The 56,395-nt window shown below is 61.1% G+C and carries 52 protein-coding genes (1 of these 52 cut by a window edge); 19 read left to right on the forward strand and 33 right to left on the reverse strand.

Annotated elements, in window-relative coordinates; all coding sequences use genetic code 11:
- Positions 1-239: 239 nt before the first annotated feature.
- Entirely contained in the window at positions 240-1,277 is a 1,038-nt protein-coding gene (locus Q8M42_RS17345; RefSeq protein ID WP_370692758.1) for a GGDEF domain-containing protein, read from the reverse strand.
- A gap of 130 nt (positions 1,278-1,407) precedes the next feature.
- Positions 1,408-1,842 (reverse strand): GNAT family N-acetyltransferase, encoded by a 435-nt coding sequence (locus Q8M42_RS17350; protein WP_304870590.1) that lies wholly within the window; start codon positions 1,840-1,842, stop codon positions 1,408-1,410.
- Between the two features lie 478 nt (positions 1,843-2,320).
- Between Q8M42_RS17350 and Q8M42_RS17355 the strand changes: the two genes are divergently transcribed.
- From Q8M42_RS17355 to Q8M42_RS17370, 4 genes are all read left to right on the forward strand, one after another.
- Positions 2,321-3,094 (forward strand): PP2C family serine/threonine-protein phosphatase, encoded by a 774-nt coding sequence (locus tag Q8M42_RS17355; protein WP_304870588.1) that lies wholly within the window; start codon positions 2,321-2,323, stop codon positions 3,092-3,094.
- Between the two features lie 23 nt (positions 3,095-3,117).
- A complete protein-coding gene (locus Q8M42_RS17360) occupies positions 3,118-4,617 on the forward strand; it encodes a serine/threonine-protein kinase (protein ID WP_304870587.1) in 1,500 nt (499 codons plus the stop codon).
- A gap of 133 nt (positions 4,618-4,750) precedes the next feature.
- A complete protein-coding gene (locus Q8M42_RS17365; RefSeq protein WP_304870585.1) occupies positions 4,751-5,611 on the forward strand; it encodes an FHA domain-containing protein in 861 nt (286 codons plus the stop codon).
- Positions 5,612-5,739: 128 nt separating this feature from the next.
- Positions 5,740-7,062, forward strand: coding sequence for a phospholipase (locus tag Q8M42_RS17370; protein ID WP_370692757.1), 1,323 nt, complete (start codon positions 5,740-5,742; stop codon positions 7,060-7,062).
- Here Q8M42_RS17370 and Q8M42_RS17375 read toward each other — a convergent pair.
- The 7 genes from Q8M42_RS17375 to Q8M42_RS17405 all read right to left on the reverse strand — a co-directional run bounded on the left by Q8M42_RS17375 (position 7,040) and on the right by Q8M42_RS17405 (position 13,205).
- Positions 7,040-7,927 carry a hypothetical protein gene (locus Q8M42_RS17375; RefSeq protein ID WP_304870583.1) on the reverse strand — a complete coding sequence of 296 codons (888 nt, stop codon included), beginning with the start codon at positions 7,925-7,927 and terminating at the stop codon, positions 7,040-7,042. The two genes, Q8M42_RS17370 and Q8M42_RS17375, sit on opposite strands and share 23 nt — an antisense overlap.
- A gap of 116 nt (positions 7,928-8,043) precedes the next feature.
- Positions 8,044-9,786 (reverse strand): amidohydrolase family protein, encoded by a 1,743-nt coding sequence (locus Q8M42_RS17380; protein ID WP_304870581.1) that lies wholly within the window; start codon positions 9,784-9,786, stop codon positions 8,044-8,046.
- 124 nt (positions 9,787-9,910) lie between these two features.
- Complete coding sequence (locus Q8M42_RS17385) at positions 9,911-10,237, reverse strand: DUF2025 family protein (RefSeq protein WP_304870579.1); 327 nt, start codon at positions 10,235-10,237, stop codon at positions 9,911-9,913.
- A gap of 141 nt (positions 10,238-10,378) precedes the next feature.
- Positions 10,379-10,957: a hypothetical protein gene (locus Q8M42_RS17390; protein ID WP_304870577.1), complete on the reverse strand. Its 579-nt coding sequence runs from the start codon at positions 10,955-10,957 to the stop codon at positions 10,379-10,381.
- A 14-nt stretch (positions 10,958-10,971) separates the two neighbouring features.
- Positions 10,972-11,580, reverse strand: coding sequence for a hypothetical protein (locus Q8M42_RS17395; RefSeq protein ID WP_304870575.1), 609 nt, complete (start codon positions 11,578-11,580; stop codon positions 10,972-10,974).
- Positions 11,581-11,693: 113 nt separating this feature from the next.
- Positions 11,694-12,314 (reverse strand): hypothetical protein, encoded by a 621-nt coding sequence (locus Q8M42_RS17400; RefSeq protein WP_304870573.1) that lies wholly within the window; start codon positions 12,312-12,314, stop codon positions 11,694-11,696.
- A 189-nt stretch (positions 12,315-12,503) separates the two neighbouring features.
- Entirely contained in the window at positions 12,504-13,205 is a 702-nt protein-coding gene (locus Q8M42_RS17405; RefSeq protein ID WP_304870571.1) for a YebC/PmpR family DNA-binding transcriptional regulator, read from the reverse strand.
- A gap of 272 nt (positions 13,206-13,477) precedes the next feature.
- Here Q8M42_RS17405 and Q8M42_RS17410 point away from each other — a divergent pair, with 272 nt between their 5' ends.
- Positions 13,478-14,362 carry an EamA family transporter gene (locus Q8M42_RS17410; protein WP_304870570.1) on the forward strand — a complete coding sequence of 295 codons (885 nt, stop codon included), beginning with the start codon at positions 13,478-13,480 and terminating at the stop codon, positions 14,360-14,362.
- Between the two features lie 147 nt (positions 14,363-14,509).
- On the opposite strand, the gene Q8M42_RS17415 is transcribed toward Q8M42_RS17410, so the two are convergent.
- The 3 genes from Q8M42_RS17415 to sstT all read right to left on the reverse strand — a co-directional run bounded on the left by Q8M42_RS17415 (position 14,510) and on the right by sstT (position 16,604).
- Positions 14,510-14,761 (reverse strand): hypothetical protein, encoded by a 252-nt coding sequence (locus Q8M42_RS17415; RefSeq protein WP_304870568.1) that lies wholly within the window; start codon positions 14,759-14,761, stop codon positions 14,510-14,512.
- Between the two features lie 151 nt (positions 14,762-14,912).
- Positions 14,913-15,194 (reverse strand): peptidylprolyl isomerase, encoded by a 282-nt coding sequence (locus Q8M42_RS17420; protein WP_090248458.1) that lies wholly within the window; start codon positions 15,192-15,194, stop codon positions 14,913-14,915.
- Positions 15,195-15,386: 192 nt separating this feature from the next.
- Entirely contained in the window at positions 15,387-16,604 is a 1,218-nt protein-coding gene (gene sstT, locus Q8M42_RS17425) for a serine/threonine transporter SstT (protein WP_304870566.1), read from the reverse strand.
- Positions 16,605-16,877: 273 nt separating this feature from the next.
- On the opposite strand from sstT, the gene Q8M42_RS17430 reads away from it, so the two are divergent.
- Positions 16,878-17,537, forward strand: a complete 660-nt coding sequence (locus tag Q8M42_RS17430; RefSeq protein ID WP_304870564.1) for a YceH family protein — start codon at positions 16,878-16,880, stop codon at positions 17,535-17,537.
- A 51-nt stretch (positions 17,538-17,588) separates the two neighbouring features.
- On the opposite strand, the gene Q8M42_RS17435 is transcribed toward Q8M42_RS17430, so the two are convergent.
- Positions 17,589-17,861, reverse strand: coding sequence for a hypothetical protein (locus Q8M42_RS17435; RefSeq protein WP_304870563.1), 273 nt, complete (start codon positions 17,859-17,861; stop codon positions 17,589-17,591).
- 447 nt (positions 17,862-18,308) lie between these two features.
- Here Q8M42_RS17435 and Q8M42_RS17440 point away from each other — a divergent pair, with 447 nt between their 5' ends.
- From Q8M42_RS17440 to Q8M42_RS17455, 4 genes are all read left to right on the forward strand, one after another.
- Complete coding sequence (locus Q8M42_RS17440) at positions 18,309-19,550, forward strand: glutamine synthetase family protein (RefSeq protein ID WP_304870611.1); 1,242 nt, start codon at positions 18,309-18,311, stop codon at positions 19,548-19,550.
- 197 nt (positions 19,551-19,747) lie between these two features.
- The gene (locus tag Q8M42_RS17445) at positions 19,748-21,076 is read left to right on the forward strand and encodes an MFS transporter (RefSeq protein ID WP_304870562.1); all 1,329 of its coding nucleotides are present in this window, start codon (positions 19,748-19,750) and stop codon (positions 21,074-21,076) included.
- Positions 21,073-21,765 carry a TIGR04283 family arsenosugar biosynthesis glycosyltransferase gene (locus tag Q8M42_RS17450; RefSeq protein ID WP_304870561.1) on the forward strand — a complete coding sequence of 231 codons (693 nt, stop codon included), beginning with the start codon at positions 21,073-21,075 and terminating at the stop codon, positions 21,763-21,765. Before Q8M42_RS17445 ends, Q8M42_RS17450 begins: the two co-directional genes overlap by 4 nt.
- Entirely contained in the window at positions 21,762-22,373 is a 612-nt protein-coding gene (locus Q8M42_RS17455) for a TIGR04282 family arsenosugar biosynthesis glycosyltransferase (protein WP_304870559.1), read from the forward strand. The genes Q8M42_RS17450 and Q8M42_RS17455 overlap by 4 nt, the downstream gene beginning before the upstream one ends.
- On the opposite strand, the gene Q8M42_RS17460 is transcribed toward Q8M42_RS17455, so the two are convergent.
- The 4 genes from Q8M42_RS17460 to flgA form a co-directional block, all read right to left on the reverse strand.
- Positions 22,370-23,119, reverse strand: coding sequence for a flagellar brake protein (locus Q8M42_RS17460; protein WP_304870557.1), 750 nt, complete (start codon positions 23,117-23,119; stop codon positions 22,370-22,372). The genes Q8M42_RS17455 and Q8M42_RS17460 overlap by 4 nt on opposite strands.
- 81 nt (positions 23,120-23,200) lie before the next feature.
- Positions 23,201-23,668 carry a flagella synthesis protein FlgN gene (locus tag Q8M42_RS17465; RefSeq protein WP_304870555.1) on the reverse strand — a complete coding sequence of 156 codons (468 nt, stop codon included), beginning with the start codon at positions 23,666-23,668 and terminating at the stop codon, positions 23,201-23,203.
- 85 nt (positions 23,669-23,753) lie between these two features.
- Positions 23,754-24,098 carry a flagellar biosynthesis anti-sigma factor FlgM gene (flgM, locus tag Q8M42_RS17470; RefSeq protein ID WP_275961153.1) on the reverse strand — a complete coding sequence of 115 codons (345 nt, stop codon included), beginning with the start codon at positions 24,096-24,098 and terminating at the stop codon, positions 23,754-23,756.
- A 157-nt stretch (positions 24,099-24,255) separates the two neighbouring features.
- Positions 24,256-25,014 carry a flagellar basal body P-ring formation chaperone FlgA gene (flgA, locus tag Q8M42_RS17475; RefSeq protein ID WP_304870552.1) on the reverse strand — a complete coding sequence of 253 codons (759 nt, stop codon included), beginning with the start codon at positions 25,012-25,014 and terminating at the stop codon, positions 24,256-24,258.
- Between the two features lie 73 nt (positions 25,015-25,087).
- Here flgA and Q8M42_RS17480 point away from each other — a divergent pair, with 73 nt between their 5' ends.
- Positions 25,088-26,020, forward strand: a complete 933-nt coding sequence (locus Q8M42_RS17480; RefSeq protein WP_269380457.1) for a chemotaxis protein CheV — start codon at positions 25,088-25,090, stop codon at positions 26,018-26,020.
- A 44-nt stretch (positions 26,021-26,064) separates the two neighbouring features.
- The gene (gene cheR / locus Q8M42_RS17485) at positions 26,065-26,892 is read left to right on the forward strand and encodes a protein-glutamate O-methyltransferase CheR (protein WP_160015726.1); all 828 of its coding nucleotides are present in this window, start codon (positions 26,065-26,067) and stop codon (positions 26,890-26,892) included.
- 72 nt (positions 26,893-26,964) lie between these two features.
- On the opposite strand, the gene Q8M42_RS17490 is transcribed toward cheR, so the two are convergent.
- Complete coding sequence (locus tag Q8M42_RS17490; protein WP_304870609.1) at positions 26,965-30,048, reverse strand: transglycosylase domain-containing protein; 3,084 nt, start codon at positions 30,046-30,048, stop codon at positions 26,965-26,967.
- 301 nt (positions 30,049-30,349) lie between these two features.
- On the opposite strand from Q8M42_RS17490, the gene Q8M42_RS17495 reads away from it, so the two are divergent.
- Positions 30,350-31,036, forward strand: coding sequence for a bifunctional 2-polyprenyl-6-hydroxyphenol methylase/3-demethylubiquinol 3-O-methyltransferase UbiG (locus tag Q8M42_RS17495; RefSeq protein WP_304870547.1), 687 nt, complete (start codon positions 30,350-30,352; stop codon positions 31,034-31,036).
- Between the two features lie 18 nt (positions 31,037-31,054).
- Here Q8M42_RS17495 and Q8M42_RS17500 read toward each other — a convergent pair whose 3' ends face one another.
- From Q8M42_RS17500 to metR, 7 genes are all read right to left on the reverse strand, one after another.
- Positions 31,055-31,384, reverse strand: a complete 330-nt coding sequence (locus tag Q8M42_RS17500) for a DHCW motif cupin fold protein (protein WP_304870545.1) — start codon at positions 31,382-31,384, stop codon at positions 31,055-31,057.
- A gap of 24 nt (positions 31,385-31,408) precedes the next feature.
- A complete protein-coding gene (locus tag Q8M42_RS17505; protein ID WP_304870544.1) occupies positions 31,409-32,149 on the reverse strand; it encodes a glutathione S-transferase family protein in 741 nt (246 codons plus the stop codon).
- Between the two features lie 130 nt (positions 32,150-32,279).
- Positions 32,280-35,426 carry an efflux RND transporter permease subunit gene (locus Q8M42_RS17510; RefSeq protein WP_304870542.1) on the reverse strand — a complete coding sequence of 1,049 codons (3,147 nt, stop codon included), beginning with the start codon at positions 35,424-35,426 and terminating at the stop codon, positions 32,280-32,282.
- Between the two features lies 1 nt (position 35,427).
- Positions 35,428-36,510: an efflux RND transporter periplasmic adaptor subunit gene (locus Q8M42_RS17515; RefSeq protein ID WP_304870540.1), complete on the reverse strand. Its 1,083-nt coding sequence runs from the start codon at positions 36,508-36,510 to the stop codon at positions 35,428-35,430.
- A gap of 6 nt (positions 36,511-36,516) precedes the next feature.
- Positions 36,517-37,185, reverse strand: coding sequence for a TetR/AcrR family transcriptional regulator (locus Q8M42_RS17520; protein ID WP_304870538.1), 669 nt, complete (start codon positions 37,183-37,185; stop codon positions 36,517-36,519).
- Positions 37,186-37,290: 105 nt separating this feature from the next.
- Positions 37,291-38,058, reverse strand: coding sequence for an ABC transporter substrate-binding protein (locus Q8M42_RS17525; protein ID WP_304870536.1), 768 nt, complete (start codon positions 38,056-38,058; stop codon positions 37,291-37,293).
- A 36-nt stretch (positions 38,059-38,094) separates the two neighbouring features.
- The gene (metR, locus tag Q8M42_RS17530) at positions 38,095-39,015 is read right to left on the reverse strand and encodes a transcriptional regulator MetR (RefSeq protein WP_305285036.1); all 921 of its coding nucleotides are present in this window, start codon (positions 39,013-39,015) and stop codon (positions 38,095-38,097) included.
- 200 nt (positions 39,016-39,215) lie between these two features.
- Between metR and metE the strand changes: the two genes are divergently transcribed.
- Together metE and Q8M42_RS17540 are read left to right on the forward strand one after the other, a co-directional pair.
- Positions 39,216-41,519, forward strand: coding sequence for a 5-methyltetrahydropteroyltriglutamate--homocysteine S-methyltransferase (metE, locus tag Q8M42_RS17535; RefSeq protein ID WP_304870531.1), 2,304 nt, complete (start codon positions 39,216-39,218; stop codon positions 41,517-41,519).
- Positions 41,520-41,726: 207 nt separating this feature from the next.
- On the forward strand, positions 41,727-42,716 hold the full coding sequence (locus Q8M42_RS17540) for an alpha/beta fold hydrolase (protein WP_304870529.1): 990 nt from the start codon (positions 41,727-41,729) through the stop codon (positions 42,714-42,716).
- Positions 42,717-42,784: 68 nt separating this feature from the next.
- Here Q8M42_RS17540 and Q8M42_RS17545 read toward each other — a convergent pair whose 3' ends face one another.
- From Q8M42_RS17545 to Q8M42_RS17560, 4 genes are all read right to left on the reverse strand, one after another.
- On the reverse strand, positions 42,785-43,291 hold the full coding sequence (locus tag Q8M42_RS17545; RefSeq protein WP_304870527.1) for a DUF1993 family protein: 507 nt from the start codon (positions 43,289-43,291) through the stop codon (positions 42,785-42,787).
- A 234-nt stretch (positions 43,292-43,525) separates the two neighbouring features.
- On the reverse strand, positions 43,526-43,996 hold the full coding sequence (locus Q8M42_RS17550; RefSeq protein WP_304870526.1) for a MaoC family dehydratase: 471 nt from the start codon (positions 43,994-43,996) through the stop codon (positions 43,526-43,528).
- Positions 43,993-44,955 (reverse strand): alpha/beta hydrolase, encoded by a 963-nt coding sequence (locus Q8M42_RS17555; RefSeq protein ID WP_304870524.1) that lies wholly within the window; start codon positions 44,953-44,955, stop codon positions 43,993-43,995. Before Q8M42_RS17555 ends, Q8M42_RS17550 begins: the two co-directional genes overlap by 4 nt.
- 72 nt (positions 44,956-45,027) lie before the next feature.
- Positions 45,028-45,756 (reverse strand): ABC transporter substrate-binding protein, encoded by a 729-nt coding sequence (locus Q8M42_RS17560; RefSeq protein WP_304870522.1) that lies wholly within the window; start codon positions 45,754-45,756, stop codon positions 45,028-45,030.
- A 186-nt stretch (positions 45,757-45,942) separates the two neighbouring features.
- Between Q8M42_RS17560 and fadD2 the strand changes: the two genes are divergently transcribed.
- Both fadD2 and fadD1 read left to right on the forward strand, forming a co-directional pair.
- Entirely contained in the window at positions 45,943-47,631 is a 1,689-nt protein-coding gene (gene fadD2, locus Q8M42_RS17565) for a long-chain-fatty-acid--CoA ligase FadD2 (RefSeq protein ID WP_304870520.1), read from the forward strand.
- A 383-nt stretch (positions 47,632-48,014) separates the two neighbouring features.
- Positions 48,015-49,703 (forward strand): long-chain-fatty-acid--CoA ligase FadD1, encoded by a 1,689-nt coding sequence (fadD1, locus tag Q8M42_RS17570; RefSeq protein WP_304870518.1) that lies wholly within the window; start codon positions 48,015-48,017, stop codon positions 49,701-49,703.
- Between the two features lie 63 nt (positions 49,704-49,766).
- Here fadD1 and Q8M42_RS17575 read toward each other — a convergent pair whose 3' ends face one another.
- The 4 genes from Q8M42_RS17575 to Q8M42_RS17590 form a co-directional block, all read right to left on the reverse strand.
- Positions 49,767-50,138 carry a hypothetical protein gene (locus tag Q8M42_RS17575; RefSeq protein ID WP_304870607.1) on the reverse strand — a complete coding sequence of 124 codons (372 nt, stop codon included), beginning with the start codon at positions 50,136-50,138 and terminating at the stop codon, positions 49,767-49,769.
- Between the two features lie 2 nt (positions 50,139-50,140).
- Positions 50,141-50,944 (reverse strand): putative RNA methyltransferase, encoded by an 804-nt coding sequence (locus Q8M42_RS17580; protein ID WP_304870516.1) that lies wholly within the window; start codon positions 50,942-50,944, stop codon positions 50,141-50,143.
- Positions 50,938-52,095, reverse strand: coding sequence for a succinyl-diaminopimelate desuccinylase (gene dapE, locus Q8M42_RS17585; RefSeq protein WP_304870514.1), 1,158 nt, complete (start codon positions 52,093-52,095; stop codon positions 50,938-50,940). The genes Q8M42_RS17580 and dapE overlap by 7 nt, the downstream gene beginning before the upstream one ends.
- Before the next feature lie 93 nt (positions 52,096-52,188).
- Entirely contained in the window at positions 52,189-54,783 is a 2,595-nt protein-coding gene (locus tag Q8M42_RS17590) for a glycosyltransferase (RefSeq protein WP_304870512.1), read from the reverse strand.
- A 251-nt stretch (positions 54,784-55,034) separates the two neighbouring features.
- Here Q8M42_RS17590 and tcdA point away from each other — a divergent pair, with 251 nt between their 5' ends.
- Together tcdA and Q8M42_RS17600 are read left to right on the forward strand one after the other, a co-directional pair.
- The gene (tcdA, locus tag Q8M42_RS17595) at positions 55,035-55,850 is read left to right on the forward strand and encodes a tRNA cyclic N6-threonylcarbamoyladenosine(37) synthase TcdA (RefSeq protein WP_304870510.1); all 816 of its coding nucleotides are present in this window, start codon (positions 55,035-55,037) and stop codon (positions 55,848-55,850) included.
- Positions 55,851-55,941: 91 nt separating this feature from the next.
- Positions 55,942-56,395: the 5' portion of a substrate-binding periplasmic protein gene (locus Q8M42_RS17600; RefSeq protein ID WP_370692756.1), read on the forward strand. The gene runs 350 nt beyond the window's last position; 454 of the gene's 804 nt are visible here — the first part of the coding sequence; its start codon is at positions 55,942-55,944; its stop codon lies beyond the right edge, outside the window.

Raw genomic sequence — 56,395 nt, forward strand, 5'->3', positions numbered from 1 at the left:
CGGAGCCTGTGTTAGCGCGAGGCAAGGCACGAGACACGAAGTTTGGTTGTTCCAAATGAGTGTCGAGAAACGCAGTATCGCGCTAAAACAGGCCCGGCCCTTCGGGTTGCGCGCAAAATCTCGCCATGCGGTGTTGGAGGACTTGGCAAGGGAACAACCATTACCTGCGTCCTCCGCCTAGCCTGGCGAGATTTTTCGCAGCAACGCGGTTCGCGACGAAACGGCAACAGACCCTAGGCTCAGGCGATAGGCAGGCTGCTGGTTTTATCGACGCCGTCATCAATAACGATACAGTCACGCCCGGCATTCTTGGCGCGATACAGGCGTTCGTCGGCGCGCTGCAGCATGCTTTCCCAATGTTCGTCGCGGCGCAGGATGGCCCCGCCGACCGACATGGTCACCGCCCCGCCAGGCCCACGCAGGTGCTGCGCCACTTGCTGCTGCAGGTGTTGCGCGGCCGCCAGCAGACCAGCGCGCTCAGTGTTGGGTAGCAGGAGGAGGAACTCTTCGCCACCGAAGCGGAACAGCCGGTCTTCCTTGCGCGAGGAACTTTTGATCAGTTCAACAAAGTCCACCAGCACCTGGTCGCCGGCCTGGTGGCCATGGTTGTCGTTGATCCGTTTGAAATGATCGAGGTCCATCACCAGCACGCCGTAGCTGTTGCCATGGCGGCGGTAGATGGAGGCGGCGATCTTCAGCTCTTCATTCATTGCCCGGCGGTTGCGGGCACCGGTCAGCGGGTCATGGATGGCCAGTTGTTGCAGCTGGTCGCGCTGGCTGCTGGTGCGGTAGGCAAAGACGAAACTGAGGATGCTGGCCATCATGCTGGTGACCAGAAATGAAACCATCTGGTAGTCGCTTTCAAACACCGCCCCCGGGTTCAGCTGGCCGTAACCGACCAGGGTGGTGAGCACCAGAGTGGTGGCAATCAAGGCCTTGGTGGGCGACACCATATAGAAGTTGAAGAGGATCAGCGGGTAGATCCAGAACAGGCCGTTGACGCCCAGGTTGATGGCGATCAGCGTTGCGCCGGCAGAGAAGATGCTGGCCAGGTAAATACCAGGTTTGATGGTGTCACCGGTGCGCCAGGCGTAAAGCACCGCGAGCACGGTGGAAACCACAATTACGGTGTCGGCGGAGCCTACCAGGTAGTTACCGGTGGCTAGCCGGTAGACGGCATAAGGGGTAATGCCAATCACGCCAAACAGGCCCATCAAGGTAATGATGGACAACTGGAAGTCGTTACGCAGGCGCCTGAGCAACCGCGATATGCGCATAGGTAAAGGCCATTGTTGTCGTTGTTATGAGCTAAGCATGCAGAGCTTGCCCTGGCGATGGCAATAGTAAAATTGAGCAAAGTGCCAGTATGAGGTGCTATCTGCCGAATGGTGTTCGTTTGACCTGGTACTAAGGTTCCAGCCCTTGTGCCGTAAGGCCTGCGCAAGATGTGCGGGAACATGCCAGCAGACTTTTGTTGCGCTGATAGCGGCTCAGGCGTTCAGCCAACGGCTGAGGCAGGTCGGTGCAGGGGGCAAAGCCCAGGCGCAGGTAGAAATCGCTTAGCTGTGGATGGCAGAACAGCCAGACCGGTGTAGGGCAATCGGCCAGCGCGGTTTCGATCAACTGGCGCGCGATGCCTTGCTCACGCCGCGTGTTATCGACCAGCAGGCTGGTTAGCCAATGGCCGTGTGCGATTTTGTGCAGGCAAAGTGCGGCGACGATTTCTCGGTCTTCTGCCACCCATAGCTCTGCACCCGCCGCAGCGCGCATGGCTGAGCGTTGGCTGCGGTAGAACTTGTCGGCACGTGGTTTGAGCGGGGCGGGGAGTAGGCGGTAGTGCATTGCAGGTACTGTTGCGACGGTGAGTGGATGCCTGAGCGCAAGCGCGATGCATGCCTCAGGCGGTGCCTCAGACGTTGGCGGCGTGGCTGCCAAGCAGGGTTTTCGCACCTTGCTTGTCTTTCTTGTCCAGGCGCTTTTCGCTGGCGGTTTTCAGCGGCTTTTTCTTCACTTGTTTCTTTGAATCCATACCTTTGCTCATGATCTTCACCTCTGACAATGTCGTGGTTGAATGTTCTGGAGCGGGCCACCCTCTCGCGGTGAGGCGAGGCTGGTATTTCGAGTCTACGCCCATGCTGGGCGAATAGCTGAGGCGTTATCCGGGTGTTTGGATGCAAGCCTGGGTTCGACTGGTTAACAGTTCACCGGCAAAATCGGCGGCTGGCGGTGACAGCCTGAGTTTGCCGCCGCATCATGGGTTTATTACGCCGCGCGCAGCCGGGCTGCTGTGTGACTGTTGAACCCCTAGGTTGAGACGTTGATGGAACAAGCGCTGATTTATGCCGGCCAGAGCGTGCCTGGGCGGGTGCGTGGGCATAATGAAGATGCCCTGTTGTGCTGCCCGCAGCTGAATCTGTGGGCGATTGCCGACGGCATGGGCGGCCATCAATGCGGCGAAGTGGCCAGTGCCCTGGCGCTGCAGACCTTGCAGGCGGCTTGCGCCGACGGTCATGAATTGCTCGAGGCGGTGCATGCGGCCAATCGGGAGATTCTCAGCGTGGCGTGTGCCGATGAGCAGCGCGGCATGGGCACGACCCTGGTGGCGGTGCGCTTTGCTGGCGCTGCGTTCAGCATTGCCTGGGTCGGCGACAGCCGCGCTTACCGGGTCAGCGCCGGGCATATCGAGCGCCTGACTCATGACCACAGCTGGGTGCAGACGATGATCGATGCCGGGCAGATGAGCGCCGAGGTGGCGCGTAGCCATCCGCAGCGCAATGTCATTCTGCAGTGCCTGGGCCGCGATGATCAGCCGTTGCAGGTGGGTTTGCAGCACGGCTCGCTAGGTGAGCATGAGTTGCTGCTGCTGTGCAGCGACGGCCTGACTGGCGAGCTTGAAGACGCGCAGATCCAGCAGCTGTGTAGCAGCGCCCAGACCCTCGATGAACTGGTGGACCAGCTGCTGGCGCAGGCCAACGAAATGGGTGGCAAGGATAATATCTCCTGTATCGTGCTCGGCCGTGATGCGGCTGTGCCCAGCGCCCCGGCCAAACCGCGCGGTTTGCTCAGTCGTCTGTTTACCTCTCGCAAGCCCTAACCTGCCGGTGTGCACTGACTCCCATGACTGAACAATTGCTCGAGATCCCCGGTTATCAGGTGCATGGCCGCCTGGGTAAAGGCGGCATGGCCGAGGTGTACCTGGCCACCCAGGCGTCGCTGCAGCGCAAGGTGGCGATCAAGGTACTGCTGAGCGCGGATGATCAGGCGTTCAGCCAGCGCTTTCTCAAGGAAGGCCACATCGTGGCGTCCCTGCACCACCCCTCGATCATCACCATCTATGACATTGACCAGCTCGCCGATGGGCGCCACTACCTGACCATGGAATTCGTCCCCGGCGGTGATCTGGCGCAGCACAAAGGCGAGGTGTTCGACCTGCCGCGTGCGCTGCGGATCGTTCAGCAGGTGGCCAGCGGTCTGGCCGTGGTGCATGACAAAGGCCTGGTACACCGCGATATCAAACCAGCCAACATCCTCTTTCGCAGCGACGGCACAGCGGTAATCACCGATTTCGGTGTGGCCAAGGAAGTCGAGTTGGACCATGACCTGACCCAGTTCGGCATCGCCGTCGGCAGCCCGTCCTACAGCAGCCCTGAGCAGGCGCAGTGCCAGGCGCTGGATGCGCGCAGTGATATCTACAGCCTGGGGGTGATCCTGCTGGAGATGCTCACTGGCAGTAATCCCTACCGCGCCGCCAACTACACCCAGACCGTGATGAACCACCTGCAGATGGACGTGCCGCAGCTGCCGGCGCATGTGCAGAACTACCAGTGGTTGCTCGAGCGCATGCTGGCGAAAGACCCGGATGAGCGTTTTGCCGACTGCAAGGTACTGCTAGCCAGCCTCGATGAACTGACCCGCGATGACCCGGACAGCACGCGCATCGCCCCGGCGCTGAGCCTGAGCAAACCGGCCAGAGGCAAAACTGCGCGCAGTGCGTTGTGGGTCTGGCTGCTCGCCGGCATCGTGTTGCTGGCCGGCGCCGGCGGCGGTTATTACCTGTATCAGCAAAAACAGATCAGCGACTACCTGGCGCGGGCCGAACTGCGCCTGCAAAACGGTAGCCTGTTGGAGCCCGCGCAGGACAACGCCGACTACCTGTTCCGCCAGGTACTGGCGCTGGATGCGGACAACCCCCAGGCTCTGGATGGCCTGGCGCGTGTGCTGCAGGCGCGGATCAATCAGTACCTGCAACTGGCCGAGCAGCGCCTGGCCGATCAGCAGTTACTGTTGCCTGAAGATGACAGCGCCACTCACTACTTTCGCCAGGTACTGGCCTGGGAGCCGGACAACCTGCTGGCGCTGGCCGGGATCAACCGGGTGGCGCAGCGCTATATCGAGCAAAGCGAAGCCGCCTACAAGCGCCGCGAGTTTGCTCTGGCCTTGGCGCTGGTGCAGCAGGGCCTGGAAGTGGAACCGGCCAACGAGCAATTGCTGCAGTTGCTCGATGGCCACGAGCAGCGTGTGCGCCTGGCCCAAACGCCTCGGCGCCGGCCGGCAGCTGCTGAGCAGCCAGCACCGGTTAACCCGGTCAAGCGGCTGTGGAACAACCTATTTGATTAAGTCGAGGTGCTGGCGTATTGCTACTGGCCTGATTGGCAGGCAGCATGCGCGCCTTGCCCATGGTGCCGGCTGTTGATGGCAAGGTGCGGCGAGTTACTGGTGGCTGTTTAACGGATGTTGGCGGAGTGCGCAGATGCTCAAAATTCACTTCAGTGATAATCGTCAGGCGCCGATCTGGCTGGTCGACGAGCGTTTCACCATCGGCCAGGACAGCCGCAATAGCCTGGTGCTGGTAGACCCGAGCATCGGCCCGTTTCATGCGGAAATCCGCCAGGACCATGGCTTCTACTACCTGACCGATGTCGGCAGCCCAGGCGGCTCGTTCGTCAATGACGAGCGGATCAATACGCGCTTCCAGCTGCGCGCCGACGACCGTGTGCGCCTGGGTTCGGTGGAGCTGCTGCTGGTCGATCCGGCGCGCAGCAAGACCAAGGCCGAGCACGCCGCACGCTGGTATCTGCAGGTGATTCAGGGCGAGCACGAAGGCAAGAAATTTCATATCAACGGCTCCATGACCTTTGGTCGCTCGGTGAAGTGCGAGCTGTGCTTCAGCGATCAGGAGTTGTCGCGTCGGCACTGCGAGTTCTACCTCAAGGATGACGTGCTGGAGGTCAAGGACCTGGCCTCGGCCAATGGCCTGCTGATCAACCAGCAGAAGGTCAGCACTGCAGTGCTGCAGCCGGGCGACCAGCTGAAGATGGGCTCGGTCAGCTTGCTGGTGATCGGTCCGAAAAGCACCGTGGCGCCGACTGAGGATGAAGATGCCACGCTGTTTATGCGCGCCGTGGACCTGCCCAAGCCGCTCAAGCCAGCGGCGCTGTCCAGCTCGCCGAGCAGCCAGGCCAACCCGCTGCGCACGACTGCGCAAGCCAATCCGATGCGCGCTGCGGCGGCGCCCGCCAGTGTGCCAGGCAGCCTGAACAAAGCTTTGCTGGCATTGGGGTTGCTGCTGGTGACGGGGCTATTGGTGGCCGCTGCAGTTTTTGTCTTTTAACCCAGCCTGGTTGGGTGTGCGGCGCGCTGCTCGATTGGTGAATACGCTGACTTGTTACGACAGTGCCAGATGGCGGCTTTGGCGTTAGGCTACGCCTCTTTGCACTGCCATCTGTTGTCGGAGTCTCCGTGAAACCATTGCTCCTGTTGCTATCTGCCTGTTGCCTGGCGTGCCAGCCGTTAAGCGCGCTGGCCTGGTCCAATCACTCGCTGGGTAGCCAGCTGGCGTTGCAGGCCGTGCCCGAGCTGCAGCGCACCTTGACCTATGAGCCGCTGGAGGCTTTTCTCGAGGCTCAGGCTCCGGCCATCGAGCAGCTGCTGGATCAGCAGGAAACCTTTGCCCGCGCGCATTTTGCGGATTACCCAGTGCGTCCGGATGCCTTGCGTTTCAGCGCTGCGACCACAACTGCGGCTGACAGACGCGGTGCGTTTCTGCAGGCGCTGCGGGTCAATCCGCAGATTCGCCTGGCCGGTTTCGTGCAGCAACTGCCGGGGCAGGCCGATGAAGGTCGGGCGCGTCTGGATGCCGAGCAGGTGTTGGTGTTTCGCAAGATCGGCCCCTGGAGCCACTGGCGTTATCTGGCCCTGCAGCCGGGTGAGGCGGTGAGTGCGGTGCAGGTGCTCAGCAGTGCCGCCGATGAGCCGGATTATGGCCACGACATCAACCTGTTCAGCGACAACCCAGGCGAAGTCGGCGGGCAGTACAACTTTGGCGTGCAACCCTTTGGCGATGCACGCTTCGAGTATTCCTCCCAAGCGCCATTCCATATCGGCTATTACCACGAGCCGGCGCTGGTGTTGCAGGCCGCGCCCTATCTGCGCCGCACCCTGCCGCATTGGCGCATCTACCAGTACACCGGCTTGGCCCGGCTGGCTCTGGAAAGCGGGCATGACTACTGGGGCTATCGTTTTCTCGGCTGGGCGCTGCACTACATGCAGGACCTGACCCAGCCCTACCACGCCAAGACTGTGCCGGGCTTTGCCACGGCCGAACTGATGCTTATCGCGCTCAAAGGCGCCGCTGGTTATCCCGACGATCGTCTGGCAGCGATTGCCCGCGTGGCGGATCGGCACACGGCCATCGAGGAATATCAGCTGGAGCGTATGCAGCAGCTGATGGACGAACAGGCGGCCTCGCCCCTGTTGCAGGCCTATACCCAGAACCCGCAGGACAGTTACCCGGCCTATTCGGTGGATTACGCGCAGCAGGTGGTGGCGGCCGAGTCCTATGCCAGTGCCGATGCCTTTGATGAGTTGATTGGCCAGTGGCTGGCGCGCAAGCCTTCAGCGGCTCCAGGTTTTAGCGGTGGTAATCAGCTGGCCCAGGCGCAAGCCGATCCGCTGCTGGAGCAGATGCTGGTGGAGCTGTTCAAGCGCTTCGGCGCACACAGCCGCCAGCTTGTGCAAACTACTCTGGCGCAGCCTGCGCCTAGCGTACCGATGGCGCCGTGAACCACAGCTCGCGCCGCTGCAAGGGCGTGGCGCTGGGCAGCAGCGGGTTATGCAGCTCAATCAGCTGACGCTGGTCGAGTTGCGCACGTTGCAGGCTGGCGGCGAAGTGCTGCTGGAACAGCCGCTCGAAGGAGCCATCGGCAATCGCCTTCTCCATGCCTATGCGCACGGTTTCTGCTAATTCCGGGCGTTTGCGCGAGAAGAAGAAATACAGCGCCGTGGGGTAGTGCAGCAGTACATGCGGATCAACGATCAGTTGTCTTGCACGCGGGTGTTCCAGTTCGTCCCAGATTTCGATCACCGAACGCGGAAAGTAGTCGAAGCGCTGCGCCTGCAGCATGCGAAACAGACTGCCGTAATTGGATGAAACCTTGACCGGCAAACCATGGCTGCGAAGGATTGCGCTGTCAGGCCAGTCGTGGCCCTGGCCTGCGGAAAACTGGCGCAGGTCATCAAGGGTGCGCACATTCTTGAGTAGCTGCGCGCGGCTTTTGGGCAGCAGAGCAATGCGCCAGCCGAACAGGCCCTTGTCCAGTGGAATACGCACCGGCAGCAGGCGCTGTTCGCGCTCGATGCTGGTCATGCTCCAGGCCACGTCGAGGCGATCGTTGTGCTCCAGGTTAACCAGGGCGCGTTCCTGCTCCATGCTGTAGTGCGAAGGCTCCAGGCGCAGCGGGCTGCCGGCTTTATCCAGTGCCAGTTGCAGCTGCGCCAGGGCATAGAGGGAGCGAAATTCATCGCCATCGGCCCTGCGTGGGTAGCGCAGGGTGCCGCTGTCATCGGCCTGCAGTGGTGGGGTTAGCAGGCTCACTAGCAGCAGGCCGCAAAGCCAGCGCCAGGCCGCCTGCCAAAGTGTGCGGGGCATTTCGGTTAGAGTCCTTTCAATACCGGCCCGGCGTTACGTTGCCGGGCTGTGCGGCGCGCATTATGCCAGCCTGGCGCGCCGCCGTTATGCCGTAGGTCGCATGCCCTGCAACTGAGCTAGGCGTTGCTGCGGAGAAACTGCCCGTAGCCGCGCGCATGCCCCAGGTCGCTGGCAAACTCGCCGTGCTGAAAGGCGATGCGCCCGTTGATCAGCACGGCATCCACCGCCGCGCCACGGTTGACCATGCGCTGCAGGCCGCCGAAGGCCTCCATCGCTGCCTCCTGGTAACTGGCCAGGGATTCATCCAGTGCGCTGGGGTCGATGACCACCAGATCGGCGCGCGCGCCCTCATACAGCCTGCCAGCGTCAATATCAAACCACTCGCCCAGCTCGCCAGTCAGGCGCCAGATCGCGGTTTCCATCGGCATTACCGGTTGGCCGCGTAACTCGGCGTCGCGCACCAGTTTGAGCAGGCGCACGCCGAAGTTGTAGAAGGCCATATTGCGGATATGTGCGCCGGAGTCGGCAAAGCCGATCAGGGTGCTCGGTTCGCACACCAGCTTTTCCACCACCTCGGGGCGATGGTTGGCAATCAGGGTGCGCCAGCGCAGGCGTGGGCCGTGGGCCACCAGCAGGTCGAGGAATAGATCGGCGGGGTGTTCGTCGCGCGCTTTGGCCAGTTCGCCGACGCTTTTGCCGACCACGCTGGCGTCCGGGCAATCAACAATCCAGGCGTCGTCGAAGTCGCGGTGCCATACCCGTGGACCGAATTTCTTCTCGACGTCCTGGCGAAAGCGCAGGCGGTAGGCCGGGTCCTGAAACAGCTGGCTGCGCATGTCGTGGTTGGCCAGGTGCAGGGCGGCCTGGCCGGCGGGAAATTCCTCGAAGACCACGAACTCCATGCCGTCGGCATAGGTTTCAAACGGCACCGGCAGAGTTTGCCAACGGAAGTCGGCATGGGTCAGGCGATTGATCCAGCGCGTCAGCGGGCCGAGTACCGGCGCCAGCCAAGGGTCGGCTTTGACATCCATCAGGGTGATCAGGGTGGTCTTCAGCGGTTTGCGCCACCCGCCGCCGATGCTGTCCCAGAGAAAGGCCAGCACATTGAGCTTGGTCACCAGGTTCGGCGCGCCCTGATGAATACGCCCGCGCCGGCGCAGAATCTTGTTCAGTCGCGCGTACTCGGCCCAGGGCGCATACACCGAGGGCAGGGATTTCGAGCGCTGGCGGTCGCCATCGAGCTTGTCCCATGGGTTGGTCATGCTCGACAGGCCGAGCAGGCCAGCGTCCAACGCATCTTCCAGCAGGCGCTCCATCTGTTGCAGCTCGCTTTCGCTGGGGCGCACCTGGGCGTCCACCGCGCGCGCAAGGCCGAGCACGGCGACGCGCAAATCGGAGTGGCCGAGGAACGAGCAAATATTCGGCCCCAGCGGATGCTGATCGAGAAAGGCGGCAAATTCGCTGGCGCTGTTCCAGGTCTTGCGTGCCTGCAGCAGCGGCAGCACATGTTCACGCGGCACCGATTCGACGCGGGTGAACAGATCAGAGCAATCCTCGGGGCTGGACAGCACCATGCTGATCGAGCAGCTGCCGATCATTACCGTGGTCACGCCATGGCGTACCGACTCCTTGAGCGCAGGGGCGGCCACCAGTTCGGCGTCGTAGTGGGTGTGCATGTCGATAAAACCGGGCGTCACCCAGCGATTTTGCGCATCGATCACCTGGCCACAGGCGTTTTCATCCAGGGCGCTGGCACTGATGCAGGCGAGCTTGCCGTCGCGGATGCCGAGGTGGCGCAACACCCCAGGCGCGCCGCTGCCATCGAAAAACAGCGCGTTCTTGATCAGCACATCGAACATCGGCAGGCTCCTGGGCGAATGAATTCGGCCAATCGAGCTTAGTCTGCTGCGGGCGGCGGCTGTGAGGGCGTAAGTGAACAAGCCGGGGCCTATTCGGCCACGGGCGTGTAAACCCGTTAATCACTCAGGCGTTAAGGCGTCGGCGCTCGGCGCTGATTTCCGGCATATCACTGCGGCGCACATAGACCCGCAGCGGTTCGCTGATGGCCAGGCGGTCATCGATGTTCTGTTCCAGCAGCAGTTGCAGGCGTGCGCGGTCGAGGTTCATCAGCTCGCCGTCAAAGGCGCGCCAGACAAATTCGCACGTAGGCGTGATGCTTTTTTCCAGCACGTCGAGGCCGAAGGAGTCTTCGGAGAAACGCACGATATAGCGCCCGGTTTTGGCATTGAAGCCGACAAAACCCTGCAGCTGGTCGGCCGCCGCGCAGATGCTGGCAGAGGTGATGCTCATGGAAACCTCGTCGATGGCAGTGGAAGTCATCGATATAGGCTAAGGCGCTGGGCGTAGAGCGTCTTGCGGTGGATCAATAAGTGGGTGGGTGAGCTGTTTAGAGCCACGACCATTGCGGTCGTGGTTCCCGGTGTTGTGTGACTAGATCAACTTCTGTCGTGCGGCTTCTTCCAGGCTGCTCTGGGTCAGCTGGTCGAGGATTGGGTCGACCGACTCGTTGAAAGGTAGAGCGAATATCAGCAGCAGCTGCATCCAGGTGGTGATGGTTTCGCTCTTCGCTATACGTCCCAACACCTTGCCGGAAGCGTCCTTGAAGGTGGTTTCCATACTCAGCTCATTGCTGAACTTGCCGGGTATGACAAACAGTGTGGCGCCCGTGATGACTGCGCTGGCAATACTGCCGCGCTCATGATTGCTGACGCGCACACTTACATACAGGTCGGAGTTCTGCTTGGCCGTGGTGACGTTGCTGAAACGCTTGCTGTCCTGATACTGCTTGACGATCAGTTTCTCCAGGTTTGCCTGGTTGAAACCGCCGGCGCGGGTTTGGTCATTGAACAGGTATTGGCTATCAACCTTGAGGTAGGCCGATTGCGTAGGTTGCTCGGTCGCTGTCAGTGGCCACTGCTCAACTTGGGCCAGATCCTTGTGCGAGTAGGACAGGCAGCCCGTTAGTGAGAGGAGGGCAGTGGCGAGTAGAGCTGCAAACAATGCTTTCATGTGTAACGTCCTTGTTAGGGGCGAGCGAGTTGACGGGTGCTGTCTTGCAGCAGTTGTTCTACCAGTTGGTTGAGCTGGTCTGAGCCGAGCGACATGTTGAAGTAGTCGTTGTCCCAGAGGCCGGTGTTCTGGTTGAGCTTGACCTGCTGGCGACTGCTGGCGAGAAGTTTGCCCTGGGCATCGGTAATCGACAGCTCACCGGCCAGGTCATATTTGTCGACATAGATGGGGCCATTGACCCAGATCCACATGGTCAGTGTCAGCAGGGCGCCGGGGAAATAAGCCGGATGAGGTGTGCGCTTACCTTTGAGCGAATTGAGGTTGAGCTTGAGCGTTACATCCTGCTCGCCGAGGGTAGCCGGGAAGCTGATGACTTTCGCGAAGTACTCCCCGCGTTCGATACGGTTACTCAGCTGTTCGGTGAACTGGCTGCTCAAGGTCTTGCGCAGGTTTTCGTTGACCTTGCTGTCGGAGATCTGCACGTCATCGACCATGACTGCGCGGGGCTGGGTGTAACTGGCGCGCTGTTTAGGGTCGCCAATCGGGCCGGCCGGGGTGAAAGATACACAGCCGGTCAGGCTCAGGCTGAACAGTGCGGCTACAAGGTAATGCAGAGTTTTCATGGCTCATCCTTGATCAGGTGTTGCACGGAGATACGACACCCCCGGCACCTTGATATAGGGTGCCGGGGGTGTCGAGGGAAGCGGGTTGTTGAGTTATCGAGGGTGTTGAGCAATCACTTGGTGCGGGTGCTGGAGAATGCGCTGATCTTGCCGAACGGCGAGCTTTGCATGTCAACCTTGACCGCCATCAGCGGCGAGTTATTGACCCAGACATCGTCGATCACGATGGTCTGGCCGATGTCGTCGTTGTCGGCGGCCACCAACAGGTAATAGGTGCCATCTTCTGCGGCTTCACCATCCCAGCTCAGGCTGATCTGGCCGACCACGGCTTCGGCGTGCGAAGGCTTGTCGGCAATCACTGCGCCGTAAGCATCCAGCAGCATGGCGCGCGGCTTCAGGGCGTATTTGCTGACACCCATGCACGGTTCGTTGCACAGCGAGTGCACGTTTAGGGTGTAGCGCTCGCCTTTTTTCAGCTGCAGGGAAAAGATCCGGTAGTTGGAGATCGAACTGCCGAAATCCAGGCGCGGCTCATCGGCGCTGATCGGCCATTGCGGCGCCAGCAGGCCAGGATTGAGCGGCAGCGGGATGGCCTGGGTGTTGTGGATGGCTTCCAGGGCGCTCTTGGCCATTGGCGTTTTGCCCGCCTTGACCTCTTGCTGGTAGGTCGTTTGCGGGTTGCTGGCGCAGGCGCCGAGCAGCAGGCAGGCGGCCAGAATCAGAAACTTGTGCACGGTAAAACTCCTGTGTGACAACGTCCTTGTGTACACGCCGGGCGCTGGTGGCGCGGCGGGCGGCGATTCTACTCGCTTTGCGCGATGCGTGGAGTGGTCAATCTGCCAGTACGACGAACTGCGCACATTAATCTGTGCCGCTCGTGGGCCCGCGGCGCATCCTGCGCGGCGGGCCTGGTCAGCCTCTGTTTAGCCGGAAAGCCCGACATAGACGTTCTGCACGTCATCGTGAGCGTCGAGCGCCTCGAGGAAGGCTTCGACTTCTTCGAGTTGTTCTGCTGTCAGGCTGCTCACTGGGTTTTTCGGGATATAGCCGATCTTCGCCGAGTTGACGTTGAAACCCTGCTCCGGCAGCGCGCGGCACACGGCATCCAGGTCAGTTGGTTCGGTGATAAACAGGGTGTTGCCGTCTTCGGCGGGCTCGAAATCCTGAGCGCCGGCTTCGATGGCGGCCATTTCCGGGTCAGCGCCGTTCTCAGTGCTGGCCTCGATCATGCCCACATGGTCGAAATCCCAGGTTACCGAGCCGGAGGCGCCCATCTGGCCCTTGCGGAACAGCACGCGGACTTCGGCTACGGTGCGGTTGATGTTGTCGGTCAGGCACTCGATGATCACCGGCACCTGATGCGGGGCGAAACCCTCATAGGTGGCGGAGTGGAAGGTCACGGTGTCACCCAAAAGGCCGGCACCTTTCTTGATCGCCCTGTCGAGGGTTTCCTTGGGCATCGAGGCTTTTTTCGCCTGATGGATCGCCAGGCGCAGCTTGGGGTTCAGGTCCGGATCGGCGCCGTTGCGGGCGGAGATCATGATTTCCTTGACCAGCCGGCCGAAGATCTTGCCTCTGGCGTTGGCGGCGGCTTCTTTAGGTTTGGCTTTCCACTGGGCGCCCATGGGGTATCTCGTCGTTGCGGGTTAATGGGTGTATCTCGGATCTGCTGCGTGTCGGCGCTACCGCGATAAAAATGGCCTCGCTCGCGCGGCGCGAGATCCGAAACAAATTCTAAGGGCTGCGATTCTAGCCCTTCGAGACGTTTGCGGCACCTGTGGCACTGCAATCTGCCGATCAGTGATGCGCTGTACGGCTTATTTGCCGGGTTTCTGTATGGGCGTTATGGCGCGGCTGGCCGCTTTAATAGGCGTTGATTGATTAATCTGGAGCGCCCATGCAACCCAAGGATTTACTGCTGGCCCTGGTGGTAATCATCGTCTGGGGCATGAACTTTGTGGTGATCAAGATCGGCCTGCACGAGATGCCGCCGATGCTTTTGGGGGCGTTGCGTTTTCTGCTGGCAGCTTTTCCTGCGGTGCTGTTTATCAAGCGTCCGCAGATTCCGCTGCGCTGGCTGCTGGCCTATGGCTTGACCATTTCGCTGGGGCAGTTCGCCTTTCTCTTCTCCGCCATGTCCGTCGGCATGCCGGCCGGTCTGGCGTCGCTGGTGCTGCAATCGCAGGCGATGTTTACCCTGCTGTTTGCCGTGCTGTTGCTGGGTGAGCGTTTTCGCTTGGCCAACCTGTTCGGGCTGCTGGTGGCGGCCGGTGGTTTGCTGCTGATTGGCGCGCAGGGTAATGGCCTGATGACCCTGGCCGGTTTTCTGCTGACCTTGTGCGCTGCCGCCATGTGGGCGCTGGGCAATATCGTCACGCGCAAGCTGGGTAAGGTGAATCTGGTGGGCTTGGTGGTGTGGGGCAGCCTGGTGCCGCCGCTGCCGTTTTTTGCGCTGTCCTGGCTGCTGGAAGGCCCCGAGGTGATCGAGTCGGCGCTACGCGGTTTCAGCCTGGATACGCTGCTGGTGCTGGTCTACCTAGCATTCGGCGCGACCATCCTCGGCTATGGCCTGTGGAGTCGCTTGCTGTCGCGTTACCCGGCCAGCCAGGTAGCGCCGTTCTCGCTGCTGGTGCCAGTAGTCGGTTTGACCTCATCGGCATTGCTGCTCGATGAGCGCCTGAGCAGCCTGCAGTTAGTCGGTGCGCTGCTGGTGATGCTCGGCTTGCTGCTGAATTTTTGCGGCGGCTGGTTGCAGGAGCGTTTGCGGGCGCGCTGGGCCTAGACCGTATAAAACCTGTTTACGAGCTTGCGAGCTAGAGTCCTGCAAGGCAAAAACAGGCGAGGAAGCGGAGTGTACTTTTGTACATGAGCATTCTGAGTCTGTTTTTAACGCTGCAGGGCCGACGCGCAGCAGATCGTAAGCAGGTTTTTAGCGTTTGCCCATGGCGCGGCGGGTACCGCTTGGCGCTGGGCCAATCTTCTTTTCGTGGCTCGACTTGTTGCCTTTCTGGTGCCAGGGCTGGTCGTCCTGTTTGCCTGAAGCAGCCTTGGCTGCACCGAACAGTGAGGCAAAGCCGGCGGTTTTAGATGAGCTAGTTGCGGTGTTCTCGCTAGCGGACGGTGCGGCGCTGTCTGCAGGCTGAACGGTGAGGGTGGGTTCAGCTGCTGGAGTCTGGGTCATGGCAAGGTCCGCGGGTGCGAGAAGAAAAGGCCGGCGAGTATACCTGGCTATTGCCCGAGGTTTGCGCTTGTTGGTCAGAGGCGCTGTACCTGGCGGTGCAGTGCGCAACGAAGGGATTCGCCGGGCCGGGCGGCCCAGCGAACAGGCAGGATCAGTCCTGGCGGCTGGTCACTTCCAGCAGGTGATAACCGAACTGGGTCTTCACCGGGCCTTGCACCACGTTGATCGGGGCGCTGAATACTACGGTGTCGAATTCCTTGACCATCTGGCCTGGGCCGAACGAGCCAAGGTCACCGCCGCTGCGGCTGGACGGGCAGCTGGAGTTGTCTTTGGCGACCTGGGCGAAGTCGGCACCGCCTTCGATTGCGGCTTTCAGTTCGTTGCACTTGTCTTCGCTGGCAACCAGGATGTGACGGGCAGTGGCGCGGGCCATGGGAGTTACTCCTTATAAATAAGCGGCAAAGCCTACCGGAATCGTTGGGCTATTCAAACGCCGTGCATGTGACGTTTATCGGTTGAGTCATAAAAAACAGCCTGGAGTGCTGATCCGCAGGTTGCTGCCAGAAGTGGCGTGCATAAAAAAGGCTTACCCATGGGGTAAGCCTTTTCGTGTTTCGGCAGGTGCTTAGGCGCGTTGTTCGGCCTGGCAGGCGGCTGCGGTGAACAGCACGTCGGTGGAGGAGTTCAGCGCGGTTTCCGCAGAGTCCTGGACGATGCCGATGATAAAGCCGACGGCTACCACCTGCATGGCCACATCATTGGGAATGCCGAACAGGCTGCACGCCAGCGGAATTAGCAGCAGCGAGCCACCGGCCACGCCCGACGCGCCGCAGGCGCTGATCGAGGCGAGCAGGCTGAGCAGCAAGGCTGTCGGCAGATCGACGGCGATGCCCAGGGTGTGCACGGCGGCCAGGGTCAGCACGGTGATGGTGATCGCCGCGCCAGCCATGTTGATGGTCGCGCCCAGTGGGATCGACACCGAGTAGGTTTCCTCATGCAGGCCCAGGCGTTGGCAGAGCTGCAGGTTGACCGGGATATTGGCCGCCGAACTACGGGTAAAGAACGCCGTCAGGCCACTTTCGCGCAGGCAGGTCAGCACCAGCGGATAGGGGTTGCGGCGGGTCTTGAAGTAGACAATCGCCGGGTTGCTCACCAGGGCGACAAACAGCATGCAACCCACCAGTACCAGCAACAGGTGCAGGTAATCGAGCAGGGCTGACATGCCCGACTCGGCCAGGGTGGCCGCAACTAGGCCGAAAACCCCCAGTGGCGCCAGGCGGATTACCAGTTTGACGATGCTGGTGACTGCGCCAGAGAGGTCGGCGAGCATTTGCTTGCTGCTCGGGCTGGCGTGGCGAAAGGCAAAGCCTAGGGCGATGGCCCAGGCCAGGATGCCGATAAAGTTGCCTTTGAGCAGGGCATTGACCGGGTTATCCACCACATTCAGCAGCAGGGTTTTCAGCACTTCGCTGATGCCGCCGGGTGGCGACAGCTCGGCGCTGTTGCTCACCAGGGTCAGGCTGGACGGGAAGGCAAAGCTGGCGGCCACCGCGATCAGCGCCGCGCTAAAGGTGCCGATCAGGTACAGCAGCAGAATCGGTTTGATATGGGTCTGCTGGCCTTGCTGATGGTTGGCAATCGACGCCGCCACCAGTACGAATACCAGCACCGGTGCCACGGCCTTCAGCGCCGATACAAACACCGTGCCGAGGAAGCTGACGCTCGCCGCGGCTTCAGGCAGAAACAGCGCCAGGGCAATACCGGCCACCAGGCCGATGGCAATTTGCAGCACCAGGCTGGTGCGGTTGAACAGTTGGACAAGCGGGTGTTGGGCAGTGGTCATGACATGCATCTCTACTTGGCGGGCAGGCCTGCGATCTCTTCCTATTGCCTGCCGGGCTCGGGGCGCCGGGGCTGGATGCATGGCTGCAGTGCGCGTTATGAGGCTTTTCGCGGGGGATGAAACAAGGCCACGCTGAAAAATAGCGCGCGACTCTACCACAGTGACCCGCTGTTACGCGCTGGCGCAGTGCGAGCCCCGCCCTGCGGCGCTTATGCCTATCAACCGACCGTCAGGCGGGCTAGGCTAGGGCCTTTGCGAGGCCATGAGGTGGTTATGTCCAACGAAGATACGAGCGCACCGACGATTGAAATCCTGACGATTATCGAGGCGCGGGTGCTGGGTTGCCTGATTGAAAAGCAGCTGACCACCCCGGAAGCTTATCCCCTGACGCTGAATGCGCTGGTGCTGGCCTGCAATCAGAAAACCAGCCGCGAGCCGGTGCTGAATCTGACCGCCGGCCAGGTTGGTCAGGCCCTGCGTAGCCTGGAAGGGCGCGAAATGGCGCGCCTGGTGATGGGCAGCCGAGCGGATCGCTGGGAGCACCGTGCCGACAAAGCGCTGGAGCTGGTGGCGGCGCAGGTGGTGTTGTTGGGCCTATTGCTGCTGCGTGGCCCGCAGACCATCAACGAACTGCTGACTCGCAGCAGCCGCATGCATGATTTTGATGATGCCGAGCAGGTGCAGCATCACCTTGAGCGGCTGATCAGCCGCGAACTGGCTTGCCTGTTGCCACGTCAGTCCGGACAGCGTGAAGACCGTTATATGCACCTGCTGGGTGACCCGGCGGATTTGCAGGCGGCATTGGCGGCCAGGGCCAGTGAGCCGCAGCGCGCAACGGCGGGTGGTCAGCAGGATGAGCGCCTGGAGGCTCTGGAGGCGCGCATCGCCGCGCTGGAAGAGCGCTTGGCGCAGTTGGAATCGCCTGCGCAATAAACAAAAAAGGTGCTCGAAAAAGCACCTTTTTGTATTGCCTATTAGCTGTGATCAGCTAAAGCGCAGGCCGGGTGTACGTTCAGCACCACCTTCAGCGACACGGTTCGCGCCAGTGCGGTCGGCACCGTCTTCGGCTACACGCAGACGCTCTTGCAGGCGATCAGCGCCACCTTCAGTTTGCAGGTTGCTACCAAAACCCATCAGGGTTTTGACGCTGCTGTCCTGCTTTTCACCCAGCAGTGGCTGCGGGTTGTTCTGTGGCAGGGCAAAGGCGCTGATGGACAGGCTGCTCAGGATCACGGCGGTGAGAATTTGCTTTTTCATGTTCAGGCTCCTCGTAAGGGCGGGTAGTAAGTGAGTACGGAGCCAATGATACGGATGAAAATTTGATGAAGAAGTGCAGGCTGGGCATGGTAATCATCGACGCTATCGATAGTCGGATTAATTATTTATAAATCATGTAGTTATTATAATTTTCTGACACTTTAAAGATGGTTTTTGGAGCGAGTGTGCATGATCATTAATATCTAATTTATCGATGTATTTAACGCTATAGCCTGTACGTTAAGTGTCAGATGTGGCTTTGCTTGAAATATCGAACGGCTGGTGCGTATTTTGTACGCCTCGCCGTTCGACTACGGCCTCTTGCATCAATAAGGACAACAGCAAATGAGTACCCTCGACCGCACCGCCCTGGCTGAACTGCTGCGTGGTGTTGATGAAATCGAATGCGTGACGCCCGATCTCAATGGCGTGCCGCGCGGCAAGGTGATGACGGCTGAGGGGTTTCTCGAGGGGCGGCGCTTGCAGTTGGCGCGCGGGGTGTTGCTGCAATGCATCATGGGTGGCTATCCGGCACCGTGTTATTACGGCAGTGATGACGGTGACCTGGCCTTAAATGCCGAGCCTACGCAGATTCATCGCCTGCCCTGGAGTGAAACGCCGCGCGCGCTAGCCATCTGTGATGCCGATGAGTTCGACGGACGCAGCTCCGGGTTGTCGACCCGCGGCCTGCTTAAACAGGTTCTTGCGCGTTACGCCCGCCATGGCTGGCAGCCGGTGGTGGCGACCGAGCTGGAGTTTTTTGTGTTTGCCCGTAATGCCGATCCTCTGCAGCCGTTTCAGCCGCCGCTGGGCCTGGATGGCCGGCGTGAAGACGGTGGTTCGGCCTTTAGCGTGAGTTCCAACAACGGCCTGCGCCCGTTCTTCCAAGAGGTTTATCAGTGCATGGCGGCCCTGGGCTTGCCGCGCGATACCTTTATGCACGAAATGGGCGTCAGCCAGTTCGAAATCAACCTGCTGCACGGTGATCCGCTGCTGCTGGCGGATCAGACCTTTCTGTTTAAACACCTGCTCAAGGAAGTCGCGCTCAAGCATGGCCTTACTGTGGTGTGCATGGCCAAACCATTGGCGCATACGCCGGGTAGCTCCATGCATATTCATCAAAGCGTGGTGGAGCAGGGCAGTGGGCAGAATATCTTCAGCGCGGCCGATGGTCAGGCAACGCCAGCGTTTTACCAATTTATCGCCGGGCAGCAGGCGGCCATGGCCGACTTCACCCTGCTATTTGCCCCGCATGTGAATTCCTACCAGCGCCTTTGCCATCCTTATGCGTCGCCGAACAATGCTTGCTGGTCGGAGGATAACCGCGCCGCTGGCCTGCGTATTCCGGCCAGTGCGCCGGTTGCGCGACGGGTGGAAAATCGCCTGCCTGGCGCCGATGCCAACCCTTATCTGGCGTTGGCCGCCAGCCTTGCGGCAGGTCTGTATGGGATTGAGCAGCAACTGCAGCCCAGCGCGCCGATCCAGGGTGAGTTCGAAGTGCCGGATGAATTGGCGCTACCCTGTACCATGCATGCCGCGATTGAGCGTCTCAAGCGCAGTACGTTGGCGCTGGAACTGTTCGGCAAAGAGTTCATCGAAGGCTACATTGCCAGCAAGACGTTGGAGCTCACCAGCTTCTTTGACGAAATTACCCCGTGGGAACGTCGCGTGTTGGCGGCCCACGCCTAAGAACCTGCCTACGATCTGCTGCGCGTCGGCCCTGCTGCGTTAAAAACCGGCTCGGAATGCTCATGTACAAAAGTACACTCCGCTTCCTCCCCTATTTTTGCCTTGCAGGGCTCTAGCTCGCGAGATCGTAAACAGGCTCTAAAAACCTTACCGCCGAGCATGCGTTCGGCGGCCTTTATGGAGCCATGCGCCGCCCCATGTCTGTGATCCTCAAGTCATTCAGTTCGCTGTATTTCGCCACCCTGTTGATGCTGTTGGGCTCGGGTTTGTTGAGCACTTACCTGGCGTTGCGGCTGGCGCAAACGGCTGATGGGCTGTGGGTCGGCGCGCTGATGGCGGCCAATTACCTGGGCTTGGTGCTGGGCGGCAAGATTGGTCATCGATTGATTGCTCGGGTCGGCCATATCCGCGCTTATGTCGCCTGCGCCGGGGTGGTCACCGCTGCGGTGCTTGGGCATGGCTTGAGCGATTGGCTGCCCAGCTGGTTGCTGCTGCGGATGTTGGTTGGCCTGGGCATGATGTGCCAGTACATGGTGATTGAAAGCTGGCTCAATGAGCAGGCTGAAACCAGCCAACGTGGCCAGGTGTTCGCCGGCTATATGGGGGCTTCTTACCTCGGTTTGATTCTCGGTCAGCTGGTCTTGGTGGTGCATCCGACGCTCGGTCTTGAGCTGCTGATGCTGGTGGCGCTGTGCTTTGCCCTGTGCCTGGTACCGGTGGCCTTGACCCGCAAACTGCATCCCGCGCCCTTGCATCCAGCGCCGCTGGAAATGCGCTTTTTTATCGACCGCGTGCCGTTGTCGCTGACCACTATCGTCGTGGCAGGGCTGCTTATCGGTTCGTTCTACGGCCTGGCACCGCTGTATGGCACGCGCATGGGCTTGTCCACCGAGCAGATTGGTTTGTTTATGGGTTGCTGCATTATCGCCGGCTTGGTGGTGCAGTGGCCGTTGGGCTGGTTGTCTGATCGGCATGACCGCGTGCAACTGATTCGTGGTTGCGCCGCTTTGCTGGCGCTGGCAGCGCTACCCCTGGCGATTCTGCCGCAAGCCAGCTTGCCGCTGTTGTTTGCCGGCGGCTTTGCGGTATGCGCGTTGCAATTTAGCCTCTACCCGCTGGCAGTGGCACTGGCCAATGACCATGTTGAGGCCGAGCGACGGGTATCGCTGACGGCCATGCTGCTGGTGACCTTCGGCGTCGGCGCCAGTATCGGGCCGTTGTTGGCCGGTGTGCTGATGCGCTTTCTCGGCGCCAACATGCTGTATGCCTTCGTCTGCGCCTGCGCCTTGATTCTGGTGCTGCGTATCCGGCCAGAGCGTGTCACTCACCTGCATCAGGTCGATGATGCGCCGCTGCACCACATTCCCATGCCCGACAGCACCACCAGCTCGCCGCTGACCGCGGCACTCGACCCGCGTGTCGATGAGCAGGTGGTGCATGAGCAGATGCATGACAGCAGCGCAGTGCAAGAGCCTGGTGGCGAACCAGCAGGGGAGCCGCCCACTCAAACAGAGACGCGCGGATGACGCCGCTGCTTAGCGTGGTAATCCCGGTGCGCAATGAGGCCCAGGCGTTGCCTGGCTTGTTGGATGATCTGGCGAATTTGCGCGCCGCCGGTGCCGAGTTGATCCTGGTCGATGGCGGCAGCAGTGATAGCACCTGCGAGCTGGCGCTGGGGCGGGTTGATCAGTTGCTGAGAACGGCCCCTGGCCGTGCATTGCAGATGAACGCGGGTGCGGCGGTGGCCCGTGGCGAGTACCTGTGGTTTGTGCATGCCGATACGCGGATCAGTATCGAGTCCCTCAGCAGTCTGCAGCAGGCGTTGAGCGAGCGACCGCTGTGGGGACGTTTTGATGTGCGCCTATCTGGGCCAGGCCTGGCATTCCGAGTGATTGGCGCGATGATCTGCCTGCGTTCGCGCCTTAGCGGTATTGCCTCGGGTGATCAGGGGATTTTTGTCACGCGGCAGCGGTTCGAGGCCTTGGGCGGTTACGCGCCGATTCCGCTGATGGAGGATTTGCAGCTGTGCCGGCGGCTTAAGGCGCTGGCTCGGCCGCGTTGTCTGCGCCCGCCATTATCGACCTCCAGCCGGCGCTGGGAGCAGCACGGAATCTGGCGTACCGTGGTGCTGATGTGGTGCCTGCGACTGGCCTATTACTGTGGTGCCAGTCCGGAAAAACTGGCGCGTCAGTACCGTCGAGGGTCGCTGCTATGAACCTGTCGATTTCATTGCATATGCTCGCGCGAGCACCTGTTGCCGGGCGGGTAAAAACGCGTCTGATCCCAGCCTTGGGTGCTCAGGGCGCCTGTGATTTGCAGCAGTTGCTGCTGGAGCGCGCCTTGCAGTTGCCTGCCCATGGCATTAATGGGCGCTTTCTGTGGCTGGATGATTTGCCCGGTGCTGATTTGCAGCAGCTGGCGCAACGCCTTGGCTGGACACTGGTCGAGCAGCCAGCGGGCGATCTGGGTGAGCGCATGCGCCGTATTGCTACCCTGGGGCTAGCGGAAAGCGATGCGGTGATCCTGATCGGCAATGACTGCCCGGCGCTCGACGGTGCTTATTTGCAGGCCGCATGCCATGCGTTGCAGGAACAGCCCGTGGTGATCGGCCCGGCAGAGGATGGTGGTTATGTGCTGCTGGGGTTACGCCGCGTGGACGCCGCCTTGTTCAGCGATATGCCGTGGGGCACTGAGCGGGTCTTCGATATGACACTGCAACGCCTGCAGCAACTGGACTGGTGTCCGGCGCTGCTGCCTGCGTTGTGGGATGTCGATCGGCCTGAGGATCTATCACGCCTGGCGGCGTTGAATATCCTGATCTAGAACAGTCCGTCACTTTCAAAGCGGCGCGCTTCACGCTGCAACTGGTAGACGAAACGTTCGACCAGGCGCTGCTCCTGGCCGTTGATGCGGTGGAAGCGTGCGCCGACGAAGGTGGTATCGACCTTCTCCTCGTACTGCACATGACGCATCTCAATGGCGGTGGTCATGGCGCCGAAAGGAAACTTCGCGGTAAAGCGCTCGTATACCTGGCCGGCTTGCAGGCTGCTGCTGATATTGCCGGGAAAGCGCAATTTGCAGCCGGTTGCCGATATGTCCAGCAAATGCCCAGGTATGGCCGTGCGCAGTTTGTCGCCGGCCAATTCGATCTTGATCAGCTCGGTCTGCTTGAGCGGGGCGCGGAAGGCACTGCGCCGTTGGTGATAGGTCACCTCAAGCGGCATCGGGCTGAAGTAGCAGCGCGCGCCTTCATGCTCGGTGATGCGCACGTTCTGTTCGCTTTTCCAGGCTACGCGTACACCTTCATGGAAGGCTTCGACATTGAACGCCTCGCCATTGGCCAGGTAGCGCTCGCCATCGTTTGGCACCAGCTCATCAAGAATCAACAGGTTTTTGTCGCGATCAACCTCGATCACGTAGCTCTGGAAACGTTGGTTGCGTTCGTGGAAGGTAATGATCAGCGGGTCATGGTTTTGTTGCAGTTGGCGCAGGTTGGCAACTATTTCCACCGGTGCCTTGAGCACCTTGGGTGGCTGCGGGCCATCTTCCTGGCTAAAAGGACTGGACACGGTCCATAACTCTCCGAGCAAATGCTATGGCACTAGCATACTGGCAATATGACAGTATGTCCCCTGTGCCTTTTATAGGTTTCAGGCCTGGCTGAGCGGGCGCTGCTGGCCGATTCTAGCGGCACTGCCGCGGCTGTCATAGAGGCTCGGCGTCTCGTTGCCACGCAGAATGCCGAGCATGCTGTTGGCCGAGGCCTGGCTGGAGCGAATCAGCCGGCCATTACGCAGGTTGGCCGTTTGGCAGCGTTCCAGTAGGGCGTTGAGTTGATCGCCGCGCTCCAGCAGCAATTCGCCTTGGGTGGACTGTGCGGCAAGCGCTTGCAGGCCGGTGCGGTCGGGGCTGAGGTTAAGGCTGGTAAGCAGTTGGCTGCGCTCTTTGCCGTGCTGGTCGAGCAGGGTTAGTAGCGGCAGTTTTTCCGTCAGGATGCTTTGCAGGCGGGGGAGGTCGCGGTCACTGAGGGCTTGGAATTCGGTGTCGATCAATTCAAGCAACTGCTCGGCGGTGCCGATATCGTTGGTGAACAGTTCAAGCAGGCTGGTGTCGTGCATTGCGGGCTCTTCGGGGTAACAGACGCTGCAGGGTGTGTCGTGCAGTGTCTATTGGGCGGCCAATTACCCCAGCGTAGCCCGGTGACTAGCGCTGGGATTCGAAATTAAGCAGTTTGCTGGCAACGCGCTGGCTATCGACTTGATAACTGCCGTCTTCGATCGCCTGCTTGAGCTGGGCGACGCGTTCTTTATTGACGGTCGGCTGATCGCGCAGCTTTTCGCTGACTTTTTGCAACTGTTGGGCCTCGCGGCTCAGCTGTACCGACTCGCCGCTTTTGCCGGCTTGTTGCGCCTGCTCGGCGGGGCTGGGTACGTTGCCAGGTTGTTTACCGCCGATGGCTTCGTTCTGGCCACCTGCCTGCGCACTGCCGGCCCGCCCCGAATTGGCTGGCGATGCGGCATTGTTGAGCCGGTTGATGTCAATGACCATGATGCAAAACCTCGAACAGTGTTTGGACGCTTGCCTAGCTTGTCGGCATTGCCCTGAAAAACTTTAGGGCAAAAAAGTGTGCGTCAGGTAACAGTCTAAACACAGTGTGGATAATCGTCAGCTCACCAAGTGCACAAAGTTAAAACAAGAATCATGCCTACATCGCCACTTCAACCTGTCCAGGCCCAACTACACGAGCCCGGATCACCCGGTTGGAGCGTTGGTTACGCACGCTGATCTGCTTGCCAATCGTGCCGTCCGACAAGGCTTCGCCCGGCATGCGCACACTAATACCACCGCTGCGGGCGCTGATCACTACCTGATCACCTTTGCGTATGGCCTCGGCTGCTTGCACATGAATCGGCGCAAGCACCTGATCGGGTAACAGTGGTCGCGTCAATTTTTTGCCGATTGCCTGCTTAAGGGCTGTGAGATAGCCCTGGTTGAGCAGGCCAACATCCCGCTCGGCTAACACCACATCCATCTCCGTCAGCAGATTGTCGCGTTTCAGCGGGCGACTGGCGATCACCACTTCGCGGTACAGGCGCACTTGCCCAGGTACAAAAACTGTCCAGGGTGCATCACCGTCACAGCGTACGCGCAAGGTCACCCGGCCAATCGGCTCGGCAGGGCTTTCCAGAGTGGTAGTCAACGGCTGCGGGCACAGCGGCAGGCGCAGGCGGGGGTCGAGTCGGTTGATTTGAATCTCATGGCGGCCAGCGATGTTGCTACGCTGTAAATAATCGCTCACCGCTTGCTCAAGAAAAACTTCGCCAGCGCCGATAAGTTGTTCAGGCCGCGTGGCGTTGGCTGTTGCCAAGGCGCTATAGCCGAGTGCCAGCAAAGCGGGTACAACTGCCAGCCAGTAGCGGCATTTTGCCAGTGAGTGTCGGTTAGTTGTCGTTTCAGTGTTCATATGGGTTGGATAGCAAGGCGCGTGCCGCCTGCTACGCTGACAGCAATCTGTTACTCAAATAAGGAGTTTGGGTATGGCCGGTGTGATGGATTCGGTTAACCAGCGAACTCAGTTGGTTGGACAGAATCGTTTGGAGTTGTTGCTGTTTCGTCTGAACAGCAACCAGCTGTATGGGATTAACGTATTCAAGGTGAAAGAGGTGCTGCAATGCCCGAAGCTCACCATCATGCCGAAATCCAGTCCGGTCGTTCGCGGTGTCGCCAATATCCGTGGCGGTACTATCCCGATTCTTGATTTGTCCATGGCTACCGGCAGCGCGCCGCTGGCTAATATCGACAACAGCTTCGTCATCATCACTGAATACAACACCAAGGTTCAGGGCTTTCTGGTGCACTCGGTCGAGCGCATCGTCAACATGAACTGGGAGTCAATTCATCCGCCACCCAAGGGCACAGGGCGTGACCATTACCTGACAGCGGTCACCCATTTGGACGACAAGATGGTCGAGATCATCGATGTCGAGAAAATTCTGGCCGAGGTGGCGCCGACATCGGAAGTTATTTCCGAAGGCGTGCTGAATGCCGAGACCCAGGCGCGTGCGGTAAGCAAACGTGTGCTGACCTGCGACGATTCATCGGTGGCGCGTAAGCAGGTTACCCGTTGCTTGGAGACTGTCGGCGTGGAGGTGGTGGCGCTGAATGATGGGCGTCAGGCACTGGATTATCTGAAGGCGATGGTCGAAGAAGGCAAAAATCCTGCAGAGGAGTTTTTGATGCTGATTTCCGACATCGAGATGCCGGAAATGGATGGCTATACGTTGACCGCTGAGATCCGCGCCGATCCGCGCATGCAAAAGCTGCACATCATCCTGCATACTTCGTTATCTGGCGTGTTTAACCAGGCCATGGTGAAGAAGGTGGGCGCGGATGATTTTCTCGCCAAGTTTCGCCCGGATGACCTGGCGGCACGGGTAGCTGACCGCATCAATATCGCGGCAGGGGACTGAGGGCCTGGCCCTCAGTGAATCATATGTTTGTCGAGGCCTCGCGAGTGTCTACAGGTAATTTGGATTTCGAGCAGTTCCGGACTTTCCTGGAAAAAGCCTGCGGCATCCTGCTTGGCACCAACAAGCAGTATCTGGTTTCCAGTCGGCTCAACAAGTTGATGGAGCAGAACAGCATCAAGACTCTGGGTGAGCTGGTGCAGCGCATGCAGAGTCAGCCACGCAGTGGTTTGCGCGAGCAGGTGGTCGATGCCATGACCACCAATGAAACCCTGTGGTTTCGCGACACCTATCCGTTCGAGGTGCTGAAAAACCGCGTGCTGCCGGAGATGATCAAGGCCAGCCCGGGTCAGCGTCTGCGCATCTGGTCGGCCGCTTGCTCCTCCGGGCAGGAACCCTACTCGCTGTCGATGACCATCGATGAGTTCGAGAAGACCAATATCGGTCAGCTCAAGGGCGGTTTGCAGATTGTTGCCACCGACCTCTCGCCGACCATGCTGATCAATTGCAAATCCGGTGAGTACGACAGTCTGGCGATGGGCCGCGGGCTTTCCCAGGAGCGTCTGCAGCGCTATTTCGACCCCAAGGGGCCGGGGCGCTGGGTGGTCAAGCCGGCGATTCGTAGCCGCATTGAGTTCCGCCCGCTAAACCTGCTGGACAGTTATGCCAGCCTGGGCAAGTTCGATGTGGTGTTCTGCCGTAACGTGCTGATCTACTTCTCGGCTGAAGTGAAGAAGGACATCCTCACGCGCATTCATGCGATGTTGAAGCCGGGCGGTTATCTGTTCCTCGGCGCTTCTGAAGCACTCAATGGCCTGCCTAACCACTACCAGATGGTGCAGTGCAGCCCAGGGATCATCTACAAGGCGAAGTAATAGTTGCAGGGTTGAATAAAACGGGAGGCCACTGGCCTCCCGTTTTTATTGCGGGCAGTTTTTATTTCGACCCTACAAGGTTCTGGCCTGAACCGCAGGCGTAGGCGGCAGACATTGGCTGTGGGTATCCGGCTCAAGGTAGGGCAGCAGAATCGGCGCCATGCCTTTGAGTACCTGCACCGGCAGCGCTGAGGTGAAACGGAAGCTTTCTGCGGCGCGGCCAGGGACGAAAGCGGTAAGGGTGCCGTAGTGGCGTGGGCCGAGGTAGAAGACAAAGGTTGCGGTGCGGTTCATCGCCCGCGAGCTGAGTACCCGGCCACCGGCGCCGACGGTTTCGATGCGGTTATCGCCGGTGCCGGTTTTGCCGCCGACCTTGAGCGGTTGGCCGTCGGCCTGGGTAAAGCTGCCCAGCAAGCGCCGTGCGGTGCCGGCCTCAACCACATCGGCGAGGGCACTGCGCAGCGCCGCTGCGACTTCCGAGGCCATCACCCGCTTGCCCTCGGTATGTTCGCGTACCACCAGGGTGTCATAGGGCGTATCGGCGGCAAAGTGCAGACTGTCGATGCGTGCGGTGGGTTGCCGAATACCGTCGTTCTGGATAATTCCGACCAGCTCGGCCAGCGCAGCCGGGCGATCACCGGAGCTGCCGATGGCTGTGGCCAGCGACGGCACCAAGTGAGCGAAGGGATAGCCGAGGTTCTGCCAGCGCCGGTGAATGTCGAGGAAGGCCTCCACCTCCAACATGATGCGGATACGACTGTCGCGGGCGCTCTTGTGGCGGCTGCGGAACAGCCAGCCGTAGACTTCCTGGCGTTCGTCCTGGCTGGCGGCAACCGCATTGCTGAAGGTGGCTTGTGGTTGTTCGATCAGGTAGCCCAGCAGCCATAACTCAAGCGGGTGGACGCGGGCGATATAGCCTTGGTCAGGCAAGTTGTAAGCCCCCGGGCCGTAATTTTTATACAGTTCGCTTATGCGTTTATCGCTGAGTTTTTCCTGGGGCAAGTATTTGTGCAGGAAGGCGGCGAAGCTGGCTTCGTCAGCATGTGGCATCAGGTAGCGGTGCACGGCGGCGAGGCGCACTGAGGTGTGGCGCAGGCCATTGAGAAAGGTGTCCAGGCGCTGTTGCTCGGGCTGGCCCTGGTATTTGCGCCAGAAGCGCAGCAGGAAGGTGGTGCCCTCACGGTCGGCGAAGTCTTGCAGATAGGCCTGGCGGCGCGGGTCCTTGTCGTCCTTGAGTAGCTCGGCGCTGTTGTTCGGGCCCTGGTAGGTGCTGTAGCGCACCAGGTCGCGCATCAGGCGGATAAACGGCAGATTCAGCGACTCGCGCAAGGCTTCACGCATGCTGGCGATGCGCTGGTTGTCTTCGCGGCGGAAGTTGCTAAAGGTGTGGATGCCACCGCCCGTGAAGAAGCGCTCGCCTGGGCTGGCAGAATATTTGCGTTCCAGCGCGGCATCCAGCATGGCCGACAGGCTGGCGTTGGGCGTGCTTTGCAGGTAATCGACGGCCCAGCGGGTCAGGTTGTCTTCGGCGTTGACTGCGCGCAATTCGCTGGGGCTCTGCCCTGCGTGCCGTTGGTGCAGCTCGGCGATGATTTCCAGGTAAGTGGCCAGCACTCTGAGCTTGGCGGTGGAGCCCAGCTCCAGCTTGCTGCCTTCGTTGATATCGAATGGCTGGTCGGTACTGTCGGTCTGCACCCGCACCACGCTGCCGTTACTGGTGCGCTCGAACAGGGTGAAGCTGTAGCGCACGTCGGCGGTTTTTTCCGGCGACAGCAGGCGCTCGCCAAACAGGCCGATCTTGCCGGCAAATTCCGGGTCGGCCAATTGCTGCAGGTAGTGGCTGGCGGCTTGCTGCAGCTCGTTGTTCAGCGTGCTGGTGGCGCTCAGGTCGAGGCGATCCAGGTCATACAGCGGCATATTGAGCATGGCTGACAGGCGCGCCCGCGAGACGCTGATGCCCTTGTTGTTGTCCACCGGCTGCAGGTTGGGCTCCAGTGCCCAGTCACGGTAGGTGAGTGGTTGCTGCAGGGCGGCATCGCGCAGCGCTGTATCGATCAGGCCGCCACCCGCGAGCAAACGGATATGGCTATCGGTCAGTTCGGCCAGGTCATTGCGGCCCTGGGCCAGGTAATAGGACGGACGGCGTTGGGCAATCATCAGGGCCAGCACTTGGCGCAGTGCCAGGCCGCGCTCGGCCAGGCTGGCATCCGGCGAGCGCGCCGGGTCGAGCAGCAGATTGACCCGGGCGAAGTCCGCGCCGAACCAGATGCGCAGACCATCGGCCAGGCCATGCACCTCGCCATGCCCGGGGGCGGCGGAGAGCGGCACGCTGTTGAGGTAGTCGCGCACGATATTTTCCCGCGCGGCCAGTGTCTGCGGGCCGCTCTGGTAGGCGCGCACACTGGCGGAGAGCATCTGCCGCAGTTTCTCCGTACCCGATAACGTCAGGCCGTCCGGTGAGTGGCGGTATTTCTCCAGCTGGGTGGCCAGGGTGCTGCCGCCTGCAGACTGGTCTTGCATATCCAGCAGCTTGCCGACCTGGGAAATGGCCGCCATCACAAAGCGTGGCCAGTCCACTGCCGGGTTGGCCAGGGGGTGTTCAGGATCAAGCAACTTGCGGTTTTCGATAAACAGCAGGCTGCCGGCCACCAGCGGCGGGATGGCGTTAAAGCTTGGGTAGCGCTGTTGTGGGTAGCGGAACTCATAGAAGGGCGTACCGCTGCAGTCACTGATGCGCAGGCCGCTTTGGATCTTCTCCGGGTAGGGTACAAACAGGCCGCGCTGGGCATAGTCGAGCAGGGCGGGAGAGAACTGCGCCTGTTGCTGCACGGTAAAGCCACGTTGATCGAGGCGTTCCAGCATCAAGGGCAGGTAGGTGTAGCCCTGGCGTTTATCGAAGGGGCCTTCCTTGGGGTAGATGATCGACGGGCTGGGCCCCGGCTTGACCCGGTAACTGAGGGTTTGCGCGTAGCGGCTGAGTTCCTGAGCCTGAAAGCGTGAGGTGCGTACTTCCTCGACAAGCCAAAAGCCGGCGGCGATGCACAGCAGTAGAAAGAGCAGCCAGAAGGTGACCTTCAGTTTACTGGTGCGCTTGCGCCGGCTGGGTTGTTCGCCGGCTGGCAGGGTGGTGATGTCGAGTTGCCAAGGTGCGCCCATATTCATTTAGCCTGATGTACTCATCCATAGGTTTGACAGGTTGCTGAATAACATCAGCGGGCTTGAACACTGAGGTCCTCTCAGCTGGCCACTGTCTGCAGTTTAGCCGCTGGTACATGGGGCAGGCAGGGATGGGCTTGGCAGACAGAGGATTTTTTGCTGATTTTTACGCGCTGGCGCGCTGATTAAGTGATCAGCGGCAACACAGATATGCGCTAACTGGCGCAGGATTGCCCCTGGCACTGCGTGTGTAGGCAGATTGCTAGAATTTAGCCATGACGGAACAGGCGACGAGTGAGCTATGCAACGCGACCATCGGGAGCAACTCAACCTCAGCTGGCAGGCTAATGCCGATGCCTGGACGGCGGCGGTGCGCGAGAAGCGCATCGAAAGCCGCCGGCTGGTGACTGATGCCGCCATCGTTCAAGCGATTCTCGCCTTGGCGCCCAAGCGTGTGCTTGATCTGGGCTGTGGCGAGGGCTGGTTGTGCCGTGGGCTGGTCGAGCATGGCATTGAGGCGGTCGGTGTGGATGCCTCTGCGCCGCTGATTGCTGTGGCGCAGCAGGCGGCTACAGGTACTTCGCAGTACCGCGTCTGCGGTTATGCCGAGCTGGAAAGCCAGGCCGCGCAGCTGGGGCGTTTCGATACGCTGGTGGGCAATTTCGCCCTGTTGGAAGAGCCCCTGGCGCCAACCTTGAATGCCCTGCATGGCTTGCTGGCAGAAGATGGTCGGCTGCTGATTCAGACCCTGCACCCCTGGCGCGCCTGCAATGACGCGGGTTATCGCGATGGTTGGCGGGTGGAAACCTTTGCCGGCTTCGGTGAGGGCTTTGCCCAGCCGATGCCCTGGTTCTTCCGCACGCTGGAGTCCTGGCTGGGCCTGTTCAGCGAAACCGGCTGGCGCCTGCAGTGGTTGCAGGAGCCGTTGCACCCGGAGAGCGAGCAGCCGGTGTCGCTGTTGATGCTGCTGAGTTCCGAGCGCAACTGATCCGGCCTGATAAAGCCTTCAGTCGACGATAAACAGCCGTGCCCCGCTGGTGGTGGATGAGCGATGGGCCTCGGCCTGATCGGCGACCTGATAGCTCATGCCGGCCGTCATCACAAAGCGCCGACCATCTTCCAGCTCGGTGTGCAGTTCGCCTTCCAGGCACAGCAGGATGTGGCCCTTCTGGCACCAGTGATCGGCCAGGTAGCCGGCGCTGTACTCGACCATGCGTACGCGGATACTGCCAAACACCTGGGTGCGCCAGTAGGCCATGCCGGTTTCGCCGGCATGTTCGCTACGTTCGACCTGGCTCCAGTCGGTGATGCCAAAGGGAATATCGCTGATGTTCATGGGCTCATCCTTTAATCGGGTCAATCAGTTGCGGCGCTGACGGTCTTCGGCATAGCGGCGCAGTACCCACTGGCCGGCCGGATGGGCGTGCAGTTCATCGAGAAAGGCCTGGGTCTTGGCATCATGTCCAGCGATACCGGCCCACGGCGTGCCGGCGGGGGTGAACAACGGGGCGAACAGCGCGGCGGCGCTGATATCGGCCAGGGTCAGTTGCTCACCGACCAGATAGCGTGATGGATCGCCGTGGATGCGCGATTCGATCAACGCCAAGCCTTCGAGCAATTCGGCCTGGGATTTCGCCACGCGCGGCGGGGTCACGCCATACAGGCGCTGCACACCGTTGATCAGCACCGGCTTCATCAGGTCGCGCAGGCCCAGCAGCGGGCGATAGACCTTGAGCATGGCGTGCATCACCGAGTCCCACTGCTTGATCTGGCCATACAGCCAACGGCGCACGTGCACGCCCAGGCGGTCGAACTGTTCTTCCAGCTCCAGTACTTCGGCGCGTTGCGCGGCATCGGCTGGGAGTAGCGGCTTGTCCGGATAGCGCTGTTCCAGATAGAGGGCGATCTGCGTCGAGTCGCCGATTACCTGCTCGCCATCCTTGAGAATTGGCAGGGTGACGATGTCCGCCAGGCGCTTGCTCTTTAGCCGATGCAGGCCGGGAAAGAGGTTGTCGACCTGAAAGTCGAGGCCCTTGTGGTCCAGGTGCCAGCGGGTTTTTTCGCAGTAGTGGGAAATCGGAAACTGATAAAGCGTGCGCATGGTCGGCCCTCGGCAATGGTGCGCCGAGTGTACGGGCTGTTGCGCCGACTACCCAGTCGCAACCGGCAGTCCAGGCTTTCGTTGGGGGAGGGTACGTACACCCAGGCCATTGCTGACCTGGGCGTGCGGTTTACGGTGTACGTTGCAGCTCGGTCTTACCGGTGGCACTGGCCAGCAGATGTTCCGGCAAGTCGAGCAGGTCGTCATCGAAGGTTTCCAGCGGCGGCGGGCGCCGCTCGAAGCGCGAGCCGAGCACCAGCAGGCAGGGGGTCAGCAGCAGGGTAAGTACGGTGGCGAAGCTCAGGCCGCCGGCAATCGCGCTGGACAGCTGGGTCCACCATTGGGTTGACGGCGCGCCAAAGCCCAGGCTTGGGGTGAGCAGGTCGACGTTGACTCCGATCACCATCGGCACCAGGCCGAGTACCGTGGTCACGGCGGTCAGCAGTACCGGGCGCAGACGCAGGCTGCCGGTTTCCAGCGCTGCTTCGCGCGGCTCCAAACCCTGGCGGCGCAGCTGGTTGTAGGTGTCGATCAGAATGATGTTGTTGTTCACCACGATGCCCGCCAGGGCGATCAGGCCCATGCCGACCATGACGATGCCGAACGACTGGCCGTTGACCAGCAAACCCATCAGCACCCCGGCGGTGGACAGCACGATGGCCGAGAGCACCAGCAGCGCCTGATAGATGCTGTTGAACTGGGTCACCAGGATGATAAACATCAGGAAGATCGCCACCGCAAAGGCGGTGCCGAGGAAGGTCGCCGCTTCACGCTGGTCGGCATCTTCGCCGGCGAACTTCACCTGCACATCGCTGGACACCTCGCCCATGGCCTCACGCAGGGCTTGCAGGCGTTCGTCCAGGCGTGCGCCTTCGGCAATGTCGGCCTGCAGGGTGATGGTGCGATTGCCGTCGACCCGGCGCAGGGTGCCGACCTTGGGCGCCTGTTGCAGGGAGACGAAGTTGCTTAGCGGAATCTGCCCGGCCGGGGTTTTCAGGGTCAGGCGGCCGAGTTGGTCGAGGGAGCGCCAGTTGGCTGGCAAACGCACGCGGATATCCACTTCATCGGTGGCGTCTTCCGGGCGATAGGTGGCCAGCTTCAGACCATTGGTGACCATCTGCACCGCATTGCCCACGCTCAGCACGTCCGCACCGAAACGCGCGGCCGATTCGCGGTCGACCTTGACCCGCCATTCGATGCCCGGCAGGGCGCGGTCATCTTCGATGTCCTTGAAACCGCCCAGGCGCTGCATGTTGGCGCGTACCTGTTCGACCCATTGATCGGCCTTGGCCGGGTCCAGCGAGCTGATCTGCAGCTTCACTGGCTTGCCGCTGCTCGGGCCTTCTTCCTGTTTGCGGAATTCCAGGACGATGCCGGGGATGTCGGCGGTACGTGTGCTCATGTCCGCGAGAATCTTGCCGGCCGAGCGCCGCTCGTGCCATTCGACGAACTGGAACTGCAGGGTGCCGATTACATCTGCCCCGAGCTGGCCGCCTGGTTGCGCCAGAGAGCGGGCGTACAGCGCCTTGACCTCGCTCATGCCGAGCAGGCGTTTTTCTACTTTCTGCAGCAGCGTGTCCTTTTCCTGTACCGACAGATCACCACGAGCACGTAGCCAGATCTGTGCACTTTCCGGCTCGGTTTCGGGGAAGAATTCCACGCCATGGTTGAAGCGGCCGTAGGCGGTGTAGATCAGTGCAATGACCGCGAGCATGCCGAGCAGGGTCAGCCCGGGGCGCTTCAGCAGCGTACCAAGCAGGCGGCGATAACCGACGGCGCCACGGCCAGGCTGGGTGGCTTGCGGCAGCGGTTGGCCACCAGTGACTGCGCCGAGTACCGGCAGAAATACCAGGGCCATGGCCAGGGAAGCCAGCAGGCAGACGATCACCGTGGCTGGCAGGTATTTCATAAACTGGCCGACCACCCCGGGCCAGAACAGCAACGGCAGAAACACCACCAAGGTGGTGGCGGTGGAAGCGATCACCGGCCAGGCCATTCGCGTGGCGGCGTTGGCCCAGGCCTGGCGTGGCGTCTGCCCCTGATGCAGGTAGCGGTCGGCCAGCTCGGAGACCACGATGGCGCCGTCCACCAGCATGCCGGCCACCAGAATCAGGCTGAACAGCACGACGATATTCAGGGTGAAGCCGAGCATCCAGATCAGCAGGATGCCGGTGAGAAAGGCCCCTGGAATGGTCAGTCCGACTAAGAGAGCCGAGCGCATGCCCATGCTCGCCACCACCAGAATCAGCACCAGCACGATGGCGGTCATGACGTTGTTGAGCAGGTCGCTGAGCATGCTCTGCACCTGCTGCGACTGGTCCATGATGTAGCTGACCTTGAGGCCTTCGGGCAGCAGCGGCTGGGCTTTGACCATCAGCGCCTTGACCTGCTCGATGGTGTCGATGATGTTCGCGCCGCTGCGCTTTGACACCTCCAGCACCACCGCCGGCTGGCCATTGATTCGCGCAAAGCCGGTGGGGTCTTTGAAGGTGCGGTGAATGGTGGCGACATCGCCGAAGGTCACTACGCTGTTGCCCACTACCTTGATCGGCATGGACAGCACGTCTTCGAGGTTTTCGATCACTCCGGGCACTTTCATGCTCATGCGCCCGGCACCGGTGTCCAGGCTACCGGCGGCGACCAGGCGGTTGTTGCGGCTGACCAGGTTGAACAACTCGTTGTAATCGATGCCGTAGCTGTCGAGCACCTGCGGGTCGACGACGATTTCCAGCAGGTCTTCGCGGTCGCCGCCGATTTCCACCGAGAGCACCTCGGCGATGCCTTCGACGTTTTCTTTCAGGCGTCGGGCGATGTACACCAACTCGGTTTCGGCAATCGGCCCGGACAGGCCAATCGACAGCACTGGAAACAGCGCCACGTTGACTTCATTGACCGTCGGCTCCTCGGCCTCTTCCGGCAGCTTGCTGCGGGCGGTATCGACCTTCTCGCGCACATCGGCAAGGGCCAGCTTGGCATTGAAGCCGGCGTCGAACTCCAGGGTTACCGAGGCATGACCTTCGCTGGCCATGGAACGCATTTCCTTGACCCCTTCGAGGCTGCGCAGCTCCTGCTCCAGGGGACGTACCAGCAGGCGTTCGGCGTCTTCCGGGCTGATCCCCTCAAGGCTCACCGAGACATAGATGATTGGAATGCTGACGTCCGGGTTGGCTTCCTTGGGGATGGCGAAATACGCCGTCAGGCCGCCAAGCATCAGAAACAGCAGCAACAACAGGCTGGTGCGACTACGGTCCAGCGCCGCAGCGATCAGGCTATGCATATCAGCTGCCCCCTTTGGCCAGCTGGCTGATCACCTGCTGACCCGGCTCGACAAATCCCTGGCCGAGGGTAATCAAGGCCACCTTGTGCGGCAGGCCGCTGACCCAGGCGCCCTGGTTGTCGACGCTGATCAACTGCACCGGGGTGAATTGCACCGTTTGCTCGTCATCGACCCACTTGACGCCATGCCGGCCGGCTTTATCCAGGCTGAGCAGGGCGGGCGACAGGCGATGGGCCAGGGCTTCGCCGGTTTGCACATGCAAGGTCGCGCTGGCACCCGCCAGGCGCAGGGCCTGCGGGTTATCGACCTTGACTTCAATGCGGAAGCTGCGTGAGCCGGGGTCGGCGGCGGCGGCGATAAAATGCAGCTCACCCTGTAATTCACGGCCGTCGAGTAGTTCGACCTTAACCGGCTGCCCCAGCTTGAGCTGGGTGACTTCCTGCTGAGCGATCTGCGCGCTGACCTTGAGCTGGCTGATGTCCACCAGGGTCAGCAGGCTCTGCCCCGGCTGGACGAAATCGCCCAGCTCGACCATGCGCTGGTCATACACCCCGGCAAACGGCGCGCTGATTTGTGTGTTGCTTAGCTGAATACGCGCCAGGTCAAGCTCGGCGCGGGCCTTGGCCAGCTCGCTTTGCAGGCGAATCAGCTCGTTGCTGGAAACCAGGTTGCGTTCACGTAGGCGTTCGGCGGCGCTGGCATCGGCGGCGCGCTGGCGGACATCGGCTTCACCCTTGGCCACCTGGGCTGGGCGGTTGTCCGTGGACAGGCTGAGCAGCAGTTGGCCTTGCTTGACCGGGTTGCCCTTGTCCTGATCCAGACGAATCACCGTGCCGCTGATCTGCGAACGCAATTCGACTCGGCGCCAGGCTTCGATCTGCCCCTGCACCACATGCTGGCGCTGCATCGGGCTGGCTTCCAGCCACTGCACTTCAACCTTGGTCAGGCCCTTTTCCTCTGCAGGCGCATCGGCTGAGGCGGTTTCCTGAGCCTTGAACAGCGAGCCGCTGATCAGCCAGAGCACGAGCAACAGACTGATGGCGATGGCGATCAACCAGGGGCGTTTGGACAGCTGAGTGAACATGGCAGGTTACTCGTGACTATGTGGTTGAGCGGGCGCTTGAGCAAGCAGTTCGGCCGCCTGGGTACGCAGGCCGGCAATGATGAAATCGGTGACGCGGGCAAAGTAATCATCCAGGGCAATCGGCTCGGCCCAGTGGGCAAAGCCACCGGAGGCGATACGCGCCATCACCCCGTTGACGCAGGCTTCGACGCCCCACAACAGGTTCTGGCAGTCGGCCTGGCTCAGTGCCTGGTTGTTCAAGGCAACGCCGAGCATGTCGCTGAAGAACAGCTGGAATTCGCGCTCCATATCGAGGAACTGCTGGCGATACGGGGTTTCCAGGCGCTCCTGAAACTCCGGACGGTCACAGTGCAGGCACAGCTGCGCCTGGATCGGGTTGGCCAGCATCTGCTCGAAGGCGCGGTGGATCACCCGGCGCATGGCGTCCTGCGCGGGGCTGGCGGCATGCAGTTTGCGCAGTTCCAAGAGGTTTTCGCGGCTGAGGTCGAGCACCAGGCGCGCATACAGCGCTTCCTTGCTGGGGAAGTGCTTGTACACCGTGCCTTTGCCGATACCGGCGGCAATCGCCACTTCGGCAATGGTCACGCGGTCCCAGGGCTGCTCGGCAAACAGCTGACGGGCGGCGGCGAGGATGGCGTTCTCGCGTTGTTCGAAGAGTTGATCTTGGTAGCGCATGGAGGTTTATCAGTGGTTGTGACCGGTGGTCATGCTATGACTGTTGGTCACGGCTGGGCAAGCCTGCAGTTGTAACAGGCTTTGCCGTGGTTTGATGCGAGAGGGCTATTCGGGGGCGGCGGGGGTGTTGAACTGCTGCCAGATTTGTGCGTAACGGCCGTTGTCCTTGAGTTCACGCAGGCCCTGGTCGAACAGTTGCTGCAGGCGTTCACTCTCGGGCAACTGGCGGGAGAAGATCAGGTGGTAATCCCAGGCCTCATAGGTTTGTGTGGTGGTCAGGCGTGCCCGCTCCTTGGCGCTGAGCTGATTGAGCACATGGCTGCCCGAGCCTTTGACGATGTCCACCGCATCAATGCGCCCGGCGGCCAGTTTGCGCAGGTTGATCAGCTCATCTCCGCTGGCTTCGTACTGCACCCAGCCGCGCTGTTCGGCTTGTTCCAGCACCGGCATCTTCGCCGAACCCAGTGGAATGCCGATGCGCAGGCCATTGAGCTGCTCGGCTCCGGCTAGGCTACCGTCCCAGGCGATGGGTTTGTCGCGGCGGTAGAACAGCACCACTTCATCGCGATACACCACCGCGGAAAACAGACAGTCGGCCTCGCGTTCCGGCGTACGGCCCCAGATCGCCGAGGCTTGCCAGCGACCCTGCTTGACCTCCGTGTAGGCGCGCTTCCACGGGAAGAAGCCGTATTCCACGCTGACGCCCTGGGTGGCAAAGGCTTCGTTGAGCAACTGCGGCACCACGCCATAGTGCGGCAGCGTCTCACCGATAAAGGGCGGCCATTCGCCGATGGCGATGCGGATCTGTTCCTGACTCTGTGCGGGCTGGCAGAAGCCGACACAAACCAGCAGGGCGGTGAGCAAACGGCGCATGCAGTGCTCGATATTCAGGCGGCGGGTTATGCAAGCTTAGCCGCGTGCCACGCTGACGCCTTCCAGATTGGCGAAGGAGGTGTCCTTGGCGGTCAGCAGAAAATCGCGCATAAACGGCGCATCGAGCATATCGGTGCGGATGCCGGCATACAGGGTGGCGAACAGGCCCTTGTCGCCCAGGCGCTTGGCGGTCACGTAACCGCGCGAGCTGTATTCATGCAGCGCCCAGTTGGGCAGGCCGCACACGCCACGGCCGCTGGCCACCAGCTGCATCATCATCACCGTCAGCTCGGAGGTGCGCACCTGGGCCGGCTCAACATCCGCTGGTTCGAGAAAGCGGGTGAAGATATCCAGGCGGTCGCGGTCCACTGGGTAGGTGATCAGGGTTTCTGTGGCCAGGTCCTGCGGTTTGATGCACGGCTTGCTCGCCAGCGGATGCTGGTTGGCCACGGCCAGCATGGCTTCGTAGGTAAACAGCGGCACATAGGTGATACCGGCCAGCTCCAGTGGATCGCTGGTTACCACCAGGTCGAGATCGCCACGGGCCAGGGCCGGCAACGGAGCGAAGGAGAAACCCGAGGCCAGGTCCAACTCGACTTCCGGCCAGGCATCGCGGAACTGATCGATGGTCGGCATCAGCCACTGGAAGCAGCTGTGGCATTCGATGGCCATATGCAGGCGTCCGGCAGTGCCGCCAGCCAGGCGCGCCAGATCGCGTTCGGCACCGCGCAACAGCGGCAATACCGTGTCGGACAGTTGTAACAAGCGCAGCCCGGCGCTGGTAAAACGCACCGGCTTGGTTTTGCGCACAAACAGCTGCATGCCCAGGCGCTCTTCCAGCTCTTTGAACTGATGCGACAGTGCTGATTGAGTCAGGTGCAGGCGCTCGGCGGCGTCCACCAGGCTTTCGCTTTCGCGCAGGGCATGCAGGGTTTTCAGGTGGCGCAATTCGAGCATGGCGGGCCTCGGCGGGAGGGTAGGGTGGATGACGCTGTTTTCATCCACCATTGGCAAACACGGGCGGTGGTGGATGGATAAAGCGTCATCCACCCTACATGAATAAAACTATAGATCAAGGCGAATAGATTGAGTTTGTCTCACTTAGACAGGATGCCGAGAATAGCCAGCATCTTATTGATCTGCTGGAGCGTTCTGACATGGCCTTGTCCCATTCCCTTGGTTTTCCGCGTATCGGTCGCGACCGTGAACTGAAAAAAGCCCTGGAGGCCTACTGGAAAGGCGAGCTGGACGAAGCCGGCCTGCAAGCGGTGGGTCGCGAGCTGCGCGCCGCCCACTGGCAGCTGCAGAAGGACGCCGGCATCGACCTGCTGCCGGTCGGCGACTTTGCTTGGTACGACCAGGTGCTGACCCACTCGCTGAGCTTCGGCGTGATCCCCGAACGTTTCCGCCCGGCAGACGGTAAGCCGACCCTGGATACCTTGTTCGGCATGGCGCGCGGTGCCGTTGCAAACAAGAGCAGCCAGAGCGCCTGCTGCGGTGCGCACGCGCAAGAGATGACCAAATGGTTCGATACCAACTACCACTACCTGGTCCCCGAATTCAGCGCCGATCAGCAGTTCCAGCTGAGCTGGGAGCAACTGTTTGATGAAGTAGAAGAAGCGCGCGCCCTGGGCCATCGCGTCAAACCGGTGCTGATTGGCCCGCTGACCTATTTGTGGCTGGGCAAGGCCAAGGGTAGCGAGTTCGATCGTCTCGACCTGCTGGAGCGGTTGTTGCCGGTCTATGGCGAGATCCTGCAGCGCTTGGCCGCCCAGGGTGTGGAGTGGGTGCAGATCGATGAGCCGATTCTGGTGCTGGACCTGCCGCAAGCCTGGAAGAATGCCTTCGAGCGTGCCTATAACCTGCTGCAGCGCGAGCCCGGCAAGAAGCTGATCGCCACCTATTTCGCTGGCCTGGAAGACAACCTCGGCCTGGCCGCCAGCCTGCCGGTGGATGGCCTGCATATCGACCTGGTGCGCGCCCCCGAGCAGTTCCCGAGCATTCTCGACCGCCTGCCGGCCTACAAGGTGCTGTCGCTGGGTGTGGTCAACGGCCGCAACGTCTGGCGCACTGATCTGCAGCCGGTTCTGCAGATTCTGCAGCAGGCTCAGGAGCGCTTGGGTGAGCGCCTGTGGGTGGCGCCGAGCTGCTCGCTGCTGCACAGCCCGGTCGATCTGAACCGGGAAGACCAGCTGGATGCCGAGCTGAAAAGCTGGCTGGCGTTTGCCGTGCAGAAGTGCGAGGAAGTCGCGCTGCTGACCACCGCCCTGAATGACCCGCAGAACGCCCAGGTGCAGGCCGCACTGGCAGCAAGCCAAACCGTGCAGGCCAGCCGCGCGCAATCACCGCGCATCCACAAACCGGCCGTGCAGGCACGTCTGGCCGCGATTACTGCCGCCGATAGCCAACGCCAATCGCCATTTGCCACACGTATCGAGCAGCAGCGCGCGCGTCTGCAGTTGCCGGCGTTCCCTACGACCACCATTGGCTCGTTCCCGCAGACAGCTTCGATCCGTCTGGCACGCCAGGCGTTCAAGGCCGGCAAACTGTCGGCGAGTGATTACACCGAGGCCATGCACAGCGAGATTCGCCACGCCGTCGAGGTGCAGGAAAACCTCGGCCTGGATGTGCTGGTGCACGGTGAGGCCGAGCGCAACGACATGGTCGAGTACTTTGCCGAGCAGCTTGATGGCTATGCCTTTACCCGTTTCGGCTGGGTGCAGAGCTACGGCTCGCGCTGCGTCAAGCCGGCGCTGATCTATGGCGACCTGAGCCGGCCAAAAGCCATGACCGTGGCCTGGATCGGCTACGCGCAAACCCTCACCCGCAAAGTGATGAAGGGCATGCTGACCGGCCCGGTGACCATGCTGATGTGGTCTTTCCTGCGTGACGATATTTCCCGCGAACAGCAGGCGCGGCAGTTGGCCCTGGCGATTCGTGACGAGGTGGTGGACCTGGAAACGGCCGGCATCAAGATCATCCAGATCGACGAAGCCGCCTTCCGTGAAGGTTTGCCGCTGCGTCAGGCGCAGTGGCAGGGGTACCTGAACTGGGCCACCGAAGCCTTCCGCCTGTGCGCCTCGGGCGTGCGCGATGCAACGCAGATCCACACCCATATGTGCTACAGCGAGTTTAACGATGTGATTGAGTCCATCGCCGCCATGGATGCCGACGTGATCACCATCGAGACCTCACGCTCGGACATGGAGCTGCTGGAAGCATTCGAACGCTTCGACTACCCCAACGATATTGGCCCCGGCGTCTATGACATCCACTCGCCACGGGTGCCGGACAGCAGTGAGATGGTCAAATTGCTGCGCAAGGCCGCCCAGCGTATTCCCGCCGAACGCCTGTGGGTCAACCCGGACTGCGGCCTGAAAACCCGCGCCTGGCCCGAGACTGAGGCGGCGTTGATCAATATGGTGTCTGCCGCACGGCAGTTGCGCACCGAGCTGGCCTGATAGCGTTCTGTCGCGGCTAAAGCCCCTCCCACGGTTCTGATCAGCTGTGGCAAGGGCTTTAGTTGGCGCTTCTTGTCGTTATAGGAAGACCGCTCGTCTCCCTTCATCAAACTGTCACGCTTGTGTGGCAGCGCGCTCGTACAAACATCACCACACTCGCGTCTTAATGGGGTGCTGCGTTCTGCTGTCCCGGGTCTGGGTGATGTTATGCGTGGGTTGATTCTTCTCGCTGCACTGTTGTGCGGCCTGCCGGTTTTTGCGGCGCAGCGTTGTGATATTCAGGTGCCGACGCATACGGCGGATGTGGGTGAGGTACGTCTGGCGTACCAGAGCATTGGCCGCGACAGCGATCCGGCCCTGCTGCTGGTGATGGGCTTGGGCGGACAGCTGATCCACTGGCCGGATGAAGTGGTGGCGCGCCTGTGTCAGCAGGGCTTTCGGGTAATTCGCTTTGATAACCGCGATGTCGGCCTGAGCACTTGGGCCGGCACGGCGCCGGCAATCAATCTGACCTACGAAGCGCTGCGTTATCGGCTCGGCCTGTCGGTGGCTGCGCCCTATGGCCTGCGTGATATGGCGCAGGACGCCCTGGGCCTGCTGGATGCCCTGGCGGTGGATCAGGTGCATGTGCTGGGCGCGAGCATGGGCGGGATGATTGCCCAGCATATGGCCGACCTTGCACCTGAGCGGGTGCAGAGCCTGACCTTGATCATGACCAGCTCCGGTGCTCAGGGGTTGCCGGCGCCAAGCAGCGCGCTGCTGAGTCTGCTGGCCAAACGTGAAGCGCCCAACCGCGCGATAGCCCTGGAGCAGCAGGCCGACCTGCTGGCCGCGTTGGGCAGCCCGACGGTCAGCGATGACCGGCAGTTACTGCTGCAACAGGCGCAGATTGCCTACGACCGGGCGTTCAACCCGGAAGGCGTGCAACGGCAGTTGTTGGCGATTCTGGCGGAACCGAGCAGGGTCGAGCTGCTCAACCGTCTGCGCGTGCCAACCCTGGTGGTGCATGGCACGGCCGATCCGCTGCTGCCGGTGATGCACGGCGTGCATGTGGCGGCGCATATCAAAAACAGCGAATTGAGACTGATCCCCGGCCTGGCCCACCGCTTTCAGGAAGCGTTCAAAGAGCCCTTGCTGGCGGCGGTGTTGCCGCACCTGCAGGCCCATCGGGGCGATGGGCAGTGGGCGAGGCTGTAAGGCTGTCGACTCTTAAAATCTGTTTTTAACGCTGCAGGGCCGACGCGCAGCAGATCGCAAATAGATTTTTAGCGGGTGCCGAGAAAATCACGCTTACCGATGGCCACGCCGTTATGTCGCAGGATGGCGTAGGCGGTGGTGAGGTGGAAATAGAAGTTCGGCAGCACGTGATCAAGCAGGAAGGCTTGGCCCTGGAAATGGGTTTCCTTGTCGCGGCGCTTGAGGGTGACGGTGCGTGCTTCGCTGCCGTCGATCTGCGCGGCGCTCAGGCCTTGCAGAAAGCTTAAGGTCTTGGCGATACGCGCTTGCAGTTCGGCGAAGCTGGTTTCGTCGTCGGCATGGCTCGGTGCTTCTACTTCAGCCAGCAGCGCAGCGCCAGCTTTGGCGCCGTCGCAGGCGATCTGCACCTGGCGGCTCAGGGGGAACATATCGGGGGCCAGGCGCGCATTGAGAAATACGCTCTGCTCGATCTTCTTCTCTTCGGCGTGGGCTGCGGCGATGCCGAGGATGGTCGACAGGTTGTTCAACTGACGGGTGAAGACCGGGATGGATGCTTGGTACATGGACAGGGACATGGGTATCTCCAGAAGCGCCGAACCGGATTGCCCAGGCGCGATTGTGTAGAAGGACAGTGCGCCGCCGCAGGCAGCGGCCTGAGGCAGCAAGCTTAGAACTTGTTTCGGATCTCGCGAGCTAGAGCCCTGCAAGGCAAAAACAGGCGAGAAAGCGGAGTGTACTTTTGTACATGAGCATTTCGAGCCTGTTTTTAACGCAGCAGGGCCGACGCGCAGCAGATCCGAAGCAGGTTCTTAGCCGATGGTGATCGGCGGCAACTTAGTCAGCTCAACGGTCTGTGCTTTGCGCGGGGCGAGGATTTCCGCTTCGCCGTCCACTACCAGCTCATCGTTCTGGTTGAACACACGGGTGGCCACGCGTACGCGGAATTTCGGCAGCTTCTCGAGGATTTCCAGGCGCACGGTGAGGGTGTCGCCGAGTTTGACCGGTGCGGTAAAGCGCATGCTCTGGCCGATATAGATGGTGCCCGGGCCAGGCAGCTCACAGGCCACGGCGGCGCTGATCAGTGCACCGCTGAACATGCCGTGAGCGATACGCTCCTTGAACATGGTGGTAGCGGCGTAATCAGCATCCAGGTGCACCGGGTTGTGGTCGCCGGAGACTTCGGCAAACAGCTGGATATCGCGTTCGCTGACGGTTTTGCTGTAGCTGGCGGTCTGGCCGACTTCAAGAACGTCGTAGGGCGTGTTGCTGCTCTGGGTCATGGATGGCTCTCTTGACTCTGTAGGTGGCGCTGGCGCGGTTGGCTGAGGGCCTGTTGCAACCAGTCGATGATGTAGGCGGTCACTTCGTCGCGGTTGCTTTCGTTGAGCAACTCGTGACGGGCGTCCGGATAGATTTTTATCTGCACATGCGGGTTGCCGGAGGCTTGCAGGGCATTGCCCAGGTCTTGCTGACGATGGCCGTCGCTGACTGGGTCACAGGCGCCGCCAATCACCAGTAACGGCAGGCTGTTGTCGATCTGCGCCAGGCTGTGCAGTGGGGTGATCTGTTGCAGGCCGCCGAGCAGGTCGACCCACAGCTGGTTGCTGCAGCGGAAACCGCACAGCGGGTCGTTGACGTACTTGTCGACTTCCAGCGGGTCGCGGCTCAGCCAGTCGAAGGCCGTGCGATTGGGTTTGAAGGCCTTGTTGAACGAACCGAATGAGGCGAATTCGAGCAGGGCGCTGTAAGCCTGCGGGCCTTGCCGCCAGCGCTCGAAACGCGCCAGCAACTGGCCGACGCGGTACAGCGCCACGGGCTGGTAGTTGGAGCCGGAGAGAATCGCGCCCTGCAGGCTGCAGCTGTGCTGCATCAGGTAGGCCTGGCCGATGTAGCTGCCCATGCTGTGGCCGAGCAGGAAAATCGGCGTTTGCGGGTGGCTCTGGCGCATATGGTGGTTGAGGTTGGCCAGGTCATTAACCACCAGTTCCCAACCTTTGTTGTCGGCATAGTGGCCGAGCAGGCCGTGTTCGGCGGTTTTGCCATGCCCGCGCTGGTCATGTGCATAGACCTCGAAGCCTTGCGCCACCAGCGCTTCAGCCAGGCGTGCATAGCGCCCGCTGTGTTCGGCCATGCCGTGGGCGACCATCAGCAACGCTTTCGGCGGCTGTTCGGCATACCAGCGGTTGACAAAGAGGGGCGCTGCATCGGTGCTGTTGAGCCAGAACGCTTGGTGGAGCATGGCGAATCCCTTAAGCCTGCAGAAGCTGCGCATTGTGCACTCCGCGCGGCGCGGCGCAAAGTCCGTGCGGGTTTAAGGGTTATGGCTGCGCAGTATCCGCATATATTCACCGCTGCCAAACAGATCGCGCAGACCCTGCTCGAAGATTTCGCTCCAATCCGGTTCGCCAGCTTTGGCGGGCACAAAACCGACCAGTAGCGGGATACGCTCCAGCACATTGCCGTGCCAGCTGAGCTTGCCGCGCAGTTGCTCATCGTTGGCGATTAGGTGGTTACCGACGATGCGTTCGAGCAGCACCATGTCGAAGCGTCGGGCATTGAGTTTGCGCAGGTTGCTGATGTCGTCCACGGCGTCTTCAAGCGTCAGCCCGGCATCGAGAATATGCTGCGGGTAGCCGTAACCGCGCACGATGCCCAGGGTTTTGCCGCGCAGTTCCTGCAGCTGGTTGAACTGCAGCGGATAGCCGTTGCGGATAAACAACCCCAGCTCGCTGTAGAACAGCGGGCGCGAGGGCTGCAGGCCTTCCTCTTTGATCTCCTTGGGCCATAGCGCCAGCGCGCCCTGATAGTTGCCGTTGCCCAACTCCACGCGTACTCGCGCCCAGGGCAGAAAGTCGATCTGTACCGGATAGCCGCGCACGGCAAAGGCGCGGCGGGTCAGGGCGACGATGCTGCCGCCATCTGGCAGGTGTTCGGAGCTATAGGGCGGGTATTCCAGGGTGGCCATGCGCAGTTGTGGTTCGGCCTGCGCCAATTGCGCGAAGAGAAACAGCAATGTTGCAACGAATAGAACGATAGGCATGGGGAGCCGTCAGCGTAGGGTGCAGATTGGTTATAGGCGGCGCGGCAGGATAGTTCCACACGGAGCGGCAAGATTCAGTACGTCAATGACGCTGCCCGGCTATTTGCCTGTTTGGCGTTAGCTGTTAACTTCCAGCCAACTCCGCAGCGCGGATTAGGATCATCTCAGGGCAAGAGGATAAAAATAATGCAGCCTGATTTCTGGAGCGACAAACGCCCGGCCGGCGTCCCCAATGACATCGACCTGGGGGCTTACAAGTCGGTGATCGAGGTGTTCGAGCGCTCGTGCAAGAAGTTCGCTGACCGGCCCGCTTTCAGCAACCTGGGCGTGACCCTAACCTATGCCGAGCTTGATCGGCTCTCGGCGGCCTTTGCCGCTTACCTGCAAAAACACACTGACCTGCAGCCAGGCGAGCGCATCGCCGTGCAGATGCCTAACGTGTTGCAGTACCCGATTGCCGTGTTCGGCGCCATGCGCGCCGGGCTGATTGTGGTCAACACCAACCCGCTGTACACCGCCCGCGAAATGCGCCACCAGTTCAAGGATGCCGGCGTACGCGCGCTGGTGTACCTGAACATGTTTGGCAAGCTGGTGCAGGACGTGCTGCCGGATACCGAGATCGACTACCTGATAGAAGCCAAGATGGGCGACCTGCTGCCGAGCCTCAAGGGCTGGCTGGTCAACACCGTGGTGAAGAAGGTCAAGAAGATGGTCCCCGACTACCACCTGCCGCAGGCGGTGTCGTTCAAGGATGTGCTCAAGCAGGGTCATGGCCACGCGCTGAAACCGGTCAAGGTCGGCCAGGAAGACATCGCCGTGCTGCAATACACCGGCGGCACTACGGGCGTGGCCAAGGGCGCGATGCTCACCCACGGCAACCTGGTGGCCAATATGCTGCAGGTCGATGCCTGCCTGTCGCAGCTGGGCAGCGATGGCACCCCGCTGATGAAGCAGGGTCAGGAAATCATGATTGCGCCGCTGCCGCTCTACCATATCTATGCGTTTACCGCGAACTGCATGTGCATGATGGTCAACGGCAACCACAACGTGCTGATCACCAACCCGCGTGACATTCCGGGCTTCGTCAAGGAGCTGGGCAAGTGGCAGTTCTCCGCGTTGCTGGGGCTCAACACGTTGTTTGTCGCGCTGATGGATAACCCCGAGTTCAAGAACCTGGATTTCTCTCACTTCAAACTGACTAACTCAGGCGGTACTGCACTGGTCAAAGCCACTGCAGAGCGTTGGCAGGCGATGACCGGTTGCCCCGTGACCGAAGGCTATGGCCTGACCGAAACCTCACCGGTGGCCAGCACCAATCCCTATGGCGATAAAGTGCGTCTGGGTACGGTGGGCATTCCGGTGCCGGGCACGGCGTTCAAAGTCATTGATGATGATGGCGTTGAACAAGCACTGGGCGAGCGCGGCGAGCTGTGCATCAAGGGCCCGCAAGTGATGAAGGGCTACTGGAACCGCGAAGAAGCCACCGCCGAGGTGCTGGATGCCGAGGGTTGGTTCAAGAGCGGTGATGTGGCGGTGATCGACCCGGATGGTTTCGTGCGCATCGTCGACCGCAAGAAGGACATGATCATCGTCTCCGGTTTCAACGTGTACCCCAACGAGATTGAAGACGTGGTTATGGCCCACCCGAAAGTCGCCAGCTGCGCGGCCATCGGTGTGCCGGACGAGAAGTCCGGGGAAGTGGTCAAGCTATTCGTCGTGGCCCGCGACAGCAGCCTCAGCGCCGATGAGCTAAAGGCCTACTGCAAGGAAAACTTTACCGGCTACAAGGTGCCCAAGCAGATCGTCTTCCGTGATTCGCTGCCGATGACCCCAGTCGGCAAGATTCTGCGTCGCGAGCTGCGCGATATCGCCTGATCTATTGAAGGCAGTGACTGTTTCAGCGCATGCCGCAGGCCAACTGTGGCTGCGCTGAAATCTCTGCAAGTCCTACGCAACGCCTATAGCTCGCCACTTTCAGCGAAATCATAAAGATGACCAGGTTGTATGTGTTGGTCACTTTTGTGACTGCCGCGGCGCTTATTGGTGCTAGTCGCTGTTTGGCAAAGCTGCTACTCTCGGGCGGCTTTTTTGTGATCCGCTATCCATAGTGGCCAGCCTCTTGAGGCCGTCGCTGTGCGACGACAAAAATTGCTCCCGGCAATTTTTTTGCCGTTCAAGTCGCAGAAAACACGCAAATCTACAATAAACAACCGTCTATGCGCGGTGAAGATCAAGCTGTTGCTGAGGAGTGGGCTTCCATGACCGAAAACTTTTGGAAGGATAAGTATCCCGTTGGGATTGCTGCCGAAATCAATCCTGACCAGTACCCGAACATCCAGGCGGTACTGAAAGAGTCCTGCCAACGCTTCGCCGACAAGCCAGCTTTCAGCAATATGGGTAAAACCATTACCTATGGTGAGCTGTACGAGTTGTCCGGCATCTTTGCCGCCTACCTACAGCAGCACACCGACCTGCAGCCCGGCGATCGTATCGCCGTGCAACTGCCCAACGTGCTGCAGTACCCGGTTGTAGTCTTCGGTGCCCTGCGCGCCGGTCTGGTGGTGGTCAACACCAACCCGCTGTACACCGCGCGCGAACTGGAGCACCAATTCAACGATTCTGGTGCCAAGGCCCTGGTCAGCCTGGCCAACATGGCCCATTTGGTTGAGCAAGTACTGCCGAAAACCGGGATCAAGACGGTCATCATCACCGAAGTCGGTGACATGCTCTCACCGCTTAAGCGCCTGCTGGTCAACAGCGTGGTCAAGCACGTGAAGAAGATGGTGCCGGCCTACAACCTGCCGCAAGCCGTCAAGTTCACTGCAGCCATGGCCAAGGGCCGTGGTCAGGCGTCCAAGGACGCCGCGCCGAACAATGGCGAAATCGCTGTACTGCAATACACCGGCGGCACCACCGGCGTGGCCAAGGGTGCGATGCTGACCCATCGCAACCTGATCGCCAACATGCTCCAGGTCAAGGCGCTGATGGGCTCGGAAATGAGTGAAGGCAGCGAAGTGCTGATCGCGCCGTTGCCGCTGTACCACATCTACGCCTTCACCTTCCATTGCATGGCCATGATGCTGATTGGTGGGCACAACGTGCTGATCACCAACCCGCGTGATCTGCCCGCGATGACCAAGGACCTGGCCAAGTACAAGTTCACCGGGTTTGTCGGCCTCAACACCCTGTTCGTTGCCCTGTGCAACAACGAGGACTTCCGCAAGCTGGACTTCTCCACCCTGAAGGCCACTTTCTCCGGCGGTATGGCGCTGCAACTGGCGACCGCCGAGCGCTGGAAGCAGGTGACCGGGTGCTCAATCTGCGAAGGCTTCGGCATGACCGAGACCAGCCCGGTGGCCTCGGTTAACCCGTTCAGCAATATCCAGATCGGCACCATCGGTATTCCGGTCCCCTCGACAGTGTGCAAAGTGATCGACGATGAAGGCGTCGAGCAGCCGCTGGGTTCGATTGGCGAGCTGTGCGTCAAAGGTCCGCAGGTGATGAAGGGCTACTGGCAGCGCCAGGAAGCCACCGAGGAAATCCTTGACGCCGAAGGCTGGTTGAAGACCGGCGACATCGCGGTGATCCAGGAAGACGGTTACATGCGCATCGTCGACCGCAAGAAGGACATGATTCTGGTGTCCGGCTTCAACGTCTACCCGAACGAACTGGAAGACGTGCTCGCCACCCTGCCGGGCGTGCTGCAGTGCGCAGCCATCGGCGTGCCGGACGAGAAGTCGGGCGAAGCGATCAAGATCTTCGTGGTGGTCAAACCGGGTGAAACCCTGACCAAAGAGCAGGTCATGGAGCACATGCGCGCCAACGTCACCGGCTACAAGGTGCCGAAAGCCGTGGAATTCCGCGACGTACTGCCAACCACCAACGTCGGCAAAATCCTGCGCCGCGAACTGCGTGACGAAGAGCTTAAGAAACTGGGTAAGAAGTAAACGCCCGGTTAAACAAAACCCCGCCTAGGCGGGGTTTTTTGTGCTTGTTTGAAAGCCGCTCGGTTAGCCGGTGCGCCAGGTGATTTCCTCTACCCCATCGGCGCTGATGCGCATCCAGCGGTCGGCCTGCTCGTCACTTTCTTCTTCCTGCCAGCCGCCGGGGGCGCAGCGCACTTCGACATTCAGTGCGGCGAAGGCGGCCTGGGCGCAGGCCAGGTCGTCAGCCCAGGGGGTGGTATCGCTTTCCAGGAACAGGCTGTGCCACTTGCCGACAGCCTTGGGCAACCAGGTGACAGGTACTTCACCGGCCATGCATTTGTAGGTCTGGCCTTTTTGCTGCCAAGGTGTGCAGCTGCCCAGCGCGCTGCTGAGCCACTCACCGATAGCGATGTGGTCGGCGTCTTTCAGGTAAATCTCGATATCCGGTTGGCGCATGGTCATAGTCTCTCGATCCAGTCGTAGCGGATGGCAACAGTCACGTCGCAGGGTTCGGCAATCACCGCCGCGCGCTTTTCGGCGCTGGCGCGCCAGCCGTGTGGGGTCATGGCCAGCAGGTCGGCGCGGGCCTCGCTGCTTTGCAGGTGCAGATTAAAGGTCAGGGTTTCGCTGTGGGCCAGGCGCATGCCGTCGGGGATCAGCTCCAGGTGCTTCTGATCATCGTAGTCGCGCACTTCGTCATACAGCTTCTGCCGCAGTTCCATCAGATGTTCGCGGGTCGGGCCCATGCGCAGCAGGCCGCCACCGGGGGCGAGCAGGCGTTTGGCCTCTTGCCAGTCGAGCGGGCTGAAGACGCTGGCCAGCAGTTGGCAGCTGGCATCACTCAGTGGCACGCGGGCCATGCTTGCCACCAGCCAGTTGAGCTGGGGCGCACGCTTGCAGCCGCGTTTGATCGCTTCGCGGGAGATGTCCAGGGCGTAGCCGTCGGCTTGTGGCAGGGCGTCGGCGATCTGCGTGGTGTAGTAACCCTCGCCGCATCCGATATCCAGCCAGCGCGCGGGCTTATAACCGGCGGCCAGTTCGGCCAGGCGCTTGGCCAGCGGCGCGTAATGACCGCCGTCGAGAAAGCGCCGCCGCGCCTCGACCATGGCGGCGTTGTCGCCGGGGTCGCGGCTGTTCTTGTGCTGCACCGGCAGCAGGTTCAGGTAACCCTGGCGCGCGCGGTCAAAGCGGTGGTTGGCCGGACAGGCCACGCCGTTGTCGAGCGTTTGCAGCGCCGCTTGGCAGATGGGGCAGATCAGCATGCGAGCAGATTGACCAAGGTTTGATAGTAAATCTCGGTCAGCACATCCAGATCACTGGCCAGTACGCGTTCGTCGACCTGGTGGATGGTGGCGTTGACCGGGCCGAGTTCGACCACCTGGGTGCCGAGGGTGGCGATAAAGCGCCCGTCGGAGGTGCCGCCGCTGGTCGACGGGCGGGTGTCGCGGCCGGTGACTGCCTTGATGCTGGCCGCTACGGCGTCGAGCAGTGCGCCCGGTTCGGTGAGAAATGGTAGGCCGGAAAGCGCCCAATCCAGGTGATAGTCCAGGCCGTGTTTGGCAAGGATTGCCTCGACGCGCTGCTGCAGGCCTTCAACCGTCGATTCGGTGGAGAAGCGGAAGTTGAACACCGCCGTCAGCTCGCCAGGGATCACGTTGGTCGCGCCGGTGCCGGCATTCAGGTTGGAAATCTGGAAGCTGGTCGGCGGGAAGAACGCGTTGCCGTCGTCCCAATGCTCGGCAGCCAGTTCGGCCAGGGCCGGCGCGGCCAGGTGAATCGGGTTACGGGCCAGGTGCGGGTAGGCCACGTGGCCTTGCTTGCCGCGTACGCTGAGGGTGCAGCCAAGCGAGCCACGGCGGCCGTTCTTCACCACGTCGCCAACCAGGGTGGTGCTCGATGGCTCGCCAACGATGCACCAGTCCAGGCGCTCGTTGCGTGCGCGCAGGCGCTCGACCACGGCCTTGGTGCCGTTGTGCGCCGGGCCTTCTTCGTCGCTGGTGATCAGGAAGGCGATACGGCCTTTGTGATCCGGGTATTCGGCAACAAAGCGTTCAACGGCGATGATCATCGACGCCAGGCTGCCTTTCATGTCCGCCGCGCCACGGCCGCAGAGCATGCCGTCTTCGTCGATCAGGGCATTGAATGGCTGATGCTGCCAGTTCTGTACCGGGCCGGTGGGCACCACGTCGGTGTGTCCGGCAAAGCACAGTACGGGGCCGTCGTCCTTGCCGTGGCTGGCCCAGAAGTTGTCCACTTCCTCGATCCGCATCGGCTCGATGGTGAAACCGCAGGCGGCAAGGCGGCGCGTCATCTGTTCCTGGCAGCCTTCATCAAGCGGCGTGACGGATGGGCGACGAATCAGCTCGCAGGCAAGCTCCAGCGTCGGGGAGAGGGGCATGGCGTTGGCGGTCATTGCGGCTCCAAGGCGGCATCAAGCGGAAAGGCCGCCATCTTAAAGCAAAACGGCGGCCATTGGCCGCCGTCTGGCATTCAAGCTCGCTTGTACTCAGCTGGCCGCGGCGGTTTCCTGCGGGCTTGCCTGAGGCGCTGGCAACGATGACAGCAGGGCCATGATCAGCGCCGCCAGGTAGGGCAACGATTGCACCAGGAGCATGGCCACCCAGAACTTCACGTCGGCGCTGGGCAAGCCCTGGACGATGCTGATGCCGATGGCTGAACCCCACAGCAGCAGCATGATAAAGACTTCTTCACGGGCCTCGGCCAGAGCCACCATGATGCCATGGTTGCTGGCCATCTTCGGTGTGCGGAAGAACGGGATGGTCTTGGTGAACGTGCCGTAGAGCACCGCTTTGGCAATGGTGTGCGACAGCGCCAGGCCGGCGATGGCTGCCTGGAACGAGCGCACCAGGTCAACACCCATGGCCTTGCGGTACAGGAACAGGATCTTACCGAGCTTGAAGAAGAACAGCGCCAGTGGCGGGATGGCGAAGATCATCAGCGGCGGGTCGACCCGCTGCGGCACGATGATCATCGCCGCCGACCAGAGCAGCGCACCGACGGTGAAGAAGATATTCAGGCCGTCGGCGATCCATGGCAGCCAGCCGGCGACAAAGTGGTAGCGCTGGCCGGTTTTCAGTTCGGAGCTCTTGCCGAGGAACAGGCTGCGGGCGTGGCCCTTCATGATCTGAATGGCGCCGTAGGCCCAGCGGAAGCGCTGCTTCTTATAGTCGATAAAGGTGTCCGGCATCAGCCCCTGACCAAAGCTCTGGTTGGCATAGGCGGCGGAGTAGCCTTTCTCGAACACGCGCAGGCCCAACTCGGCGTCTTCACAGATGGTCCAGTCGGCCCACTTCAGTTCGTCCATCACCGTGCGGCGGATCATGGTCATGGTGCCGTGCTGGATGATCGCATTGCGGTCGTTGCGGGTGACCATACCGATATGGAAGAAGCCTTTGTATTCGGCGTAGCAGAGCTTCTTGAAGATATTTTCGTTACCGTCGCGGTAATCCTGCGGCGACTGCACCACGGCGATCTGCGGGTCACTGAAGTGCGGCACCATGTACTTGAGCCAGTTCTTGTCGACGCAGTAATCGGCGTCGATCACCGCCACCACTTCGGCATCCGGTGCGGTGTGCGGCAGGATGTAGTTCAGCGCGCCGCCCTTGAAGCCGGCAATCGGTGCGACGTGGAAGAAACGAAAGCGCGGGCCCAGCACTTTGCAATAGGCCTCTACCGGCTCCCATACGGCCGGGTCTTTGGTGTTGTTGTCGATGATGATGACTTCGTAATCCGGGTAATCCAGTGCGGCCAGAGCGTCGAGGGTCTGTTTGACCATCTCCGGCGGCTCGTTGTAGCAGGGCACGTGGACCGACACCTTGGGCCGGTAGGCGCTGTCGGCTAGCACCGGCTGGAACGGTCGGCGGCGCGCGCGGGTCCAGGCGGTTTCGGCCAGCTCATGGGCTTCGGTGAGCAGCACGATAAACACGCCGAAGGCACCGATACCCAGCAGCAGGCCGACCAGGGTGCTGAACCAGGTGCTGTATTGCTGGCTGTAGTCGTAGCCGATCCACACCAGGGCCGAGCCGCCGGCGAAGGCGACGATGGTCAGGAAGGTGCGTCCGCGCTGGCGCAGGGCGCTGCCGTCGATCAGCATCAGCGCCAGGCTGAGCAGGGCCAGCACCACCGAGGCGATGGCCAGCAAGCGCCACTGCGGAATCGCTACCACCGGCCCTTCGAAGGCGAACTTGGCCTGGCGATCAAGGTTGTATACGCCCCAGTAGGCGCCTACCGAGCCTTCGTCGCTGGCCTTCCACGGCTGGTCGAAGGCTTCGATAACGAAGTAGTTGTAACCCTTGGCGTTCAGCGCATTGACCAACGTGCGCAGGTAGATCGCCTGGTCCGCCTGGGAGGCATCGGCGCCGCCGCGCATGCGGCCGTTGCTCGGCCAGCCAACCTCGGAGAGCAGCAGGGGTTTTTTCGGGAAGAGCTTTTTCAGGTCTTTGGCGCGTTCGAGGACGAAGTCGGTGGCGTCTTCCATCGGCACGAACTCCCAGTAGGGCAGTACGTGGGCGGCGACCAGGTCGGTGTGCTCGGCCAGTTCCGGGTATTCCTGCCAGATGTGCCACTGCTCGGAGGTGGTCACCGGCACCTTGACCGCCGCGCGCACGCGGTCGATATAGGCAATCAGGCCCTCTGCGGTAACCTCTTTGCGAAACAGGGCTTCGTTGCCGACCACCACGCGCACCACGCTGCGGGAGTTATTGGCAATTTCGATGGCTTTGGTGATTTCCCGTTCGTTGCGTTCCAGGTCCGGGCTGATCCAGATACCCAGGGTCACGCGCAGGCCGAACTCTTCGGCCAGCAGGGGAATGTTGCCCAGCGGGCCGTCTACTGAGTAAGTGCGGATGTTGTCGGTCTGGGTACTCAGCAATTCCAGGTCGGCACGCATCTGCTCATCGCTGGGGTAGCTGCCCTGCTGCGGATTCTGCCCGGCGCGGAAGGGCGAGAAGGAATAGCCGGAAATCTGTTCGGGCCAGTCAGGCGCGGTGATTGGGCGGTTGTACAGCGCCCAGATACCAGTAAACAGGGCGGCAATCGCCAGGAACATGACCAGGTTCAGTCCAAACTTACGCGAAGGCATAGTGTGCAGGTCCAGCGAAGGGGCAATAAAAAGCGACGGACGTCGGGTGGCGCATGCTACGCCGCAGCCATTGGGCTGTATAGCGGTGCGCAGCGGCATACTGATAGAACGCTGAAGGGGGTTGATGGTTCATATGATGGCCATATGCTACGGCTGTTCATCGGTTCAGGCGGTCTAGACCAAGACAGTGCTTGGGTGCACCCCGTCGGCTACCTATAATGCGCGCCGGTTGTGGCTTGCGAGAGAGAAGAATGCCTGTGGATGAACAACGCTTTGCCGGGATCGCCCGTCTGTATGGCCGCCAGGGCGCCGAACGGCTGGCGGCTGCGCATGTGGCGGTGGTCGGGATTGGCGGTGTGGGCTCCTGGGCGGCGGAAGCGTTGGCGCGTTCTGGAGTGGGCGAAATCTCGCTGTTTGATCTGGATGATGTCTGCGTCAGCAACACTAACCGCCAGCTGCATGCCCTCGACAGCACGGTTGGTCAGCCCAAGGTCGAGGTGATGGCGGCGCGTATTCGCGGTATCAATCCAGCTTGCGTGGTGCATGCGGTGGCGGATTTTGTGACCCGCGAGACCATGGCTGAGTACATCACCGAGCACCTGGATGCGGTGATCGATTGCATCGACAGCGTCAACGCCAAAGCGGCGCTGATTTCCTGGTGCAAGCGGCGCAAGATCCAGGTGATTACCACCGGCGGCGCGGGCGGGCAGATCGATCCGACGCAGATCCAGGTCGGCGACCTGAACAAGACCTGGAATGATCCGCTGGCCTCCAAGGTGCGTTCCACCCTGCGCCGCGACTACGGTTTCTCGCGCACGCCAGGGCGCAACTACAGCGTGCCGTGCGTCTACTCCAGCGAGCAGCTGCGCTATCCCAAGCCTGATGGCACGGTGTGTCAGTACAAGGCTTTTGTCGGCGAGGGGGTCAAACTCGACTGCGCCGGCGGTTTTGGCGCCGTAATGATGGTGACCGCCACCTTCGGCATGGTGGCTGCTGCGCGTATCGTCGATAAATTAGTCGCTGGTACGCGGCGACCGGCGCAGCGACCGCGCTCGCCTGATGCATAGCCGCGCGTGTTGACTAATCTGTAAAAACGACCGGTTAAGGTCGCTGTTCAGCAGGGATATGCTGTTTTTCGTTTTATTGAGGTGTGCTGTGTTGTCCCTGCTGCGTCATGTGTTATGTCATTTCCCGCGATCTGCGCTGCTGTTTGCAGCGCTTTCCGCTTGCCTGAGTGCCCATGCCAACCCGCTTGTGCGGATTGGTACCGGCGACTGGGTGCCCTATGTCGACCAGCACCGCGAGGATGGTGGCGCCCTGTCGCGGCTGGTGCGCGATATCTTCACGGCAGCCGGTTATCAGGTTGAATTCGTCTACTACCCCTGGGACCGTAACCTGCTGATGCTCGAGCAGGGTGGCCTGGATGCGGTAATGCCGTACATCTGCAACAGTGCCCGTCAGCGCGTCAGTACCTGCAGCGATGCGGTAGTGAAGGGCGAAGTGGTGCTGTTCCAGCGTAAGGACCGAGTACTTGACTGGCAGCATGTGGAAGACCTCAAGGCGTTTAGCATCGCCACCACCCTGGGCTACTCCTATGGTCCGCAGTTCGATG

This window comes from Pseudomonas sp., assembly GCF_030684895.1.
Classification (GTDB): domain Bacteria; phylum Pseudomonadota; class Gammaproteobacteria; order Pseudomonadales; family Pseudomonadaceae; genus Aquipseudomonas.

Coding starts and splice junctions, on each gene's coding strand:
- Q8M42_RS17490 (WP_304870609.1), bottom strand. CDS start 30,048: ATGGGCGCACCTTGGCAACTCGACATCACCACCCTGCCAGCCGGCGAA.
- Q8M42_RS17440 (WP_304870611.1), top strand. CDS start 18,309: ATGACGGCTGAGGGGTTTCTCGAGGGGCGGCGCTTGCAGTTGGCGCGC.
- metR (WP_305285036.1), bottom strand. CDS start 39,015: ATGCTCGAATTGCGCCACCTGAAAACCCTGCATGCCCTGCGCGAAAGC.
- Q8M42_RS17520 (WP_304870538.1), bottom strand. CDS start 37,185: ATGCGCTACCAAGATCAACTCTTCGAACAACGCGAGAACGCCATCCTC.
- Q8M42_RS17560 (WP_304870522.1), bottom strand. CDS start 45,756: ATGCCTATCGTTCTATTCGTTGCAACATTGCTGTTTCTCTTCGCGCAA.
- Q8M42_RS17350 (WP_304870590.1), bottom strand. CDS start 1,842: ATGCACTACCGCCTACTCCCCGCCCCGCTCAAACCACGTGCCGACAAG.
- flgA (WP_304870552.1), bottom strand. CDS start 25,014: ATGAACACTGAAACGACAACTAACCGACACTCACTGGCAAAATGCCGC.
- Q8M42_RS17345 (WP_370692758.1), bottom strand. CDS start 1,277: ATGCGCATATCGCGGTTGCTCAGGCGCCTGCGTAACGACTTCCAGTTG.
- fadD2 (WP_304870520.1), top strand. CDS start 45,943: ATGCAGCCTGATTTCTGGAGCGACAAACGCCCGGCCGGCGTCCCCAAT.
- Q8M42_RS17430 (WP_304870564.1), top strand. CDS start 16,878: ATGTCCAACGAAGATACGAGCGCACCGACGATTGAAATCCTGACGATT.
- sstT (WP_304870566.1), bottom strand. CDS start 16,604: ATGACCACTGCCCAACACCCGCTTGTCCAACTGTTCAACCGCACCAGC.
- Q8M42_RS17480 (WP_269380457.1), top strand. CDS start 25,088: ATGGCCGGTGTGATGGATTCGGTTAACCAGCGAACTCAGTTGGTTGGA.
- Q8M42_RS17360 (WP_304870587.1), top strand. CDS start 3,118: ATGACTGAACAATTGCTCGAGATCCCCGGTTATCAGGTGCATGGCCGC.
- Q8M42_RS17505 (WP_304870544.1), bottom strand. CDS start 32,149: ATGCGCACGCTTTATCAGTTTCCGATTTCCCACTACTGCGAAAAAACC.
- tcdA (WP_304870510.1), top strand. CDS start 55,035: ATGCCTGTGGATGAACAACGCTTTGCCGGGATCGCCCGTCTGTATGGC.
- Q8M42_RS17410 (WP_304870570.1), top strand. CDS start 13,478: ATGCAACCCAAGGATTTACTGCTGGCCCTGGTGGTAATCATCGTCTGG.
- Q8M42_RS17510 (WP_304870542.1), bottom strand. CDS start 35,426: ATGCATAGCCTGATCGCTGCGGCGCTGGACCGTAGTCGCACCAGCCTG.
- Q8M42_RS17405 (WP_304870571.1), bottom strand. CDS start 13,205: ATGGGCGCCCAGTGGAAAGCCAAACCTAAAGAAGCCGCCGCCAACGCC.
- Q8M42_RS17450 (WP_304870561.1), top strand. CDS start 21,073: ATGACGCCGCTGCTTAGCGTGGTAATCCCGGTGCGCAATGAGGCCCAG.
- Q8M42_RS17500 (WP_304870545.1), bottom strand. CDS start 31,384: ATGAACATCAGCGATATTCCCTTTGGCATCACCGACTGGAGCCAGGTC.
- Q8M42_RS17390 (WP_304870577.1), bottom strand. CDS start 10,957: ATGAAAGCATTGTTTGCAGCTCTACTCGCCACTGCCCTCCTCTCACTA.
- flgM (WP_275961153.1), bottom strand. CDS start 24,098: ATGGTCATTGACATCAACCGGCTCAACAATGCCGCATCGCCAGCCAAT.
- Q8M42_RS17380 (WP_304870581.1), bottom strand. CDS start 9,786: ATGTTCGATGTGCTGATCAAGAACGCGCTGTTTTTCGATGGCAGCGGC.
- Q8M42_RS17495 (WP_304870547.1), top strand. CDS start 30,350: ATGCAACGCGACCATCGGGAGCAACTCAACCTCAGCTGGCAGGCTAAT.
- Q8M42_RS17375 (WP_304870583.1), bottom strand. CDS start 7,927: ATGCCCCGCACACTTTGGCAGGCGGCCTGGCGCTGGCTTTGCGGCCTG.
- Q8M42_RS17525 (WP_304870536.1), bottom strand. CDS start 38,058: ATGCGCCGTTTGCTCACCGCCCTGCTGGTTTGTGTCGGCTTCTGCCAG.
- Q8M42_RS17465 (WP_304870555.1), bottom strand. CDS start 23,668: ATGCACGACACCAGCCTGCTTGAACTGTTCACCAACGATATCGGCACC.
- fadD1 (WP_304870518.1), top strand. CDS start 48,015: ATGACCGAAAACTTTTGGAAGGATAAGTATCCCGTTGGGATTGCTGCC.
- Q8M42_RS17540 (WP_304870529.1), top strand. CDS start 41,727: ATGCGTGGGTTGATTCTTCTCGCTGCACTGTTGTGCGGCCTGCCGGTT.
- Q8M42_RS17435 (WP_304870563.1), bottom strand. CDS start 17,861: ATGAAAAAGCAAATTCTCACCGCCGTGATCCTGAGCAGCCTGTCCATC.
- Q8M42_RS17455 (WP_304870559.1), top strand. CDS start 21,762: ATGAACCTGTCGATTTCATTGCATATGCTCGCGCGAGCACCTGTTGCC.
- Q8M42_RS17550 (WP_304870526.1), bottom strand. CDS start 43,996: ATGACCCAGAGCAGCAACACGCCCTACGACGTTCTTGAAGTCGGCCAG.
- Q8M42_RS17395 (WP_304870575.1), bottom strand. CDS start 11,580: ATGAAAACTCTGCATTACCTTGTAGCCGCACTGTTCAGCCTGAGCCTG.
- dapE (WP_304870514.1), bottom strand. CDS start 52,095: ATGACCGCCAACGCCATGCCCCTCTCCCCGACGCTGGAGCTTGCCTGC.
- Q8M42_RS17555 (WP_304870524.1), bottom strand. CDS start 44,955: ATGCTCCACCAAGCGTTCTGGCTCAACAGCACCGATGCAGCGCCCCTC.
- Q8M42_RS17445 (WP_304870562.1), top strand. CDS start 19,748: ATGTCTGTGATCCTCAAGTCATTCAGTTCGCTGTATTTCGCCACCCTG.
- Q8M42_RS17590 (WP_304870512.1), bottom strand. CDS start 54,783: ATGCCTTCGCGTAAGTTTGGACTGAACCTGGTCATGTTCCTGGCGATT.
- Q8M42_RS17575 (WP_304870607.1), bottom strand. CDS start 50,138: ATGCGCCAACCGGATATCGAGATTTACCTGAAAGACGCCGACCACATC.
- Q8M42_RS17580 (WP_304870516.1), bottom strand. CDS start 50,944: ATGCTGATCTGCCCCATCTGCCAAGCGGCGCTGCAAACGCTCGACAAC.
- Q8M42_RS17415 (WP_304870568.1), bottom strand. CDS start 14,761: ATGACCCAGACTCCAGCAGCTGAACCCACCCTCACCGTTCAGCCTGCA.
- Q8M42_RS17355 (WP_304870588.1), top strand. CDS start 2,321: ATGGAACAAGCGCTGATTTATGCCGGCCAGAGCGTGCCTGGGCGGGTG.
- Q8M42_RS17515 (WP_304870540.1), bottom strand. CDS start 36,510: ATGTTCACTCAGCTGTCCAAACGCCCCTGGTTGATCGCCATCGCCATC.
- Q8M42_RS17385 (WP_304870579.1), bottom strand. CDS start 10,237: ATGAGCATCACCTCTGCCAGCATCTGCGCGGCGGCCGACCAGCTGCAG.
- Q8M42_RS17420 (WP_090248458.1), bottom strand. CDS start 15,194: ATGGCCCGCGCCACTGCCCGTCACATCCTGGTTGCCAGCGAAGACAAG.
- metE (WP_304870531.1), top strand. CDS start 39,216: ATGGCCTTGTCCCATTCCCTTGGTTTTCCGCGTATCGGTCGCGACCGT.
- Q8M42_RS17365 (WP_304870585.1), top strand. CDS start 4,751: ATGCTCAAAATTCACTTCAGTGATAATCGTCAGGCGCCGATCTGGCTG.
- Q8M42_RS17545 (WP_304870527.1), bottom strand. CDS start 43,291: ATGTCCCTGTCCATGTACCAAGCATCCATCCCGGTCTTCACCCGTCAG.